55 protein-coding genes (2 of these 55 cut by a window edge) are annotated in these 55,912 nt (G+C 73.3%); 29 read left to right on the plus strand and 26 right to left on the minus strand.

Annotation, left to right across the window (positions count from 1 at the left end; all coding sequences use genetic code 11):
• Together CK485_RS11820 and CK485_RS11825 are read left to right on the plus strand one after the other, a co-directional pair.
• Window positions 1–740 carry the 3' portion of a glycosyltransferase family 2 protein gene (locus tag CK485_RS11820; protein WP_109449736.1) on the plus strand. Its footprint begins 16 nt before the window's first position, so 740 of the gene's 756 nt are visible here — the last part of the coding sequence; its start codon lies off the left edge, out of view; it ends in the stop codon at window positions 738–740.
• Between the two features lie 125 nt (window positions 741–865).
• Window positions 866–2,203 carry a GAF domain-containing SpoIIE family protein phosphatase gene (locus CK485_RS11825; protein WP_109449738.1) on the plus strand — a complete coding sequence of 446 codons (1,338 nt, stop codon included), beginning with the start codon at window positions 866–868 and terminating at the stop codon, window positions 2,201–2,203.
• Here the strand turns inward: CK485_RS11825 and CK485_RS11830 are convergent.
• Window positions 2,194–2,406 carry a hypothetical protein gene (locus tag CK485_RS11830; RefSeq protein WP_109449740.1) on the minus strand — a complete coding sequence of 71 codons (213 nt, stop codon included), beginning with the start codon at window positions 2,404–2,406 and terminating at the stop codon, window positions 2,194–2,196. The genes CK485_RS11825 and CK485_RS11830 overlap by 10 nt on opposite strands.
• A gap of 182 nt (window positions 2,407–2,588) precedes the next feature.
• Between CK485_RS11830 and CK485_RS11835 the strand changes: the two genes are divergently transcribed.
• Window positions 2,589–3,548 carry a Rieske (2Fe-2S) protein gene (locus CK485_RS11835; RefSeq protein WP_109449742.1) on the plus strand — a complete coding sequence of 320 codons (960 nt, stop codon included), beginning with the start codon at window positions 2,589–2,591 and terminating at the stop codon, window positions 3,546–3,548.
• Between the two features lie 31 nt (window positions 3,549–3,579).
• On the opposite strand, the gene CK485_RS11840 is transcribed toward CK485_RS11835, so the two are convergent.
• A complete protein-coding gene (locus CK485_RS11840) occupies window positions 3,580–4,140 on the minus strand; it encodes a diguanylate cyclase (RefSeq protein ID WP_241968444.1) in 561 nt (186 codons plus the stop codon).
• Between the two features lie 322 nt (window positions 4,141–4,462).
• Here CK485_RS11840 and CK485_RS11845 point away from each other — a divergent pair, with 322 nt between their 5' ends.
• Window positions 4,463–5,266 (plus strand): SDR family NAD(P)-dependent oxidoreductase, encoded by an 804-nt coding sequence (locus CK485_RS11845; RefSeq protein ID WP_109449744.1) that lies wholly within the window; start codon window positions 4,463–4,465, stop codon window positions 5,264–5,266.
• A gap of 57 nt (window positions 5,267–5,323) precedes the next feature.
• Here CK485_RS11845 and CK485_RS11850 read toward each other — a convergent pair whose 3' ends face one another.
• The 10 genes from CK485_RS11850 to CK485_RS11895 form a co-directional block, all read right to left on the minus strand.
• The gene (locus CK485_RS11850; RefSeq protein ID WP_109449746.1) at window positions 5,324–5,737 is read right to left on the minus strand and encodes a gas vesicle protein K; all 414 of its coding nucleotides are present in this window, start codon (window positions 5,735–5,737) and stop codon (window positions 5,324–5,326) included.
• A 50-nt stretch (window positions 5,738–5,787) separates the two neighbouring features.
• Window positions 5,788–5,955 (minus strand): gas vesicle protein, encoded by a 168-nt coding sequence (locus CK485_RS11855; RefSeq protein WP_199239422.1) that lies wholly within the window; start codon window positions 5,953–5,955, stop codon window positions 5,788–5,790.
• Between the two features lie 143 nt (window positions 5,956–6,098).
• Window positions 6,099–6,950: a GvpL/GvpF family gas vesicle protein gene (locus CK485_RS11860; protein ID WP_241968299.1), complete on the minus strand. Its 852-nt coding sequence runs from the start codon at window positions 6,948–6,950 to the stop codon at window positions 6,099–6,101.
• Window positions 6,947–7,366 carry a gas vesicle protein gene (locus CK485_RS11865; protein ID WP_109449748.1) on the minus strand — a complete coding sequence of 140 codons (420 nt, stop codon included), beginning with the start codon at window positions 7,364–7,366 and terminating at the stop codon, window positions 6,947–6,949. The genes CK485_RS11860 and CK485_RS11865 overlap by 4 nt, the downstream gene beginning before the upstream one ends.
• A 61-nt stretch (window positions 7,367–7,427) precedes the next feature.
• Window positions 7,428–8,645, minus strand: coding sequence for an SRPBCC family protein (locus CK485_RS11870; RefSeq protein ID WP_109449750.1), 1,218 nt, complete (start codon window positions 8,643–8,645; stop codon window positions 7,428–7,430).
• Window positions 8,638–9,279: a hypothetical protein gene (locus CK485_RS11875; protein WP_109449752.1), complete on the minus strand. Its 642-nt coding sequence runs from the start codon at window positions 9,277–9,279 to the stop codon at window positions 8,638–8,640. The genes CK485_RS11870 and CK485_RS11875 overlap by 8 nt, the downstream gene beginning before the upstream one ends.
• A 31-nt stretch (window positions 9,280–9,310) precedes the next feature.
• The gene (locus CK485_RS11880) at window positions 9,311–9,577 is read right to left on the minus strand and encodes a gas vesicle protein GvpG (protein ID WP_109449754.1); all 267 of its coding nucleotides are present in this window, start codon (window positions 9,575–9,577) and stop codon (window positions 9,311–9,313) included.
• Between the two features lie 76 nt (window positions 9,578–9,653).
• Entirely contained in the window at window positions 9,654–10,367 is a 714-nt protein-coding gene (locus CK485_RS11885; protein WP_109449756.1) for a GvpL/GvpF family gas vesicle protein, read from the minus strand.
• 3 nt (window positions 10,368–10,370) lie between these two features.
• Window positions 10,371–10,802 (minus strand): gas vesicle structural protein GvpA, encoded by a 432-nt coding sequence (locus tag CK485_RS11890; protein WP_109449758.1) that lies wholly within the window; start codon window positions 10,800–10,802, stop codon window positions 10,371–10,373.
• A gap of 218 nt (window positions 10,803–11,020) precedes the next feature.
• The gene (locus CK485_RS11895; RefSeq protein ID WP_109449760.1) at window positions 11,021–11,335 is read right to left on the minus strand and encodes a gas vesicle protein; all 315 of its coding nucleotides are present in this window, start codon (window positions 11,333–11,335) and stop codon (window positions 11,021–11,023) included.
• A 372-nt stretch (window positions 11,336–11,707) separates the two neighbouring features.
• Here CK485_RS11895 and CK485_RS30075 point away from each other — a divergent pair, with 372 nt between their 5' ends.
• Window positions 11,708–11,812, plus strand: a complete 105-nt coding sequence (locus CK485_RS30075; RefSeq protein ID WP_275124612.1) for an LPFR motif small protein — start codon at window positions 11,708–11,710, stop codon at window positions 11,810–11,812.
• Window positions 11,813–11,830: 18 nt separating this feature from the next.
• Here the strand turns inward: CK485_RS30075 and CK485_RS11900 are convergent, their stop codons facing one another.
• On the minus strand, window positions 11,831–13,030 hold the full coding sequence (locus CK485_RS11900) for a hypothetical protein (RefSeq protein WP_241968300.1): 1,200 nt from the start codon (window positions 13,028–13,030) through the stop codon (window positions 11,831–11,833).
• A 173-nt stretch (window positions 13,031–13,203) separates the two neighbouring features.
• On the opposite strand from CK485_RS11900, the gene CK485_RS11905 reads away from it, so the two are divergent.
• Together CK485_RS11905 and CK485_RS11910 are read left to right on the plus strand one after the other, a co-directional pair.
• The gene (locus CK485_RS11905; RefSeq protein ID WP_109449762.1) at window positions 13,204–13,614 is read left to right on the plus strand and encodes a hypothetical protein; all 411 of its coding nucleotides are present in this window, start codon (window positions 13,204–13,206) and stop codon (window positions 13,612–13,614) included.
• 215 nt (window positions 13,615–13,829) lie between these two features.
• Complete coding sequence (locus CK485_RS11910) at window positions 13,830–14,987, plus strand: hypothetical protein (RefSeq protein WP_241968301.1); 1,158 nt, start codon at window positions 13,830–13,832, stop codon at window positions 14,985–14,987.
• Window positions 14,988–15,013: 26 nt separating this feature from the next.
• Here CK485_RS11910 and CK485_RS11915 read toward each other — a convergent pair whose 3' ends face one another.
• On the minus strand, window positions 15,014–15,349 hold the full coding sequence (locus tag CK485_RS11915; protein ID WP_109449764.1) for a DUF4326 domain-containing protein: 336 nt from the start codon (window positions 15,347–15,349) through the stop codon (window positions 15,014–15,016).
• 192 nt (window positions 15,350–15,541) lie between these two features.
• On the opposite strand from CK485_RS11915, the gene CK485_RS11920 reads away from it, so the two are divergent.
• Window positions 15,542–16,114, plus strand: coding sequence for a PadR family transcriptional regulator (locus CK485_RS11920; RefSeq protein WP_109449766.1), 573 nt, complete (start codon window positions 15,542–15,544; stop codon window positions 16,112–16,114).
• Between the two features lie 84 nt (window positions 16,115–16,198).
• Entirely contained in the window at window positions 16,199–17,920 is a 1,722-nt protein-coding gene (locus CK485_RS11925; protein ID WP_109449768.1) for an acyl-CoA dehydrogenase family protein, read from the plus strand.
• A 120-nt stretch (window positions 17,921–18,040) separates the two neighbouring features.
• On the opposite strand, the gene CK485_RS11930 is transcribed toward CK485_RS11925, so the two are convergent.
• The gene (locus tag CK485_RS11930) at window positions 18,041–18,655 is read right to left on the minus strand and encodes a DUF308 domain-containing protein (RefSeq protein WP_158288204.1); all 615 of its coding nucleotides are present in this window, start codon (window positions 18,653–18,655) and stop codon (window positions 18,041–18,043) included.
• Between the two features lie 193 nt (window positions 18,656–18,848).
• Between CK485_RS11930 and CK485_RS11935 the strand changes: the two genes are divergently transcribed.
• Window positions 18,849–19,424 (plus strand): hypothetical protein, encoded by a 576-nt coding sequence (locus CK485_RS11935; RefSeq protein ID WP_109449771.1) that lies wholly within the window; start codon window positions 18,849–18,851, stop codon window positions 19,422–19,424.
• Between the two features lie 39 nt (window positions 19,425–19,463).
• Here the strand turns inward: CK485_RS11935 and CK485_RS11940 are convergent, their stop codons facing one another.
• Window positions 19,464–19,793, minus strand: coding sequence for a DUF4387 domain-containing protein (locus CK485_RS11940; RefSeq protein WP_109449773.1), 330 nt, complete (start codon window positions 19,791–19,793; stop codon window positions 19,464–19,466).
• The gene (locus CK485_RS11945) at window positions 19,790–21,178 is read right to left on the minus strand and encodes an acyclic terpene utilization AtuA family protein (RefSeq protein ID WP_109449775.1); all 1,389 of its coding nucleotides are present in this window, start codon (window positions 21,176–21,178) and stop codon (window positions 19,790–19,792) included. Before CK485_RS11945 ends, CK485_RS11940 begins: the two co-directional genes overlap by 4 nt.
• Window positions 21,179–21,377: 199 nt before the next feature.
• Between CK485_RS11945 and CK485_RS11950 the strand changes: the two genes are divergently transcribed.
• Both CK485_RS11950 and CK485_RS11955 read left to right on the plus strand, forming a co-directional pair.
• The gene (locus tag CK485_RS11950) at window positions 21,378–22,079 is read left to right on the plus strand and encodes a peptidylprolyl isomerase (RefSeq protein WP_109449777.1); all 702 of its coding nucleotides are present in this window, start codon (window positions 21,378–21,380) and stop codon (window positions 22,077–22,079) included.
• Window positions 22,080–22,181: 102 nt separating this feature from the next.
• Window positions 22,182–23,405 (plus strand): multicopper oxidase domain-containing protein, encoded by a 1,224-nt coding sequence (locus tag CK485_RS11955; RefSeq protein WP_109449785.1) that lies wholly within the window; start codon window positions 22,182–22,184, stop codon window positions 23,403–23,405.
• A 24-nt stretch (window positions 23,406–23,429) separates the two neighbouring features.
• Here the strand turns inward: CK485_RS11955 and CK485_RS11960 are convergent, their stop codons facing one another.
• Window positions 23,430–25,067, minus strand: a complete 1,638-nt coding sequence (locus tag CK485_RS11960) for an FAD-dependent monooxygenase (RefSeq protein WP_109449787.1) — start codon at window positions 25,065–25,067, stop codon at window positions 23,430–23,432.
• A 174-nt stretch (window positions 25,068–25,241) separates the two neighbouring features.
• Between CK485_RS11960 and CK485_RS11965 the strand changes: the two genes are divergently transcribed.
• The 13 genes from CK485_RS11965 to CK485_RS12025 all read left to right on the plus strand — a co-directional run bounded on the left by CK485_RS11965 (window position 25,242) and on the right by CK485_RS12025 (window position 41,199).
• Window positions 25,242–26,345, plus strand: a complete 1,104-nt coding sequence (locus CK485_RS11965; RefSeq protein ID WP_109449789.1) for a SchA/CurD-like domain-containing protein — start codon at window positions 25,242–25,244, stop codon at window positions 26,343–26,345.
• Between the two features lie 105 nt (window positions 26,346–26,450).
• Window positions 26,451–26,891: a cupin domain-containing protein gene (locus CK485_RS11970; protein WP_109452857.1), complete on the plus strand. Its 441-nt coding sequence runs from the start codon at window positions 26,451–26,453 to the stop codon at window positions 26,889–26,891.
• A complete protein-coding gene (locus CK485_RS11975) occupies window positions 26,888–28,156 on the plus strand; it encodes a beta-ketoacyl-[acyl-carrier-protein] synthase family protein (RefSeq protein ID WP_109449791.1) in 1,269 nt (422 codons plus the stop codon). The genes CK485_RS11970 and CK485_RS11975 overlap by 4 nt, the downstream gene beginning before the upstream one ends.
• Complete coding sequence (locus CK485_RS11980; RefSeq protein WP_109449793.1) at window positions 28,153–29,370, plus strand: beta-ketoacyl synthase N-terminal-like domain-containing protein; 1,218 nt, start codon at window positions 28,153–28,155, stop codon at window positions 29,368–29,370. Before CK485_RS11975 ends, CK485_RS11980 begins: the two co-directional genes overlap by 4 nt.
• A gap of 69 nt (window positions 29,371–29,439) precedes the next feature.
• Window positions 29,440–29,697: an acyl carrier protein gene (locus CK485_RS11985; protein WP_199239318.1), complete on the plus strand. Its 258-nt coding sequence runs from the start codon at window positions 29,440–29,442 to the stop codon at window positions 29,695–29,697.
• 1 nt (window position 29,698) lies between these two features.
• Window positions 29,699–30,157: an SRPBCC family protein gene (locus tag CK485_RS11990; RefSeq protein WP_109449795.1), complete on the plus strand. Its 459-nt coding sequence runs from the start codon at window positions 29,699–29,701 to the stop codon at window positions 30,155–30,157.
• On the plus strand, window positions 30,154–30,483 hold the full coding sequence (locus CK485_RS11995) for a TcmI family type II polyketide cyclase (RefSeq protein WP_109449797.1): 330 nt from the start codon (window positions 30,154–30,156) through the stop codon (window positions 30,481–30,483). Before CK485_RS11990 ends, CK485_RS11995 begins: the two co-directional genes overlap by 4 nt.
• On the plus strand, window positions 30,483–32,279 hold the full coding sequence (accD, locus tag CK485_RS12000; protein ID WP_109449799.1) for an acetyl-CoA carboxylase, carboxyltransferase subunit beta: 1,797 nt from the start codon (window positions 30,483–30,485) through the stop codon (window positions 32,277–32,279). The genes CK485_RS11995 and accD overlap by 1 nt, the downstream gene beginning before the upstream one ends.
• On the plus strand, window positions 32,276–32,851 hold the full coding sequence (locus CK485_RS12005) for a biotin/lipoyl-containing protein (protein WP_241968302.1): 576 nt from the start codon (window positions 32,276–32,278) through the stop codon (window positions 32,849–32,851). Before accD ends, CK485_RS12005 begins: the two co-directional genes overlap by 4 nt.
• A 6-nt stretch (window positions 32,852–32,857) precedes the next feature.
• Complete coding sequence (locus CK485_RS12010; RefSeq protein ID WP_109449801.1) at window positions 32,858–34,216, plus strand: acetyl-CoA carboxylase biotin carboxylase subunit; 1,359 nt, start codon at window positions 32,858–32,860, stop codon at window positions 34,214–34,216.
• Between the two features lie 487 nt (window positions 34,217–34,703).
• On the plus strand, window positions 34,704–36,020 hold the full coding sequence (locus CK485_RS28755; protein WP_158288205.1) for a hypothetical protein: 1,317 nt from the start codon (window positions 34,704–34,706) through the stop codon (window positions 36,018–36,020).
• A 13-nt stretch (window positions 36,021–36,033) separates the two neighbouring features.
• The gene (locus CK485_RS12020; protein ID WP_109449803.1) at window positions 36,034–38,235 is read left to right on the plus strand and encodes a tetratricopeptide repeat protein; all 2,202 of its coding nucleotides are present in this window, start codon (window positions 36,034–36,036) and stop codon (window positions 38,233–38,235) included.
• Between the two features lie 159 nt (window positions 38,236–38,394).
• On the plus strand, window positions 38,395–41,199 hold the full coding sequence (locus tag CK485_RS12025) for a LuxR family transcriptional regulator (protein ID WP_146214525.1): 2,805 nt from the start codon (window positions 38,395–38,397) through the stop codon (window positions 41,197–41,199).
• A 15-nt stretch (window positions 41,200–41,214) separates the two neighbouring features.
• Here the strand turns inward: CK485_RS12025 and CK485_RS12030 are convergent, their stop codons facing one another.
• The 3 genes from CK485_RS12030 to CK485_RS12040 form a co-directional block, all read right to left on the minus strand.
• Window positions 41,215–44,115 carry a LuxR family transcriptional regulator gene (locus CK485_RS12030; protein WP_109449807.1) on the minus strand — a complete coding sequence of 967 codons (2,901 nt, stop codon included), beginning with the start codon at window positions 44,113–44,115 and terminating at the stop codon, window positions 41,215–41,217.
• Window positions 44,116–44,308: 193 nt separating this feature from the next.
• Window positions 44,309–44,830, minus strand: coding sequence for a DUF4232 domain-containing protein (locus CK485_RS12035; protein WP_109449809.1), 522 nt, complete (start codon window positions 44,828–44,830; stop codon window positions 44,309–44,311).
• Window positions 44,831–45,010: 180 nt separating this feature from the next.
• Window positions 45,011–45,871 carry an SDR family NAD(P)-dependent oxidoreductase gene (locus CK485_RS12040; RefSeq protein ID WP_109452869.1) on the minus strand — a complete coding sequence of 287 codons (861 nt, stop codon included), beginning with the start codon at window positions 45,869–45,871 and terminating at the stop codon, window positions 45,011–45,013.
• A gap of 117 nt (window positions 45,872–45,988) precedes the next feature.
• Here CK485_RS12040 and CK485_RS12045 point away from each other — a divergent pair, with 117 nt between their 5' ends.
• Together CK485_RS12045 and CK485_RS12050 are read left to right on the plus strand one after the other, a co-directional pair.
• Window positions 45,989–46,483: a MarR family transcriptional regulator gene (locus tag CK485_RS12045; protein WP_109449811.1), complete on the plus strand. Its 495-nt coding sequence runs from the start codon at window positions 45,989–45,991 to the stop codon at window positions 46,481–46,483.
• Window positions 46,484–46,558: 75 nt separating this feature from the next.
• Window positions 46,559–47,176, plus strand: coding sequence for a poly-gamma-glutamate hydrolase family protein (locus CK485_RS12050; protein ID WP_109449813.1), 618 nt, complete (start codon window positions 46,559–46,561; stop codon window positions 47,174–47,176).
• Between the two features lie 90 nt (window positions 47,177–47,266).
• Here CK485_RS12050 and CK485_RS12055 read toward each other — a convergent pair whose 3' ends face one another.
• The 3 genes from CK485_RS12055 to CK485_RS12065 form a co-directional block, all read right to left on the minus strand.
• Complete coding sequence (locus tag CK485_RS12055) at window positions 47,267–47,944, minus strand: rhomboid family intramembrane serine protease (protein ID WP_146214526.1); 678 nt, start codon at window positions 47,942–47,944, stop codon at window positions 47,267–47,269.
• 125 nt (window positions 47,945–48,069) lie between these two features.
• Complete coding sequence (gene lysA, locus CK485_RS12060; protein WP_109449817.1) at window positions 48,070–49,413, minus strand: diaminopimelate decarboxylase; 1,344 nt, start codon at window positions 49,411–49,413, stop codon at window positions 48,070–48,072.
• Window positions 49,414–49,426: 13 nt separating this feature from the next.
• Complete coding sequence (locus CK485_RS12065) at window positions 49,427–49,822, minus strand: SAV_915 family protein (RefSeq protein WP_109449819.1); 396 nt, start codon at window positions 49,820–49,822, stop codon at window positions 49,427–49,429.
• Between the two features lie 282 nt (window positions 49,823–50,104).
• Here CK485_RS12065 and CK485_RS12070 point away from each other — a divergent pair, with 282 nt between their 5' ends.
• Complete coding sequence (locus CK485_RS12070; protein WP_158288206.1) at window positions 50,105–51,406, plus strand: low temperature requirement protein A; 1,302 nt, start codon at window positions 50,105–50,107, stop codon at window positions 51,404–51,406.
• 280 nt (window positions 51,407–51,686) lie between these two features.
• On the opposite strand, the gene CK485_RS12075 is transcribed toward CK485_RS12070, so the two are convergent.
• Window positions 51,687–53,234 (minus strand): AMP-binding protein, encoded by a 1,548-nt coding sequence (locus tag CK485_RS12075; RefSeq protein WP_109449823.1) that lies wholly within the window; start codon window positions 53,232–53,234, stop codon window positions 51,687–51,689.
• A 496-nt stretch (window positions 53,235–53,730) separates the two neighbouring features.
• Here CK485_RS12075 and CK485_RS12080 point away from each other — a divergent pair, with 496 nt between their 5' ends.
• The gene (locus tag CK485_RS12080) at window positions 53,731–55,887 is read left to right on the plus strand and encodes a tetratricopeptide repeat protein (RefSeq protein WP_109449825.1); all 2,157 of its coding nucleotides are present in this window, start codon (window positions 53,731–53,733) and stop codon (window positions 55,885–55,887) included.
• On the opposite strand, the gene CK485_RS12085 is transcribed toward CK485_RS12080, so the two are convergent.
• Window positions 55,871–55,912, minus strand: partial view of a hypothetical protein gene (locus tag CK485_RS12085; protein ID WP_241968303.1) — the final stretch only. It continues 1,749 nt past the right edge of the window; 42 of the gene's 1,791 nt are visible here — the last part of the coding sequence; its start codon lies off the right edge, out of view — the gene reads right to left on this strand; its stop codon occupies window positions 55,871–55,873. The two genes, CK485_RS12080 and CK485_RS12085, sit on opposite strands and share 17 nt — an antisense overlap.

Raw genomic sequence — 55,912 nt, forward strand, 5'->3', positions numbered from 1 at the left:
TCGTCGTGGTTCCCGCACACGACGAGGAGGCGCTCATCGCCGACTGCCTGGCGTCGGTGGCCCGGGCCGCCGCGCACCCCCGGCTGGCGGGCGTGGCGGTGGCGACGACGGTCGTCGCGGACGCCTGCCGCGACGACACGGCGGCGATCGCCCGACGACACGGTGCCCGGGTGGTGGAGGTCGTACGGCGCAACGTCGGCGCGGCCAGGGCGGCCGGCACCAGGTCCGCGCTCACCGAGGCGACGGCCACCGGACTCGCTCCGGCCTCGGTGTGGCTGGCCCACACCGACGCCGACAGCCAAGTGCCGCACGACTGGCTCGCGGACCACCTCGACCGGGCCGCGGAGGGCTTCGACGCCGTGCTGGGCACCGTCGACGTCCACGGCTGGTCACGGCACGCCCCGCTGACCCGGGTGCGCTACCTGCACGACTACCACGCCTACCGCGCGACGTCGCGCGAGCACCCGCACGTCCACGGCGCCAACCTCGGAGTGCGAGCCGACGCCTACCTGGGCGCGGGTGGCTTCCGGCCCCTGGCCACCGGTGAGGACCGTGCGCTGGCCGCCGCTCTCGAACGCCGCCGGTGCCGCATCCACCGATGCGACAGCCGCCCGGTGCGCACGTCGGGGCGTCGGGACTTCCGCGCTCCGGGAGGGCTCGGCAGCCTCCTGGCCGACATCGCTGCGACGCGGGAACAGAGCGTCGTGCCCCCGCCCCCGCTGTCCCCGGGCGTAGGCTGAGGACCGCAGTGGCGTGAGCGTCGCCATCCGCCGCCCGGCCGAGCCAATGGCGTCGCGAGACCGGCGAGGGGCGCCCTCGTGCTCCCGCCGGCGCCGCGGCCGGAGCAGCGGGGAGACAGGGCGACATGGACGACCACGACCTGGAAGGCGCACTGCGCGGCGCGCTGACCCGCCTGACCCTGCTCAACGAGATCGCCACCGTGCTGTCCAGCACCCTGGACGCCACCGAGGCCATCACCCGGGTCTGCCGGGTCCTGGTCCCGGCGCTGGCCGACTGGTGCACGGCCGACCTCACGGACGACGACGGCGGTCTGCGACGGGTGTGCGTCACCCACCGCGACGGCAAGGTCGACCTGGCCGGCATCACCGGGCCCCTGCCACGGCCTCCGGCGGCTGCCTGCGGCCCGTTGTCCCGCGCGTTGCGGGGGGAGGGCCCGTTGCTGCTGCGGGGCAAGGACATGCCACCCGCGGAAGAGGCCTTCGACCCGCTGCACAGGCTGAACCTGGAACTCTTCGCCCGGCTGGGCGGCGGAACGCTCGTCGTCGCGCCCATGCGGGTGCGCGGCCGGGTGTTCGGCGCCGTCACCCTGGTCAGGAGCGACGAGCGCTCACCGCTGGACGAAGCGGACCTGAGCCTGGTCGAGGACCTGACGCACCGGATGGCGCTGGCCGCCGACAACGCCCGCCTGCACGCCGAGGCGAAGACGACGGCCGAGCACCTCCAGCGCTCGCTGCTGCCCGACCTGCCGGACGTGGGCGGCCTGGCCATCACCGGCCGCTACACGCCCGCCCGCAGGACCGCCCAGGTCGGAGGGGACTGGTACGACAGCTTCGTGCTCCCCCAGGGCGACGTCACGATGATCATCGGGGACGTCACCGGCCACGACCTCCAGGCGGCAGTCACCATGTCGCAGCTGCGCAACATGCTGCGCGGCATCGCGTGCGACCGCCACGAGCCACCCGGTCGCATCCTGCGCCGGCTGGACGCCGCGATCGGCACGCTCTACGGCCACACCACGGCGACCTGCGTGTACGCGCTGGTCAGGGAAACCGGGAACGGCCACTACGAACTGCACTGGTCGCAGGCCGGTCACCCGCCCCCGCTGCTGATCACGGCGGACGGCGACGCCCAGTACCTCGACGACGCCCACGAGATGATGCTCGGTGTGGTACCGGACATCGACCGCCCCTCGGCCCGGCGTGGACTCCCGCCGGGCGGAACGCTGTTGCTCTACACCGACGGCCTGATCGAGCGCCAAGGAGAGGTCATCGACCACGGCTTCACCCGCCTGCGCCAGCACGCCGCGGCCCTGGTCCACCGTGAACTCGGTGAATTCTGCGAGGAGTTGCTCGGCCTCCTGCCCTTCGAGGCCGACGACGACGTGGCGTTGCTGGCCCTGCGCCTGCCCGCGACCGGACCGGGACCCGGCGCGGGACAGGGCGACGGGAGCGGTCAGGCGTAGTCCTTGCTGGTCTTCATGCCCTCGTGCTTCTCGTCGTCCGGCTCCTTCTCGTCGAGCCGCTCGCGGCGGGAGGTGTACGTGGGCTCCTCCGCCTCCTCCACCCGACGCGCCTCCTCCTTGCGCGCGTCCCGAAGCTCCTCGGCCCTGCGCCGGGACTCCTCGGTGCTGTCGTCGTCCCGCTTGGCGGTGTCATGCCTGGTCATGGCTGTCCCTCCGGTAGGTGATCGACCGGTCGGCCTCCAGGCGTACGGCTTCCCCGCGAGGTAGCGGCTACACCTGGCGGTGGCCGGTTCCGTTACGCCGCCGGGGCGGGGGGCCTACGCCGCAGGGAGTGGCGCGCGTGGCGGCGCGTTTGGGGTCAGCCGGTCGTGGCAAACCGCTTCCCATGTGGCCGATTTCCGTGAAACGCCTGTCCTCGTACCTCGCGGTGTCCCCGACCTCCTCACCACCGGCGCCTTGCGCGGCCGACGCCGCCCTGAGGGCCGCTGAGCGGTTGCGCGACGCGCTGGACGCGCTGGAGCGGCCCTCGGTGCTCGACCGCGCCGTCGGCCCCGTGCAGCGCCTCGTGCGGGCCCTGCCGCTGGGGGAGGGGCGCGACGTGCTGCACGGACGGCACCTCGGCCACCCCCTGCACCCGGCGATGGTGCAGCTGCCGGTCGGCGCCTGGCTGTCGGCAGGGGTGCTGGACGCCCTGCCGGGTGCCCGGCGCGGCTCGGGAACGCTGATCGCCGTCGGCCTCGCCGGTGCCTTGCCCGCGGCGCTCGCGGGCTGGGTCGACTGGGCGGAACAGCACGAACAGCAGATGCGCACCGGCCTCGTCCACGCCCTCACCAACGGCGCCGCCATCGCCCTGTACACCGGCTCCCTGACCGCGCGACTGCGAGGCCGGTCCGGACGGGGCCGCCTGCTGGCCTACGCGGGTCTCGCCACGGTCGGCTTCGGCGGGCTGCTGGGCGGCCACATGGCCTACCGGCAGGCCGCGGGCGCCAACAAGACCGAACCGGTGCCCCACCTCGTCGAACCCGGCTGGCACGCGATCGGCCGCACCGAGGAGTTCGCGGTGGGCGAGCCGGTGCGCAGGACACTGGGGGAGGTCCCGCTGCTCGTGGTGCGCGTGGACGAGGCCACGGTACGAGTGCTGGGCGACCGGTGCAGCCACTTCTCCGGCCCGCTGTCGGACGGCGAGGTCGCCGACGGCTGCGTCGAATGCCCCTGGCACGGAAGCGTGTTCAGGCTCTCCGACGGTCTGAACGTGCGCGGCCCAGCCACCGCGCCGCAGCCTTCCTTCGAGACGCGGACGCGACCCGACGGCACGCTTGAGGTCCGCCTGCCGAACGCCGGCTGAGGACCGGACGGGCGTCCTCCGCCGCCCCCCGTCATCCGGACTCGTCGCGGTGTGTCCGGGAGGTCCGTGCCCCGCGGCCCTCCCGGACACACCGCCACAGCTCCTCCCCGTACGGCAGCGCCACTCCGAGCAGGATGGCCACCGAGACGCCCGCCAGGTAGGGAGCGGGAAGGCGGCGCCGCCTGAGTACCAGACGCCACGCGTCCGGATCGCCCCGCCCGCCCCGCAGCAAGGACCGCACCTGGTCCGGGTGCAGGCACATCAGCGCCGACAGACCGGCGAACGGCAGCGACTCCAGGAAGCTGTGGATGTGCTGCTCGACGGGCTTGACCTCCCGGTCGCTGCGCACCGCCGTCCGCACGTCCCACAGTGCTGTGGCCTCGTGGGCTCCGGTCGCCCCGAGCATCACGGCCAGCAGCAGCGGGTTGACCTCGCAGACGAACGCCAGCGCGATGGGAACGCCGACCTCGGTCATCATCAGGGCGTGGATCAGCGACTCACGCGTTCCGGCCGTCTTCTCGATGCGGGTGCGGCGGTGCATCACCCAGTCGGCGAGACCGGGCACGAACCAGGACGGCAGCAGCCCGTACATCAGGTAGCGCAGCGTCGCGTCCTGGGCGTCCAGTGCGGGCGAGGCGGGTTGAAGCACCGGTTTGCGCAGCCAACGGCTCAACAACATCCTGCGTCCTTCGCCGGTCGGGGGCGGCCGTCACGCGACAGCCGGGGAGAGTGACGGCCCCGCCGGGGGTCGGAGCCTCCCGGGGAGGCTCGTGCGGGGCCTGCCTATCGGGTGCCGCGCGGCGGCACCGCGCAAACCTGGCCGTCGTGGGATCGCGGGCACCCACACGGCACGGTTCGTCCGGTCGGGCCACTCGCGGGATGATTGGAACGCGCCTCGCGGGTACCCGGAGCGCATGACGGACAACCCACCACTCGCCCTCGTGACCGGTGCCTCCCGTGGCATCGGCTACGAGCTGGCCAAGCAGTTCGCCGACCACGGCTTCGACGTGATGGTGAACTCCGAGGACGCCGCCATCAGCGACGCCGCCGAGACACTGAGGGCCTCGGGGCGCGAGGTCACACCGCTGCGCGCCGACCTGACGGTCCAGGACGGTGTGGAACGGCTCTACGCGGCGGTGGCCGCCACCGGACGGCCGGTGGCGGCTGCCGCGCTCAACGCGGGTATCGGCGTGGGCGGTTCGTTCCTGGACAACGACCTCGCGGACGAACTGCGGCTCATCGACCTGAACGTGAAGTCGACGGTCCACCTGGCGAAACGGCTGCTGCCCGCGATGGTGCGGCAGGGGGAGGGCGGCATCCTCTTCACGTCCTCGATCGCCTCGACCATGCCCGGGTCCTTCCAGGCCGTCTACAACGCCTCGAAATCCTTCATCCAGTCGTTCGCGGAGGCACTCCACAACGAGCTGAAGGACACCGACGTCGTGGTCACCTCGCTCATGCCGGGGCCGACCGACACCGACTTCTTCCGCCGCGCCGGCATGCAGAACACCCGGATCGGGCGGATGAACAAGGACGATCCGGCGCTGGTCGCACGGCAGGGCTTCGACGCCCTCATGGCCGGCCGGACCAAACGCGTCGCCGGGTCGGTGAAGACCCGCGCGCAGGGACTGGCCAACGCGTTCCTGCCGGACGGCGCCAAGGCGCAACTGCACCGGCGGATGGCCGAACCGGACGCGAGGAGCGGTGACGAGCAGTAAGCAGCGGGCGCGGACGGTTGAGACGCGCTGCCGCGCCGAAGTCCCGCCGACGGGAGCCTACTCGCGGGGCAGCAGCGTGCCGAGCGGGCCGAGGTCCAGGTTGAGGTCCTCCATCGTGAGGCCGTAGCGCTCGCACAGCTCCGCCATGCGGTCCGCGAGGATCATCAGGGTCGACCCGATCCGCTCCTCCTGCTCCTCGGTCAGGTCGCCCTGGTCGACGCGATTGAGCGCGGTACGCTCCATCAGCTGCCGCAGCAACTCCACGATGGTGAGCACCAGCCGGATCAGATCGCGTTCGACCGTCTCCGGGTCCGTGTGCAGCCGCTGGGCCACCCGGCTGCCGGGGGCCGCCGTGCTCTCGTCCGGGCCCGCGGGCAGCAGGTCGAACGCCTGGGCGGCGGCTTTCGCCACGTCGTCCAGGCGGTTGCGCGGCGTGGGCTGCTCCGCGCGCGGTCCGCTCGTGTCGTTCATGGGATCTCCCGGCTCCTGCCCTTCCGCTCCGTGCGCCCGCGGGCGTGTGTTCACCACGGCGCGGGTTCCTCCGCGGTGACCGACTTGATGACGGCGCGCAGGTTGATGTGGACCAGGTCCACGTCGGCGATGGACAGCACCAGGTCGCCGGTGAGGACCGCGCCGCCGGACAGAAGGCGGTCGAGCAGGTCGATGAGGGCCACCTGCCGCTGTGCCAGGGGCCGGTCGTCCTCGGCGTCGTCGAAGCCGCTGACGTCGGCGCCGTACGACGTCAGCTCGTCCTCGGCGGCCGCCGCACCGCCCTGCGGTACCGGCATCGCCTCCGCCGCGCGTCGTCCCACCGAAGGCCGTTCGACGGTCATCACGGCCTCCCTTGGGTCCTGCCGGGATCGTCCGGGGTGGCGAACGAGTACGGAGCCCACGGCCCGGTGATCTCCAGCCGTACGCCCGGTACGACACCGGCGGCGTCCCGCACCGCCCGCCGGAACCGCTCACCGTGCTCGGCGGGCACCAGGAACGCCCAGTTCACGATGTTCTCGCCGGGCCCGGTCGCCAGGTCACCCTGCTGCGGCCGGTGGGCCGCGCTCGCGGACGCCCAGCTCGCCGCCTCCTGGGAGATGCGGCGGGCGGCGTCCTCCGCGGCCCCGTGCGCCTCCGCCGCGCCGCGCCGTGCCGCACGGCGCGCCTGGAGGTAGGCCCTGCCGGAACTCGTACCGGGCCGGGGCGGGGCCTGCGTGTCACGGGCGGCCCGTACGTCGACGTAGAGCTTCACTCCCCATTCGACCTGCCCGGTCAGCCAGTCGAGCATCGAGGTGAACTCCTCCTCGCGCTCCTGGAGCATCCCGGCCGCCCGCTCGTCGTCGAAGTAGACGGTGGCCAGCCGCATGGGAAGGACGGTGGCGTGTTCCCAGGCCGACGCCACCACGTCGTGATGGCGTCGGGCGACAGCCTCCAGCCGCTCCAGGTCGCCGAGTTGGGCCCGCAGGCCCCGCTCGTCGAACTGCTCGGCCGGGACGTCGGCGACCAGGGCGGCCAGCCCGCGGGCGGTCACCACCCGCAACGCGACCCCGCCGGGCCGCTCGGCGGCGACGTCCCGCAGCGCCTGTTCGTCGCGGCCCACCGCGTACACGTACGACATCGAGGCGCCCGGTTCGGGCCGCTCGGGCGGCGGTACGGCGGGGGAGGAGGCGATCGGGTCCGGGGCACTGGTCATGACGTGCCGTCTCCTTCTTCGTCGACGCGGTCACGGCGTGCGGCGGAGCCGTCGGGGAGGGAGTCGTCGGCAGCCGGCTCCAGCGCCCGCATGCGCTCGATCTCACCACGCAACCGCTCGTTCTCCCGGGCCAGTTCCTCACGACTGCCCGAATGCGAGGAGGACACCTCGGGGCGGCGCGCCGAGGACGAGAGCGACGGGTCGTGCTCCCACCAGTCGATGCCCATCTCCTTGGCCTTGTCGACCGAGGCGACCAGCAATCGCAGCTTGATGGTGAGCAGTTCGATGTCGAGCAGGTTGATCTGGATATCGCCCGCGATCACTATGCCCTTGTCGAGCACGCGTTCCAGGATGTCCGCGAGATTGGCGGACGACCCCTGCTGCCCGTACGGGGAGACCCCGCCGGACGGTCCCATGCGCCTGGACACTGAGTCGGACACGGTCGATCACACTCTCGTCTCTCGTTCGACGGCCGGTTCAGCGGGCCGCGGCACGGCGCCGCGAGCGGCCGCCGCGCGGGGCGTCCTCTTCGTCTGCGGCGTCCTCGTCCTCGTCGTCCTCGGCCTCTTCGTCCTCGTCGTACGGTTCGTCCTCGGCCTCGTCTCCCCGGTCCTCGTCGTCTTCGTCGTCCTCGTCGTCTTCGTCTTCGAGTTCGTCCTCGGGCGGGGCCTCGTCCTCGTAACGGTCCTCGTCCTCGTCGTCCTCGGGAAGCTCCTCGTCGGCGTCGTCCTCGAAGCGGTCGTCGTCGGCTTCCTCGTCGTCGTCGGGCTCGTCCTCGTCGCGGGCGTCCTCCTCCGCGTCGGTGTCGTCCCGAGGCTCGCGCTCGTCCGCGTCGGTGTCCCGCGCCTCGTTCTCCTCGCGTTCCACCGCCTCGTCGTGGTCCTCCACGACCTCGCCGTCGCGGATCTCACCGCGCCAGGCGTCGGTCGCCTCGCCGCGCATCATGATGAACTTCCGGTACAGCTTCAGGTCGAGCCGTGCCCGCCGGCCCTGCGCCCGCCAGATGTTCCCGGTCTTCTCCACGAAGCCCTGCGGGTGGTATTCGAGCACCAGCAGCACGCGAGTGAGGTCGTCGGTGATGCGGTGGAACGTCACCACACCCTTGACGCTGCCCTTGGCGCCCTCGGTGGTCCAGGCGATGCGTTCGTCGGGGATCTGCTCGGTGACGTTCGCCTTCCAACTGCGCGTGGACTTGGCGACCTTCACCTTCCAGTTGCTCGTGGTGTCGTCGGACCGCTCGACACTGACGACGCCCTTGGCGAAGGTGCTGAACTCCTGGAACTGGGTCCACTGGTCGTACGCCTCGCGCACCGGCACACCGACGTCGATGTCCTCGCTGATGGTCACGGTCTTGGACTTGCCACCGCCGCCCTTGCGGCCCTTGCCGAACACTTGCTTGACCTTGTCCTTGACGGTTTCCTTCAGATGCGAGGTGCCGACGCTCATCGCGGCCTGCGCGGGCGACTTGCCCTCGCTCAGCGCCTGACCGCCCTTGGCGAGTGATCCGGCGAGCCCACCGGGCCCCTGCTTGGGGTCGGCGAGCTTGTTGATGCTGTCGCCGAGCCGTTCGCCCAGGCCGGTCAGCGCGTGTGCCGCGCGGGCCTCGAGGTAGCCGCGCAGCTCTTCCTTGAGCCGGTCGGTGGCCGGGTTCTCCGCCACCTGGTCCTTGATCCTGGTGAGGGGGGTGTCAGCCACGGCTGCCTCCTCGGCTGGAAGCCTTACGGGCGGACGACGCGGTCTTGCGCGCGGTCGTACCCGTCTTGCGCGTCGTACCGGAGGCGGTCTTGCGCGCCGTGCCGGACGCCTTGCGGGAGCTCGTGGAGGCGGTCTTGCGGGCGCCCGACGACGCCCGGGAGGCGGTCTTGCGGGTGCCGGAGGAACCGGAACGCGAGCGGGACTTCTTCTGTTCGCCGCCGTCGTCCTGGTCGGAGGAGCGTCGCGCCGCGCTCTTCCCGTCCTCTTCCTCATCCTCGTCCTGTGCCCGGTCCGTCTCCCCGTCCGCGTCGGCTTCGCCTTCGGAGGTGGCGTTTTCGCCGTTCTCCAGGCTCAGGGTGCGTTCGTGGAGCGAGTCCGCGAGGAGGTTGACCCGGTTGGTGAGGGCGTTGGTCGCCGCGTTCTTCGTGGCATCGACCAGTTGCTTGCGCGCCTGGGCGCTGAGCCCCTCGAACAGCGGTGACTCGGAGACCATCCTGCCGATCGCCTGCGGGTCGAGGCTGATCTTGCGGCCTGCCAGGAACATCCCCAGCCCGATCGCCATCCTCGCCTTCTTCGTCCTGCCGAGGAGGTATCCGCCCACCAGGGCCGCCCCGACTTTCGCGTTGTCCACCATCTGCTCCTCACCTCGAAGGGTGCCGTCTGCCTCATGGGGCCTGGCCGGGTCCGCGCAGCCGCGCGTACTCGGCCTCCAGCCACTCAAGCCTGTCCAGGAGTTCGTCCTCACGGCGGTCGAACTCCTCCTCGTCGATGTTCCCGTCGAGCAAGTCCTGCTCCAGCGCAGCGAGTTGGGCGCGCACCGGCGCCGGGTCGTAACACTCGGCCTCGGCGGTGCGGACCACCTGCTGGATCACCCACGCGCTGCCGCGGGCTGGAGCGAGCGGAAGGGTCAGGATCTGCGTGATGAGTCCCATCGAGACACCTCGGATCTCATGTCGCCGTTGTCTCGCCCGTCCCCGCCCGTCCCGGGCCGTTCCCAGCCGGGATCGTTCAGACGAAGCTGTACGGGGGAAGCGGCCCGCGCAGCCGGAACGTGTAGGCGTCGCCGCGCCGGTTCGCCTCTTCGGTCACCGCTCGCGAGAACGCGGGGGCGTCCTCGCGCTTGACCAGGAAGGACACGTTGAGGAACGCCGACTCCACCGGATCGGCCACGGCGTGGCGGTCGGCGGCGCCGGACAGCCGGTCGACGACGTCCTTGGCCTCCTGCTCCTCCCGGGCGCGCACCTCCTTCGCCAGCAGCTCGCCCAGCGCCACCTTCTGGTCCTGCGCGGTGGGGTTGGCCCGGGTGAGCTCGTTGAGCCGGCGCACGTCCTGCGAGTCCTCGACGATCTCCCGCAACATGTCGTCCTCGTCACGCGAGACCTTGAGGTTGTACTCGACGCGGCCGTCGACCTCGCCCAGTCGCTCGGCGTAGGCCGTGGCGTTCGCCTCCAGAACGGAGACCACCTGCTCGTCGTCGGCGCCGACCAGGCCGAAGCGCATCGGCAGCACCGCGCCGTCCTCCAGGAGCCGCTCGAGCACGCCCTGGTGCGCGGCCAGGTCGCGCCGCTTGGCACGCAACTGGGCCGGCGCGTCGCTCACGACCGCCCGCAGGTTCCCTGCCTCCACCGTGCGAAGAGCTCCGCCCGGCTCCCCGACGCCCTTGAGACCGTCGAGCCGAAGGGGGTGGTCGGTGTCGACGATGGCGTACACGTAGATGGACACAGCTCAGTCCTCCCTACTGCGGCTGCTGCGGCGGCTGGACGACGTGCTCTTGCGCGGCTGACGCTCCCGTTCCTCGCCGTCGCCGCCCTTCTGCAGCGAGTCGCTGAGCGCCTCGACCGCGCCGGTCAGCGCTCCTTTCGACTTGCCCTTGGCGCCGTGCTCCACGGTGTCGCCGACGATGTCGGTCAGCTGGGTGGGAGCCTTGCGGCCGCTCTCCAGGTCGAGGCGGTTGCACGCCTCGGCGAAGCGCAGATAGGTGTCGACGCTCGCGACGACCACACGCACATCGATCTTGAGAATTTCGATTCCGACAAGGGAGACCCGCACGAACGCGTCGATGACCAGACCTCGGTCCAAGATCAGTTCGAGTACGTCGTAGAGATTCCCCGAGCCGCTTCCGCCGGAGGCGGAACTCGTTTGCGGAACTACGCTCACGATGAGTTCTTCCTTCCTGGGTTACGGGCTGTTTCGATGAACACGCTTTCCGTGTGCCGTTTTCTGGCGTCATCAGGAGGCACCAATGGCGCTCGGCCGCCTGGCGCGGTACATGCCGACGCCGCGTAGGGCCGACGGTGGGCCTTCACTCCAGGTGAACGGCGGTGACGGTCCGAGAGACGCCGGGCGCCGGTGTCAGCTGGGTACGACCGGTCGTGTCACTGCCGGTCGGTCTGCCCGCGGGTGTAACGCCGGGTGCGTTCGTACCCGGTGATCTCGCCGCCCTTGTCCAACTGGACGTGGTAGGAAGCCATCACGCTCGTGGTTTCCGGGATGCGCTCGACCTCGACGATCTCCACGTCCGCCGCCCATCCTTCCCGGGTGGACTTGACCGCCGACACCGAGACCGCCTCACAACCCAGCAGCTCACCGAGTTGCTTCGCGGCCCCGCGCATGACCTGGGTTAGCGTGACGCGGCGTGCGGGACGATCTCCGTCTCCTCCCGCGCCCTTGTCCTGCTGCTTGGTGGTCATGCCATATCCATCCGTTCGTCAATGGAATTGTTCAATTGGTGTCGTCCGCCAATTCGGGGCTGGTGGCCGCCTTCCCCCTGCGCTCGAACGTATGCACCGACGGGAAGGTCTTGGCTCGATTCGACGCCGGGCGCCCGGGCGTTGCGGGTGGCCCGCCACGCAACGGCGACGAGTGATGACCCCGGGTCGTGCAGGGAGACCGCACGGCCCCCATCGGCGCATCGGAGCCACTCCACGCGTCGCCTGCCACACGCAGCGCGCGAGGCAGCACGCGCACCCGTGGCATGTGGATCCGTCGCGGCGGACCCGGTTGGACGGGCCCGGCGCGACAATGGACGGAACGGATGCATCCGACGAGGACGGGAGAAGCTCATGCTGCAACCCATCGCGGACGCGCTGGCAGCCGTGGGAAGCGCGATCGCCGCTGTCGTCACCGCCCCCTTCAAGCTGCTCGCCCGCCTCTTCGGCGGGGCGTAGCCGGGAAGGCGGCCGTCCCTAGCCGCGCGCTCGGGCCGCTGCGGCGAGCGCGTCGCTGGTGTTGCGCAGTTCTTCCATGATCCGGCTGGCCTCGACCACGAGGATTCCGTAGGGCCGGGCGGGATCGGACAGCGGGAGGTGGTCGGCGTCCGCCTGCTCGGCGACCCGGCGGCGCTCGTCCTCCGCACGGTCGGCCAGCTCCGCCAGCCGCGAGGCCTGGGCCGCCAGCGCGTCCTCGTCGATCCCGGCCAGGACGCGCATCATGCCGTCGACGTCGTCGAGGAAGTCCGCGTACCGGCTCAGCAGGTCCTGGTAGGGAAGGCTCTCGGGCTCCTCCCACTGCCGCAGCGCGCGCACCAGTGACGAGAGCTGGTACGTGACGCGCTCCAGAGCGTTGATCACTGACCGGTAGCGGTCGAACGAGGTGCGGGCGCGGTGGCGCGGCAGGAAGCGGCGGGGATTGAACCACACGCTCTGCTGCGCGGTCTCCACGGCGGAGCGGGCCTGGGCGATCAACCCCTCGGCGTGCAGCGCGAGTTCGCCGAGCCGCTGCGTCTCCTGGCCTTCGAGCCGCCCTTCGCGCAGCGCCGGCGCGAGTTCGCGCAACAGGGCGTCGACGGCGGCCGCGAGCGACTGGATGGCGTACTCGGCGCTGCGGTAGCGCAGCGGTGGTGCGACGAACAGGTTGACCGCGACACCGATCGAGCAGCCCAGAAGGACCAGCACCACGATCCAGCCCAACTGCACCGCCTTCTGCGCCGCCCCCGCCGTGGAGACATAGGTGGCGAACGCGAAGAACGCGGCGGTGGAGACCTGGGCGCGTTGCGACCTCAGAACGGGCCATCGCTCGATGGAAAGGGTGATCGCGGCCAGCAGCACGAACGCCAGCAGCCGCGGCCCCGCGACGAACCCGATCCCGGCCTGAACGAGCACCCCGATGGCGACCGCTCCCACGTACAGGGCCGCCTGCCGCAGCGACTCGTACAACGTCACGTTCATGATCAGCACGGCCGAGAACGGCGCGAACGCGGGCGACCGCGCGTGCAGCACGTCATGCGCGACGAACCACGCCAGGGCTGCCGCCACCACACTCTTGCCGACCAGCAGCACCGTGTGCCGCTCGTGGCCCGGCACCCGCACGGCCCGGTTCAGCCAGGCCAGCGCCCGGTCCCGGCGATCCGTGCCACGTCCCGCCGCGCCCACCGTTTGTTCCGCCACGCCACCTCCCGCTCGTCGCACGGCCTTCCCGCACCCGATGACTTCTCCCCCGCGCGGTCCACGGAATACCGCGACCTCTTCGCCGGCAACCAGCGGAGACGTCGCGGATGCCACGGCGCGGTGCGAGTGGGAGGGTGGGGTACGTGGGGGCCGCCAGGAGGAGGAACACACTCATGTCGAAGACGCCCAAGCGTTCGCATCCCACGCACGGCGAGGGCCCGAGCCGGTACAAGGGCACAGACCAGCACGGCTGGGCGCCCGATGTCGACGCCGAGCGCCAGCAGGACAACCCGAGCGCACACCGCTCCTTCCACGCCGACCAGTACGCGCCGGACGCCGACGAGACGCAGCGCACGGACCCGTCGGAGCGGGACCGGGCGCGCGAGCGCAGCATGGAACCGTCGAGCAGGACCGGGCAGAGCCCCACGAAGAGCGGTGAGCAGCACGCCCGCGGGTCCGGCCAGAAGGGCCACCGCGACGCGGGGACCCGTGGTCGCTCCCAGCGGCCCAGCGGCACCAAGGACGCCTCGGCCTACACCGGTGTGGACCCGCAGGACGAGTCCGGCAAGGGCGACGACCGCTGACCCGATCCCGTCGGGCCCGCGCAGCGCACGGCACCCCCTCCGCGACCGTCGTCATCGGATCCGTCCTCGCATCACGTCACCCCGGCTGAGGAACGCCTCCAGGGCGGCCGACCTGGAGGCGTTCCCATGTCCCGGAGCCGTCCCCCTGTGCGGCGGACAGGTGATATCGGCGGCGTCACCGTGCCGGTGCGGCCGGCCGGAGGAAGGACCAGCGGGTGGGAGACGTGCGGGTGGTCCGTTCGCCCGGTGCCGTGCGGCTGGAGCGGCCGGGCGGCACCGTGCGGCGGGCGATGCCCGCGGTGGTGTGTGTGCTGGCGGTCCGGCTGCTGGGCGTCGGGATGCTGGCCCTCTTCCGGGCGTTCGGCGGCCAGGCGCCGCAACGGCTGCTGGCCGGACGATGGGATTCCCTGTGGTACGCGCGGGTCGCCGAGTACGGCTACGGATACCACCTGCGGCTCGGCGACGGGCGCGTGCTGTCCGACCTGTCGTTCTTCCCCCTGCTGCCCTGGCTGGAACGGACGCTCTCCGGCCTCGTCGGCGCGCTCGGCGCGGCCGCCGCCGGGGTCGCGGTCAGCACGGTGGCCTGCGCCTTCGCCGCCGCGGGCGTCTTCCGCGTCGCGGACGGCGTGCTCGGTGGACGCGGCGCGTTTCTCGCGGCGGTGTCGTGGGCCGCGGTGCCGGTCGGCGTCGTGGAATCGATGGCGTACAGCGAGTCGCTCTTCACGGCGCTCGCGGCCTGGGCCCTCGTCCACCTCGCGGAACGCCGCTGGCTGGGCGCGGCAGCCCTCGCCTGCCTCGCGGGGCTGACCCGGCCGGCCGGACTGGCCGTGGCGGCGGCCGTCGTCGCCGGCGCGGTGTGGCCGGGGCGGGGCACGGGCCGGGTGGCCGTTCGCACCGCCGCCGTGGTCCTCGCGCCGGCCGGTGGCGTCGGCTACGTCGTGTGGGTGGCGTTCACGACCGGGCGGCCGTTCGGCTACCTGGACGTCCAACGGGGCTGGGGCAACGGCATCGACGGCGGGCTGTCGTTCGCGCGGTTCGCCGTACGTCTGCTGACGAGCGGCGATGCCGCCGCCGGGCTCGCACTGGCCGCGGGCGTGGCGGTGCTGCTGTGGTGCCACTGGCTGGGATGGCGCGACCGGTACCCGTTGGCGCTCCAGGTGTACACCGGCGTCATGCTGCTGCTGGCGCTCACCACCGCCGGGTACTTCGGGTCGAAACCCCGGCTGCTGCTTCCGGCGTTCGGACTGCTCCTCCCGCTCGCGGGGGCGCTTGGGCGCCGAGGGCCGGTCACCCGGACGGCCGTGGTGTGCTGTCTGGCCGTCGGATCCGCCCTGTACGGGGCCTGCTGGCTGAACGGCTCCGGCCCGCCCTGAGCCCCGCCGGCCGGAGGGGGCGGTGGCTATGACCGGCCGGCGTCCGCGAGTTCGGCGATGACCTGTGCGTGGCAGGGCAGCGGCACGCACCAGCAGCCCAGCCGCCGGCCGCGCAGCCCGGGCAGGAGGGCCAGCAGGTCGGGCCGGTCCAGGAGGTAGGCGCGGTACCGCTCCACCACCTCCTCGCGGGTCCCGTCAGGGCCCGGCCGGTACGGGCAGGCGAACGGGGACGCCGCCAGGTGCCAGCCGCCCCGGTGCATCGCGCGGCCGACGTAGACCACGTCCGCGTAGTCCGGGTCGTCGCGATGGCCTTTGAGGTTGACGACGGTGGTCCTCTTCCGGCGCGCGGCTGTCCTGCCCATATGCCCATCGTGCGACGCGCCGGCGCCCATGCGCTACGAGCCGCGCCACGAGGCGGTCGGCGTCCACCGGTTGTGGCAGGAGTGCGCGCGGGGCCCGACCGGGCGTGCCCTGCGGCCGGGCGGGCGTGACAACCGTCTCATCCGTCCCGGTCGCCCTTGCCTATGCAACGAGTTGCATACCAGGATGCGGGCATGGCACTGGAGCACGCCATCCTCGTCTCCCTGCTGGAGAAGCCGGGGTCCGGCTACGAGCTGGCCCGGCGGTTCGACCGGTCCATCGGGTACTTCTGGACCGCGACCCACCAGCAGATCTACCGCGTCCTCAAGCGCATGGAGGCCGACGGGTGGATCGACGCGCGGGACGTCCCGCAGGACGGGCGGCCCGACAAGAAGGTCCACTCCGTCGCCGCCCCGGGCCGGGCCGCGCTGTCCGCGTGGATGGCCGAGCCGGTCGAGCCGGAGTCGGTACGGCACAGCCTCGCGGTGAAGATCCGCGGCGCCGCCTACGGCGATCCGGCCGCCCTGATCGCGGAGACCGAACGCCACCGGGCGGCCCACGCCGACCGCCTCGCGCGCTACCTCGCGGGGGAGCGGCGCGACTTCCCCGAAGGCGTGGAGCCGACCGAGGGCGAGGAGCTCCAGCACGTCGTCCTGCGCGGCGGCATCGCCTACGAGCGGATGACGCTGGAGTGGCTGGACGACGTGCTCGCCACCCTGCGGCGCCTCGCCGGCGCCCGCACGGCGGGTGGCCAGGACCAGAGCTGACGCTCCGTCACTCAAGGTCGCACCTGAACTCGTACCCCGAACTCGCACCCCCGACGAACCCTCACCCAGGAAGGCGCTGCGCACATGGCCGACGCCCTGCTGTTCAACCCGCACACCTACGACCCGGCGCACTTCGACCCCGAGACGCGGCGTCTGCTGCGCGCCACGGTCGACTGGTTCGAGGAGCGCGGCAAGCGCAAGCTGATCGAGGACTACCGCAACCGCGCCTGGCTGGAGGACTTCCTCGCCTTCTCCGCCAAGGAGAAGCTCTTCGCCACCTTCCTCACCCCGGCGGCGCAGGCCGGTGGCGACGGCGACAAGCGCTGGGACACCGCGCGCGTCGCCGCGCTCAACGAGATCTTCGGCTTCTACGGGCTCGACTACTGGTACGCGTGGCAGGTCACCATCCTCGGCCTCGGCCCGGTCTGGCAGAGCGACAACGCCGAGGCGCGCGAGCGGGCGGCCCAACTCCTCGACGAGGGCGAGGTGTTCGCGTTCGGCCTGTCGGAGCGCACCCACGGCGCCGACATCTACTCCACCGACATGGTGCTCACCCCCGACGGCGACGGCGGATTCACCGCCAGCGGCTCGAAGTACTACATAGGCAACGGCAACGCGGCCGGCCTGGTCTCCGTCTTCGGCCGCCGTGCCGACGTCGAGGGCCCGGACGGCTACGTCTTCTTCGCAGCCGACAGCCGCCACCCCGCGTACCACCTGGTCAAGAACGTCGTCGACTCCTCCAAGTACGTCAGCGAGTTCCGTCTGGAGGACTACCCGGTGCGGCAGCGGGACGTGCTGCACACCGGCCGCGCCGCGTTCGACGCCGCGCTCAACACGGTCAACGTCGGCAAGTTCAACCTGTGCACCGCCTCCGTCGGCATCTGCGAGCACGCCATGTACGAGGCGGTCACGCACGCCCACAACCGGGTGCTCTACGGCCGACGGGTGACCGATTTCCCGCACGTGCGACGGGAGTTGACGGACGCGTACGCGCGCCTGGTGGGCATGAAGCTGTTCAGCGACCGCTCGGTGGACTACTTCCGCTCCGCCGGCCCCGAGGACCGGCGCTACCTGCTCTTCAACCCCATGACGAAGATGAAGGTGACGACCGAGGGCGAGAAGGTCATCGACCTGATGTGGGACGTCATCGCCGCCAAGGGCTTCGAGAAGGACACCTACTTCGCCCAGGCGGCGACCGAGATCCGCGGTCTGCCCAAGCTGGAGGGCACGGTCCACGTCAACCTGGCCCTGATCCTGAAGTTCATGGGCAACTACCTGCTGGCCCCGGCCGAGTACCCGGCGGTCCCCCGCCGCCTCGACGAGGCCGACGACGACTTCCTGTTCCGGCAGGGCCCGGCGCGCGGTCTGGGCGCGGTGCGGTTCCACGACTGGCGCGCCGCCTACGACGACCGCGCGCACCTGCCCAACGTCGCCGTCTTCCGCGGGCAGGCCGACGCGCTGTGCGAGTTCGTGACCACGGCGGCGCCGGACGAGGAGCAGAGCAAGGACCTCGACCTGCTGCTCGCGGTCGGCCAGCTGTTCGCGCTCGTCGTCTACGGTCACCTGGTGCTGGAGCAGGCCCGGCTGACCGGTCTCGACGAGGACGTGCTGGACGAGCTGTTCGGCATCCTGGTCCGCGACTTCTCCGCCTACGCGGTGGAACTGCACGGCAAGGACTCCGCGACCGCGGCGCAGCAGAGGTGGGCGCTCGCCGCGGTGCGCCGCCCGGCCGCGGACCCGGAGCGCTCGGCGCGCGTGTGGTCCCGCGTCGAGGAACTGTCGGGCGCGTACGAGATGCGTCCGTGACGCGCCCCGTGTGACGACGCGCCCCGCGTGACGCGCCCCCTGCGGCACGTCCTTGAGCGTGGGACGGGCGGAGGCCGCCGGCGGCCTCCGCCCGTCCCACGTCCGGCCCGCGAGGACCGCTCAGAGCGCGGGCGCGTGGTGCGCGTGGTGCCGGCGCGGCCGGTGGCCGTGGGTGGCGGCCCGCAGCTCGAAGGCGCTGGTCGCGCCCAGCAGTCCCACCACGATGAGCATGAGGCCCAGCAGCATGGCCACGGCGAACACCGTCGGAGCGGGGAAGCTCAGCAGGACGATCCCCGCGACGAAGGTGATCACGCCGCCGACGATCATCGGGGCCCGGTGCGGCGAGGCCCGGTCACTGATCGCGGTGAACATGTTCACCAGCCCTGTCGCCGTCCACAGCACGCCCAGCACCAGCACGATCAGCGCGACGGTCTGGAACGGGTGGCGCAGCACGAGGATCCCGGCGAACAGCGAGAAGGTCGCCATCAGGATCCGCAGCACCTTGATCCCGGTGTCGTCCGTGGCGAACGCGCGGAAGAACTCGTACCCCGCGACGACGAGCAGCTGGATGCCGAAGAGCACCGCGATCACGTGCACGGTCCGGCCGGGCCAGGCGACGGCCAGCACCCCGGCCGCGAGCGTCAGCAGCGAGAACGTGAGCATCATGCCCCAGTGGCCACCGGCCCTGGCCATCACGTCGTGCGGGTCCCCGGTCGAGGGGGAGGTGCGGTCCATCTCAGGCCTCCTTGAGAGATCCCATGGCTGGTGCGTCCCATGCCATCGCACGGTCCGCCGCCGCCACAGGGCCGAAGGTCCCGGGTCCTGCGGCCGGAGGACACCTGCGGGCGCGCCTCGCCACGGTCCGCCGGTCATGGGCCACACAGCGTGGCCGACCGGCCCGGGACGGACCGTTCGTTATGGTGCGGGAGTGATCCCTGAGGCGTTCCGCGAGTTCTTCACCGCGTCCGCCGGCGCGAGCGGCGCGCTGATCGGGCTGCTGTTCGTGGCCATCACCGTCGCACCGGAGCGTGCGCACCGCGTCGAGACGCAGGTGGAGTTCCGGGTCCGCGCGTCCGCGGCGCTGCTGGTCTTCACCAACGCGCTGGTGCTGTCGCTGGTGGCGCTGGTGCCGCAGGGCTCGCTCGGCTACTGGGCGGTGCTCGGGAGCGCCTTCATCGCCGCCTTCGCCGCCGCCACCGCGCGCTCCGGCGTCACCGAGGGCCGCCACCAGCGGGGCCGGCGCCAGCACTTCACCCTCGCCGCCGGACTGCTGGTGATCGCGGGCTTCGAGGCGTACGGCGGCGTCCTGCTGCTGGGCGACCCGTCCGACCGGACCGGCGGGGAGGTGCTCAGCTACATCGTCATCGCCGACCTGCTGCTGGGGATCGGCCGCGCCTGGCAGCTGACCAGCATGCGCGACACGGGCCTGGTGTCCTCCCTGCGTGTCCTCGCCCGCGGCGAGGAACTGCCCCCGGCCACCGACGGGCCCGAGCCCGGCCGGTGACGGCGGGCCGCCAGAGACCGCCGCGCCCTGCCGCGTCCGTCACGGCGCCGCCGGAAGTCTCAGGGCGAGCAGCGGCCCGTGCTGCTGGGCACCGTAGACGTCGGTCTCGCCGATGTCGCCGGACACCAGCGGCCTGCGCAAGGTGATCTTCACCGCCCTGGCCGGCGCGTAGTAGACCGGCTCGGCGACGTCGGCCACCGGCACGCCGTACGCCTCGGCGACCCACTCCTTGCTGATCGCCCGCTCCCGCGCCACCAGATCGAACTGCTCGCGCCGGGTGAAGACGATGTCCAGGGTGAGTTCGTAGGGCCCCGCGTTCTTGCTGCGGACGACGTCGGCGAGTTCGGCGACGGGGACGAGGGCGGTCACGGCGCTCCTTGAAGGTCGGAGGGTTGCTGCCGCCAGGTGGAGGAGCGGACCGGGAACAGCGCGCCCGGATCGTCGACCTCCATCAGGTGGTACACGCTCCACTCGTAGACCTCGCCCGCGTGGAGGTCCGAGGGCGAGTACGGGAAGGCGAGGTTGCCGGCCGTGGAGATACGGCCCGGGTAGCCCAGGTGCAGCATCGTGGAGCGGGCGAACGCGCACAGGGTGTCGGCCAGGGCCTGCTCGCCCGCCACCGCCTCGATCACGATGCCGACCTCGTGGCCCACGGGCGCCGGGGTCGGCTCCAGCGGCCCCATGCAGCCGTCGCCTCCGTACACCCGCACCAGCAGGTCGTAGGAGCCCGCCGGAATGCCGGGGAAGTTGTCGGCGGTCCGCTCCCGTACCGCCTTCACGATCCCGTCCAGCTCGCGGAGGAAGAACGGGTCGCGCGCCCCCGCGATCGACACCGTGCGGTAGCCGCGCAGCCGGGCGCCCTCCAGCTTGACGGTGTACGGCTGTTCCACGTGCCGCGAGCCGCTGACCCGCACCGCGCGGTCGCCCTCCGGCTCGAACACGCAGTCGTCCAGCAGAAGGCACCCGCCGGGCCCCGGCAGCCGCGCCGGGTCGCTCTTCTCGTACAACGTGTGCGCCGCCACCGAGGCGGGGGTGCAGCGGCGGTCGGGGCTGAGCGGTTCCACCACGAAGTGGTCGGCACGCAGCGTGCCCAGCATGCAGTCGCCACCGCTGCCGGGGGAGGCGGCGATCGCCGCGCACTCCAGGATCTTGCTCATGTGCAACGCAGGGCCCGGATCGAAGCCGTGCAGCAGGGGGAGCGCGGCGAAGACCGCCGGGTCGTAGGCCCGTCCTGCGAGCATCACGTCGGCGCCGTCGCGCAGCGCGGCCGTGATCGGTTCCGCGCCCATCTGCCCGACGAGGCGGGTGCTGGCGAGGACCTGTTCCTCCGTCAGGGCGGGGCCGTGCGGGACGGGACGGATCCTGCCCTTCCGCAGCGCCTCGATCACGGTCGCCTTGTCGACATCGGCCGGGATGACCGCGACGCGCGGGGTGGTCCCCTGTTCGCGGACGATCTCCTCGGCGATCCGGCACAGCCAGTCCAGGTGAGGCTTGGCGCCCGCGCCGCCCGCCGACCCCACCACGACGGGTACGCGCAGCCGGTGGGCCGCGGCCAGGATCCGTTCGAGGTCGCGCCTGACCGCGGCGCGGTCGGTGAACGAGCGCCCGGCGCCCAGGTAGTACGGGCCGGGGTCGGTGGATCCGGCGTCCACGGCGATGACGTGCGGTCGCCGGGCCACCCCGGCCTCGAACGACGCGTCGGGGAAGCCGTACCCGAGGATCGCCGTGGGGGCCAGCACGCGGATCTCGTCCATCGCAGCCTTTCTCGCCGTCACGCGCCTTCCCTTCGCTCGTGCTTCCTGCTGTTTCCCGGGAAGCGCCCCGGCTACCCGTGATCGCACGCGGCGTCCGCGTCCGCCCCCCGTCGCCGCCGCCCGGCGCGGCGCTTGGGCGGCAGCGCCCTTGGGCAGGACTTCCGGGACATGACAACATCCCCGACCCGGAGGTCCGCCCATGAACCGCAGACGGTTGTCACTCGTCGCCGCGGCCGCCCTCGTCCTCGGCGTGTCCGGGGTCGCGTCCGCCGACAGCGGTTCGGCGCCGCACACCCTGGCCCTGGCACCCCATCACGTACGCGCCGCGGACACCACGGACTCGCCCTGCGGCTTCACCCCCGCGGTGCCCGCCGACCGCTTCAAGGGCATCCCGGTCTTCGCCGCGACCGAGGCCGCCAAGCCGTACACCGCCCGGCTGAGCACCAGCCAGGGCCCGATCACGGTGCGGGCGCTGACCGCGAAGGCGCCCTGCACCACCTTCTCGTTCCGCTTCCTGGCGCAGCGGCACTACTTCGACGGCACCCACTGCCACCGGCTCACCACCCAGCACATCTACGTGCTGCAGTGCGGCGACCCGACCGGCACCGGGAGCGGCGGCCCCGGTTACTCCTTCAAGGACGAGAACCTCACCGGCGCGACCTACCCGGCCGGCACCGTGGCGATGGCGAACGCCGGACCGAACACCAACGGAAGCCAGTTCTTCTTCGTCTGGAAGGACACCCAACTGCCGCCCGACTACACGCCGTTCGGCACGGTGACCGGCGGCATGGACGTGCTGCTGAAGATCGCCCGGGCCGGTGAGGACGACCAGAACGCGCCCGGCGACGGCTTCCCCACCCTCCCGGTCGGCATCCGGCACGTCCGGATCACCGCGCACTGACCGCGGCCGCGCGGGACGGCCGCACGCCCGCCCGGGGGACCCGGTCACCGCATCGGACGCTTCCCTGAGCGGCACCGGCACGGGTCACCTACCGTCGAAACCATGGTCGTCCCCACGGATCACTCCCGTCGTCGTGTCCTGAGCTGGGTCGCCGGACTGGGCGGCGGGGCGATCGCGGCGGCTCCCGCGCCCGGTCCGGCGCACCGGGCCGCCGCGCGCCCCGCCGCGCACCGCACCGCCACAGCGCGCCCAGCCACCGCACACCCCGTCACCGCCCGCACGCGGACCTACTTCGTCGCCGCCGACACCGTCGTGTGGAACTACGCCCCGCAGGGCCGCGACCTGATCGACGGGCGGCCGTTCGACGCGACGCAGGCACGCGTGGCGCTGCCCGGGCCCGGGCGGCTCGGCCCGGCCTACCTCAAGTCCCGCTACCGGCGCTACACCGACGCCACGTTCACCGAGCGGTACACCGGCCCGGACGACGACGGCTTCTCGGGGATCCTCGGTCCGGTGGTCCGGGCGCGCGTCGGCGACACCGTCGAGGTGGTGTTCCGCAACAACACCCCGTTCCCCGCCTCGATGCACCCGCACGGCGTTTTCTACACCGGGGCCAACGAGGGCGCGCAGTACGACGACGGCTCCGCGACGGCGGGCAGGCCGGGTGACGCGGTGGCCCCCGGCGCCACGTTCACCTACCGCTGGCAGGTGCCCGACCGAGCGGGCCCCGGCCCCGGCGACCCCTCGTCGGTCGTGTGGCTCTACCACGACCACAGCGCGGACATGGGCGTCCCCGGCGTCCAGTCCGGGCTGACCGGGCCCATCGTGGTGACCCGCGCGGACGCGGCGACCGCCGACGCGGCACCCTGCGACGTCGACCGCGAGGTCTTCGCCCTGTTCACCGAGTTCGACGAGAACTCCAGCCCGTACCTGAAGGACAACATCGCCCGCTTCGGACGCGGCCAAAGGCTCGACCCGTCGGACACCGCCTTCCAGAACTCCAACCGCAAGGAGACCATCAACGGTTATCTCTTCGGCAACGGCCCGAGCGGCACGAGCGAGGACCACCCGGCGCTCACCCTCGAGCGCGGCTCACGGGTGCGCTGGTACGTCCTGGACATGGGCGGCGCCCGGGACGCGCACACCCCGCACTGGCACGGCAACACCGTCCTGGTCCACGGCCACCGCGAGGACACCGTCCAGCTCCTGCCCGCCACGACCGTCACCGCCGACATGCGCCCCGACGACCCCGGCATCTGGCTCTTCCACTGCCACGTCGACGAGCACATGATCGGCGGCATGTCCACCCGCTACCGCGTGCTGTGACCGGGCCGCGCGGCGCGGCTCCCGTCAGGTCCGGCTCAGCAGCGTCCGCAGCGCACCGGCCAGCTCCGTCTCCGGGTCCGGCACCGCACCGGGCGCGCGCCAGGCGATGAAGCCGTCCGGCCGCACCAGCACCGCCCCTTCCGGCGTCGTCCCGTGCGAGGCCGCCCAGTCGGCGTCCCCCTCGGTGACGAAGTCCGCGTCGGGTCCGGTGCCCAGGCGGTGGCAGACCAGAGGGACGCCGAGCCGTGCGGCCACCGCGTCCGCGACCTTCCGCCAGCGCTCGCCGGCCTCCCCGTCGCCCGCCAGCAGTGTCATGCGACGCTCGTACGCGTCCAGCGTGGACCGGCGCCCGCCGCTCGGGTCCGTCACCCACAGGTGCGGTGCGCGGCCCCCGGGCTCGCCGACCGGGCGGAACTCCTCCGGCACCACCGGCGCCGACGCATCGGTGCCGAGCACGGCGCCGTCCTGATAGCGGTAGCCCAGGGCGACCACGAGCACGCCCTTGCGCGGACCGCCGCCCGGCGGCGGCGCGTATCCGGGGTGGCTGTGCTCGGCGGAGCGGGCGGAGGCGCGCTCGGCGGTCGCGACCGCCACCGGGCGGCGTTCCCGCTCGTAGGTCTCCAGCAGCCCCCGGCCCGCCCAGCCGTCCAGGACCGCGGCCAGCTTCCACGCGAGGTTGTGGGCGTCCTGGATGCCGGTGTTGGAGCCGAACGCGCCGGTGGGGGACATCTCGTGGACGGCGTCCCCGACGAGCAGGACGCGTCCGTGTGCGTACCGGTCCGCCACCCTCTCGGCGGCCCGCCACGGAGCCTTCCCGGTGATCTCGACCTCCAGGTCGGGCACGCCCACCGCGGCGCGAATGTGCGCCGCGCACCGCTCGTCGGTGAAGTCCTCCAGCGTCTCGCCGTCCCCGGGGCGCCAGGGGGCGTGGAAGACCCAGTTCTCGCGGTTGTCGACCGGCAGCAGCACGCCCTCGGCCGCGCCACCTGTCAGGTAGCAGGCGATGAAGCGGCGCTCGCCCACGGTGTCGGCCAGCCGCTTGGCCCGGAACGTCACGCTGACGTTCGCGAACAGCTCACCGCTGCCCGACTGCCCGATGCCCAGCCGCTCGCGCACCCCGCTGCGCGGACCGTCGGCCGCCACGAGGTAGTCGGTGCGCACGGTCCGCCGACGACCGGTGCCCCGGTCGAGGAGCACGGCGGTCACGCCCTCGTCGTCCTGCTCGAAGGACACCAGCTCCGTGCCGAAGCGGATGTCACCGCCCAACTGCGCCGCGTACCGCAGCAGCACCGGCTCCAGGTCGTTCTGACTGCACAGGCACCAGCCGGTGGGACTGATCCGGCCCAGCGCGCGGCCGGGGTCCATGTCCTTGAAGAGCCACTCGCCCTCCTGCCCGGCGAGGGACGAGGCCTGCAGGATGCCGTGGTTGTCCGCCAGGACGGACGCGGCCTCGCGGATCATCGGCTCGGCGCCCGCAACGCGGAACAGTTCCATCGTGCGCAGGTTGTTGCCACGGCCGCGGGGATGGCGTGAGGTGCCGGAGTGCTTCTCGACCAGCAGGTGGCGTACGCCGAGCCGGCCGAGGAAGACCGAGGTGGACAGCCCCACCAAAGAGCCGCCGACGACGAGGACGGGAACGTGCGGGGCGGGCGTGGAGGTCATGGCTGCCTCTATAACCCCGTTGTCGTTGAATGTTTCGCGGTTCACCCGGATGGCTCACACAAATCGCGCCGAACGGATGAATATGCCCATGGTCGAACCATGTGAGCCTTGGCCCCATCGAGGTTCGGCAATCGACGACAGTCGGTGTGCGACGACGTTGACGGAAGGGTGAGCATGACTTCGCCGACCACCACGGTCTCGCAGTCCGCCCTCGACGACTCCCGGCTCCGCGTGGTGCTGCTGGTGGACGTCGTCAGCGGTGCGGAGGACCGGTTCCTGGAAGCCTACGCGCAGATGTCCCGCCGGGTCAGCGCGGTCCCCGGCCACCTCAGCGACCAGTTGTGCCAGTCGATCGAGAACCCCTCGCAGTGGCTGATCACCAGCGAGTGGGAGAGCGCCCTGGCGTTCCTGGCCTGGGTCGACAGCCCCGTCCACCTGGAGATGGTGGAGCCGATGCACGGGTGCGTGCGCGACACCCGGTCATTGCGCTTCAGCGTGATGCGCGAGACGCCGGGCGGCATCGCGGTGACCGAACACCTCACGGCCCCTCCCCGGCGCGGCGACGGTGTGGTGCGGCACGCCATCACCTTCACCGTCCGCCCCGGCAGCGAACCGGTTGTCGCCGACATCCTCGCCGGGTACACCTCGCCGCAGCCGGTGGTCGACGACACCACACGGCTGTGCCGCACCACGTTGTTCATGCACCGCAACCGCGTCGTACGCGCCGTCGAGGTGCGCGGCGAACTCGTGCGGGCCCTGCGGCACGTGGCCGCCCAGCCCGAGGTGCGCGCCGTCGAGAAGGCCATCGACCCGTACCTGGAACAGGAGCGGGACCTGAGCGACCCCAACTCGGCGCGGACCTTCTTCGCGAAAGCCGCGCTGCCCGCCGTCCACCACGTGGGCGTCCCCGCCGACCGCACGGAAGGACTGCGGCGGCACGCCCTGCTCTACCCGACCAGGCCCGGTTGCGGCACGGCCGTCGCCAGGCTCCTCGCGCGGCACGACGAGAGCGGCGCCGCGCGGCCGGACGGCCCGGTCGCGGCGGCCACCGTCTTCCTCCGCGACGACCTGGTGGTGCGCCTGGTCGACCTGCGCGAGGCGGCCGCGGACCATCCGGCGGACGCGATCGGCGCGAGCGGTCCGCGCAAGGCCGCCGTCCTGGCCCGGCTGCTCGACCCGGTGCCCGAGTCCGTTCCCCGCGGCGCGGACGGCGCCGAGCGCCTCCTGGCCGCGCACGACATGCGGCTGATCACCGACCGCCGCGCGGCCACCGGCTGACCGCGCCGCACCCCTGACCGCCCCCTGACCGACAACCCCCTGACCGCCGACCCGCCTGACCGACCCACCCGGCCGGCGCACCGTCGCGCCGACAGAGGAGTGATCGTGAACGACGCGCCCCAGTCCCCCCGCATCGTCACCCTCGCCGACACCCCGCCCAACCGCCGCCGCGGCGGCGACCTGCGAGCCATGCTCACCCCCTCGGCGGTGGGCGCGACCAGCGGATTCATGGGCGTCGCGCTGATCGGCCCCGGAGAGCGCATCGGTGAGCACTACCACCCGTACTCCGAGGAGTTCGTCTACGTCGTCCACGGCGACCTGGAAGTCGACCTCGACGGCGCACCGCACCCGCTGCTGCCGGACCAGGGGCTGCTGGTGCCCATCGGGACCCGGCACCGGTTCCGCAACGTCGGCGACCGCCCCGCCCGCATGGTCTTCCACCTCGGACCGCTGGCACCCCGGCCGGACCTCGGGCACGTCGACACCGAGGAGACCCCCGCGCCCCCGCCACAGGGCGCCCGAGTGCCGGGAGGCGAGGCATCGTGAACCGGCGCGTGGCCGTCACCGGCGTCGGCGTCGTGGCCCCCGGCGGCGCGGGCGTCCCCGCGTTCTGGGACCTGCTGACCGCCGGACGCACCGCGACCCGTGGCATCACGCTCTTCGACCCCGCCGGCTTCCGCTCGCGGATCGCCGCCGAGTGCGACTTCGACCCCTACGCCCACGGGCTGACGACCCAGGACACCCAACGGGCCGACCGCTACACGCAGTTCGCGATGGTCGCGGCCGACGAGGCGATGCGCGACAGCGGACTCGACACCTCGGGCGAGGACCCGTGGCGGCTCGGGGTGTCCCTGGGCACCGCGGTCGGCGGCACGACCCGCCTGGAACACGACTACGTCGCGGTCAGCGAGCGCGGGGCGCGCTGGGACGTCGACCCGGACCGCGCGGGACCGCATCTGCACCGCGCCTTCGCCCCCAGCGCGCTCGCGTCCGAAGTGGCCGAACGCCTGGGCGCGCACGGCCCGGTGCAGACGGTCTCCACCGGCTGCACCTCGGGCCTGGACGCCATCGGCTACGCGTTCCACACCATCGAGGAAGGCCGCGCGGAGGTGTGCGTCGCGGGGGCGTCCGACTCGCCCGTCTCCCCCATCACGGTGGCGTGCTTCGACGCCATCAAGGCCACCTCGCCCAACAACGACGACCCCGCCCACGCCTCCCGCCCGTTCGACGCCCATCGCGACGGGTTCGTCATGGGCGAGGGCGGCGCGGTCCTCGTCCTGGAGGAGCTGGAGCACGCCAGGCGGCGCGGCGCCCGGATCCACTGCGAGATCCGCGGCTACGCCACCTTCGGCAACGCGTACCACATGACCGGCCTGACCCGGGAGGGCCTGGAGATGTCCGCGGCCATCGACGAGGCACTGCGGCACGCGCGGCTGGATCCCACCGACGTCGACTACGTCAACGCCCACGGGTCCGGGACCCGGCAGAACGACCGGCACGAGACGGCCGCCGTCAAACGGTCCCTGCGCGAACACGCCCGCACCACCCCGATGAGCTCCATCAAGTCGATGGTCGGGCACTCGCTCGGCGCCATCGGCGCGATCGAGGTCGTCGCCTGTGTGCTGGCCCTCGTCCACGGCGTCGTCCCGCCGACCGCGAACTACGAGACGCCCGACCCGGAGTGCGACCTGGACTACGTGCCGCGCCAGGCACGGCCGTTGAGGCTGCGCAACGTGCTGTCGGTCGGCAGCGGGTTCGGGGGCTTCCAGTCCGCCGTCGTCCTCGGCCGCACCGAGGGGAGCCGGCGATGAGCGGCCGGACGGTGATCACCGGGATCGGTGTCGTCGCGCCCAACGGCATCGGGACGGACGCCTTCTGGAAGGCGACCAAGGAGGGCGTGAGCGTCCTGGACACCATCGGGCGCGACGGCTTCGACGGACTGCCATTGCGGATCGCCGGCCAGGTCCGCGGATTCGACGCCACCGCGATGATCGAGGAGCGGTACCTCGTCCAGACCGACCGGTTCACCCACTTCGCGATGGCCGCCGCCGACCTCGCCCTCGCCCAGTCCGGACCGCCCGCGCCGGACGGCTCACCGCTGGACGTCGCCGTGGTGACCGCAGCCGGTTCCGGAGGCGGCGAGTTCGGGCAGCGAGAACTGCAGAAGTTGTGGGGGCGCGGCTCCCGGCACGTCGGCCCGTACCAGTCCATCGCCTGGTTCTACGCGGCCAGCACCGGCCAGATCTCCATCCGCGGCGGCTTCAAGGGCCCGTGCGGGGTGGTCGCCGCCGACGAGGCGGGGGGCCTGGACGCGCTCGCCCACGCCCGCCGCAGCCTGCTGCGCGGCACCCGCGCGGTGGTGGTCGGCGCGGCGGAGGCACCGCTCGCCCCCTACTCGGGAGTCTGCCAGCTCGGCTACGAGGAGTTGAGCCTCGTCCCCGACGCCGACCGGGCCTACCTGCCGTTCACCACGAGTGCCCGCGGGTTCGCCCCGGCCGAGGGCGGCGCGATGTTCGTCGTCGAGGACGCTCGCGACGCGGCCGATCGCGGGGCGACTCCGCGTGCCGTCGTCGCCGGGCACGCCGCCACGTTCACCGGTGCCTCGCGCTGGGCGGAGTCCCGCGAGGGGCTGGCCAGGGCCGTCCGCGGCGCCCTGGACGACGCCCGCCTCGCGCCCCGCGACGTCGACGTCGTCTTCGCCGACGCGCTCGGCACCCCGTGGGCCGACCGGGCCGAGGCGCTCGCCCTGCGCGACGCGCTCGGTCCGCACGCCGCACGGGTACCGGTGACGGCCCCCAAGACCGGGACCGGACGGGCCTATTGCGGCGCCCCGCTGCTGGACACCGCCGCGGCCGTGCTCGCCCTGGAGCACGACACCGTGCCGCCCACCCCGCACGTGCACGAGGTCTGCCACGACATCGACCTGGTCACCGAGCGGCCCCGCCCCGCCGAGCTGCGCACCGCTCTCGTCCTCAGCCGCGGGCTCATGGGATCCAACGCCGCGCTGGTGATCACCGCGCCCTGAAGTCAGCACAAGTGGCCACATCCGCAAAGCCATTCACACCCCGAAACGACCCCACCGAAGGAGGAACCCGTGAACAGCCAGCTGACCTACGAGGAACTGTCCGGCCTGATGAAATCGAGCGCCGGTGTCCGCGTCGAACAGGCTGCCCTGGAACGCGATCCGGAGACCCCGTTCGCCGAGTACGGCCTGGACTCCCTCGGACTGCTCGGCATCATCGGCGAGTTGGAGAACCGCCGCGGCACCTCCATCGCCGGCGACGTCGACGGCTGCAAGACCCCGCACGCCTTCGTCGAAGCCGTCAACGCCTCGCTGACGAAGGGGTCGTGAGATGGCCGCCCACACCGAGAACGAGATCACCGTCCCCGCGCCGTTCGACACGGTCTGGGAGATCACCAACGACCTGACCGGCTGGACGGACCTGTTCAGCGAGTACGCCGACGTGGAGATCCTCTCCCGCGACGGCGACCGCGTCACCTTCCGGCTCACCATGCACCCCGACGAGCAGGGCCGGGTGTGGAGCTGGGTCTCCGAGCGCACCGCCGACCGCGAAAGCCGTACGGTGCGCGCCCACCGGGTGGAGACCGGCCCGTTCGTCTTCATGGACATCCGCTGGGAGTACGAGGAGGTGCCCGGCGGAACCCTGATGCGCTGGGCCCAGGACTTCGCCATGAAACCCGGTGCCCCGCTGGACGACGCGGGCATGGCCGCGATGATCGACCGCAACTCCCGCACCCAGATGGCCCTCATCAGCGACCGGATCGCCGAGCGGAAGGACCGGGCCGCATGACGTACCGCACCCTCATCGTCGCCCGGATGGAACCCCAGGCGGCTCCCGACGTCGCGCAGGTCTTCGCCGATTCCGACCGGGGCGCGCTGCCCGGGCTGATCGGGGTCCGCGGACGCAGCCTGTTCCAGTTCGAGGATCTCTACCTCCACCTCGTGGAGGCCGACGAGCCGCCGGGCCCCCGCGTCGCCCGGCACCGGGAGCACCCGGCCTTCGTCGACGTCAGCGAGCGCCTGGCCGCCCACATCACCCCGTACGACCCGGCGACCTGGCGCACCCCGCAGGACGCCATGGCCCGCGAGTTCTACCGGTGGGAGCGGGAGGAGTGATGGATTCCGGCAACGAGACGACCACCGCGGCGGTGCGGGCGGCCCCCGGCCGCGCCGTGCCGGCCTGGGTGCGCTGCGACGGATGCGAGACGCTGATCTACGGCAAGCGGTTCGCACGCGGCATCCGGGTCTGCCCCGAGTGCGGCGAGCACGCCCGGCTCACCGCCCGCGACCGGATGGAGTACCTGCTCGACCCCGGATCCGCGCGGCTGCTGGAGAGCGCGGGGCCGCCGCACGACCCGCTCGACTTCACCGACACCAAGCCGTACGCGGACCGGCTGGCGGAGGCCAGGGACGTCACCGACCTGAACGAGGCGGTGCTGTGCGCCCACGGTGCCATCCAGGGGCAGCCGGTCGTGGCGGCCGTCATGGACTTCCGCTTTCTCGGCGGCAGCCTCGGCTGCGGCGTGGGCGCCCGCATCACCGACGCGGCCCGCACCAGCCTGCGACTGCGCGTCCCGCTGCTGCTGGTCACCGCCTCCGGCGGGGCCCGGATGCAGGAGGGCGCGCTGTCGCTCATGCAGATGGCCAAGACCGCACAGGCGCTCGCCGACCTGGACGAGGCCGGGATCCTGGTCGTCTCGCTGATCACCGACCCGACCTACGGGGGAGTGGCCGCCTCGTTCGCGACCCTCGCCGACGTCATCCTCGCCGAACCGGGCGCGCGACTGGGGTTCGCCGGGCCCCGGGTCATCGAACAGACCACCCGGGAGCGGCTACCGGCCGGATTCCAGACCGCGGAGTTCCTGCTCGGCCACGGGCTCGTCGACGACGTGGTGCCGCGCGCCGCCCTGCGCGGGCGGCTGGCGAACCTGCTGGCCCTGGGCCGACCGGGAACGAAGCCGGAGCCCGGCCGCCCGGACCGTGTGGCCCCGGACCGCCCGGCGTCGGGCCGGCCGGAGCCCACCGGCGCCGAGGCCGGTACCGACCCCGGGGCCGAACGGCCGCCCGGCGACGAGGCGTTGCTGCGGCGCATGGAGGACCTGCCGAGGCGCGAGGCGTGGGAGGCGGTCCGGCTCGCCCGGCACCCCGACCGGCCCACGACGGCGCAGTACGCCGAACACCTGCTGGAGGACTTCCAGGAACTGCACGGGGACCGCTCCACCGCCGACTGCCCGGCGCTCATCGGCGGCCCCGGACGGCTCGACGGCCGGCCGGTGATGCTCATCGGCCACGACAAGGGCGGCCCGCGCCTCGCCGAACGGCAACGCCACCACTTCGGCATGGCGACCCCCGCGGGCTACCGCAAGGCGGCGCGGCTGATGCGCATGGCCGCCAAACTCGGCCTCCCCGTCGTCGCGTTGATCGACACACCCGGGGCCAACCCCGGCGCCGACGCCGAGTCCGGCGGGCAGGCCGTCGCCATCGCGGAGAACCTGCGCCTGATGTCCCGCCTGCCGGTGCCCATCGTCGCGGCGATCACCGGCGAGGGCGGCAGTGGCGGAGCGCTCGCCCTGGCCGTCGCCGACCGGGTGCTGATCAGCGTCAACGGCATCTACTCGGTCATCAGCCCGGAGGGCTGCGCCGCGATCCTGTGGAAGGACGCCGAGGCGGCTCCGGAAGCCGCCAGCGCCCTGCGGCTGCACGCCCGCGACCTGCTGCGCCTCGGCGTGGTCGACGGGGTCGTGCCGGAGCCCGAGGGCGGCGCGCACGAGGACCACACCGAGGCCGCCGCGCTGCTCGGCCGGGCGCTCACCGCGACCCTGGGGGGACTGGTGCCCTGGGACGCCGAGCAACTGCTGCGGGCCCGGCACGAACGATTCCACCGTTTCGGACTGGAAGAGACACCACGGTGAAGACCAACACGGACAAGTGGACAGAACCGATCGTGCGCGCCCCGCTGGACGAGCACGAACCGCGGCCCGAACACCCGCCCCGTAAGGCCGACGTCGAGCGGCTCTGCCAGGGCGTCGCCGAACTCGCGCGCACCTTCGACGCGCCACCGCGCCGGATCAGGCTGCGCAGCGGGACGGCCTTCGTGGAGGTGGAGTGGCCCACGGCGCCGCCCACCCCGCCACCCGCCGACCGCGCGGGGCCCGCACCCGCCGCGCCCGCCGCCCCCGTCGACCGCCAGGAGGGCGCCGCGACCGACGCCCCCGCGCGGGACACCAGGCACTACGTGGACGCGCCCGGCGTGGGCACCTTCTACCACGCCCCGGAACCCGGCGCGCCCGCGTACGTATCGGTCGGTGACGTGGTGCGGCCAGGGCAGCCGGTCGGCGTGCTGGAGGTCATGAAGATGACGAGCACCATCGAGGCGGACGTCGCCGGACGCGTCGTGGAGATCCTGGCCGAGGATGCCCAGGGCGTCGAGTACCAACAGCACCTGATCGCGCTGGAACCGCTCACCACGACGACGGGGGAGTGAACCGCCGTGTTCTCCACCGTACTCGTCGCCAACCGAGGCGAGATCGCCCTGCGCGTCGCCCGCGCCTGCCGCGAACTGGGCATCCGTACCGTGGCGGTGTACTCCACCGCCGACCGCGACTCGGCGGTGGTGCGGTTCGCCGACGACGCGGTGCACATCGGGCCCGCACCCGCCAAGGCCGGATACCTCAACATCCCCGCCGTCGTGGAGGCCGCCCGGCTCACCGGAGCCGAGGCGCTCCACCCCGGCTACGGATTCCTGTCCGAGGACCCCGACTTCGCGGAGGTCTGCGAGGCGGAGGGCATCACCTTCATCGGGCCGGCCCCGCAGGTGATGCAGCGCCTCGGCGACAAGGCGGCCTGCCGCGCGCTGATGGCCGACGCCGGCCTTCCGGTCCTGCCGGGCAGCACCGGGCCTTTGACGTCGGCGGCGGAGGCCGGGGACGTGGCGCGGCGCACCGGTTACCCGGTCATCCTCAAGGCGGTGGCCGGAGGCGGCGGCCGGGGCATGGCCGTCGTCCGCGACCCCGCCGACCTGGTGGCGGCCTACCGCGCCACCCGCGCCCAGGCCTTCGCGGTCTTCGCGGACGAACGGCTCTATCTGGAGCGGTACGTGGAGCAGGCCCGGCACATCGAGGTGCAGGTGCTGTGCGACCGCCACGGCGGCGCCGTTCACCTCGGCGAACGCGACTGCTCGGTGCAGCGCCGCCACCAGAAGCTCATCGAGGAGTCCCCGGCGCCCGGACTGACCCCGGCGTTGCGCGAGCGGATGTGCGAGACGGCCGTACGCGGCGCGCTGGCCGCCGGGTACACCGGCGCCGGGACCTTCGAGTTCGTCCTCACCCCGCAGGACGACTTCTACCTGATGGAGGTCAACTGCCGTCTCCAGGTGGAGCACCCGGTCACCGAGATGGTCACCGGCATCGACATCGTCCGGGAGCAGATCCTCATCGCCGACGGACAGCCCTTGACGTTGCGTCAGGACCAGGTCGCGCCCAGGGGGGTCGCCATCGAGTGCCGGGTCAACGCGGAGGACCCCGCCCGCGGCTTCGCGCCCGCCCCCGGCACCCTGACCGAATTCGTCCCGCCGGGCGGCCCGTTCGTACGGGTCGACACCCACGCCTTCGCCGACTGGGAGGTTGGGCCGCACTACGACTCCCTGCTCGCCAAGACCGTGGTGTGGGCGCCGGACCGCGAGCAGGCCAGGGCCCGGATGGACCGGGCGCTGGGGGAGTTCAGGATCGACGGCAAGGGGATGCGCACCACGGCGGAGTTCCTGCGCTCGGTCCTGGCCCATCCGAGGTTCCGCGCCGCGTCCCACACCACGTCCCTGGTCGGGTCGATGAACGACGAGGCCGCGGCCTGACACCCAGCGGTCCTCACCCGCGCGGGCGGCGGGAGGATCGAGTGCGCGTACCCCGGCCACCTCAAGCCACCGGCCACCGGCCACCGGCCGCCGGCCCGCCCACGGGCGGAACGGCGCCACCACGACATCGGGTGGCAGTTGTAGGGGTTCCCCCAATGTCGCGTTCCCGCGTGAGTGCCACGCTGCTGTCCGGCCGGAAGACCGGCCGCAGCGCGGTAACGCGCAATCGCGTCGTGGACGCCTCACCCGGGGCGCCCGCTTGTCCTCAGGACGGAGAACCCGATGAAGAAGATCGCCATCCGCAAGCCCGGTTCCGTGCGTCTGACCTCCGCCGCCCACGCGCTCTACGGCGGCTCCTGCGGCATCATCATCGCCAAGGCCTGACGCGTCCGGCGAGTTACCGCAGGGGAGAGCCCGGTCCACGGGGGCCGGGCTCTCCTCCCGCCCCCACGGTCCATCCCGCAGAACCGACTGGAGCGCACCGGCCGTGTCCACCGTGATCCCAGGCGACGAACTTCCCGGCGACCCGGTACCGTCCGGCGAGGCCGCACCCGCCGGCGCGTCACCCGGCGACGCGGCGGCGGGGGGCGCCCCGGCAGCAGTGCCGCCCGGCGCCCCCGTCCGCCTGTACCCGCTGACCTACCTGGACGAGGGCGACGAGGTCACCGTGGGCCGTCCCGACATCGACTCCTACGCGGTCCTGCCCGCGGACGGCGCGGCACTGCTGCGCCGCCTCGGCGACGGCGTACCGCCCGCGCAGGCCGCCGCGTGGTACCGGCAGACCTACGGAGAGCCCGTCGACATCGACGACTTCGTGGACACGCTGCGCGAGCTGGACTTCGTCCGGCAGGCCGACGACGACGCCGAACCGGCGGCCCGGCCGGTGCGCTGGCGGGCCCTGGGCGCCGCCGTCTTCTCACCCGTCGGCGCGGTCTGCCTCGCCGCGCTGCTGACGGCGTGGGTGGTGGCCATGGTCCGCTCGCCGGGCCTGGTCCCCACGTACCACAACCTGTTCTTCACGCGGTACATGACCGTCCTCGAACTGGTCACGTTCGTCTGCCAGTTCCCGCTGATCCTGCTGCACGAGGCCGCCCACGCGCTCGCCGGACGGCGACTCGGGCTGCGCTCCCGGCTGTCGATCGGGCGGCGCCTGTACTACGTGGTGTTCCAGACCACGATGGACGGCCTGGTGTCGGTGCCGCGCCGCAAACGCTACGTGCCGATGCTCGCCGGCATCCTCACCGACCTCGCCGTCCTGGCAGCGCTCACCCTGGGGGCGGCGGCCACCGAGGGACCGGACGGCCACCCCTCGACCACCGGCCGCATCCTGCTGGCGCTGGCCTACATGACGCTGCTGCGGGTGTCGTGGCAACTGTGGTTCTACCTGGAGACCGACCTGTACTACGTCGTCGTCACCGTGCTGGACTGCGTCGACCTGCAAGCCACCGCCCGCGACGTGCTGCGGCAGCGGCTCAACCGGCTGCTGGGGCGCCCGCACACCGTGCCGGACGAGACGCGCTGGCACCCGCGGGACCTGTCGGTCTCGCGCTGGTACTCCTGGCTGCTGCTGGTCGGCTGGACCGTCTCGATCGGCACGCTGCTCGCGGGCGTGCTGCCGGTCGCCGTACGGGTGCTGTCCACCGTACTGGGACGCCTGGTCACCTCCCACACGCACGGCACCGCGGGCCTGCTGGACAGCGTGGGCTTCCTCGTCATCAACCTCGCCCAACTCGCCGTCATCGCCCACCTGGTACGGCGCGAACGCCGCGCGCGCCGGGCCCGGTCGTCCGACGTCCCGTCCTGACCGGAGGAAACACATGACCGTGACGCCCCGTCACCAGTGGATCAAGGCACCGCGCCGGACCCAGCGGATTCGGACGGCCGAACTGTCGCGAACCGAGCAGCAGTTGACGCCGGTGATCGACGCCCACCGGCGGCTGCGCGGGCCCTACACGGCGGCGGGCGCGATCGCACGGGCACTGGTGCCGCGGGTCCTGGACGCGACACCCGACCTGGTGACCGCCCACACCATCGAACTGCTCACCGTGGCACCCGAGTTGCGCGGCGCCGTGCCCGCCACCCGTGAGACGCTCACCTCGCTGGCCGTGCCCGAGGAGCGCACCCGCTTCTACTCCCGGCTGCGCACCCTGCGGATCGCGCACGGCCTCGCCGAGTTCCTGCGCGACCACGCCGCAGCCTCGGGAGGCGGTCCGTACGGGCTCACCGTCGAGAACGTGCACGCCGCCGACGCCACCGACCGTGAACTGCTGGCCGTCCTGCTGCGCAGGATCGACCCCGCACTGCTGCGGCTGACGCTGTGCGGCGCCCCCGACGGCGAGGAGACCGCCGAGGGCGCGGAGTCGCTCGCCGAGGCACTGGAACGCCACGCCGAACACGTCGAGGCCCTGCCGCTCAGCGAAGCCGACACCCTCGTGCTCTGCGGCTCGCGGGATCTCGCGTGGGAGTACATCGCCTCCGACTGCACCGACGACACCCCCGCCCTGAAGGCCGCCTACCACGCACTCCCGCTACCCGAACGCGCCGTGCTGCACGACCGCAGGGCGGCGGAACTGGAGGCCACCGGCGAGGCGTCCTGGCTGCTCGGCGCCGTCCCGTACCACCGCGAACACGGCACCGATCCGGCCGGCGCCGGGGTGCGGGCCCTGCGCACCGCGCTCGACACCTGCATCGACACCGGCTTCTACGAGGCCACCGTCGACTTCGGCAGGCGCGGGCGCGCGCTCGTCGACCAGGACGGGGACCGCGACCAGTGGTGGGCGTTCACCACCAAGATGACCACCTCGCTCGCGGCCCTGTCCCGCCCCGAGGAGGCCGAGGCGCTCTACGACGAGGCCCGGGCGGTCTGCGCCGACCCGGCCGTCCACCTCCAGGCCGCCTACGCCACCGCCATGCTCTACACCCGTCACCACGGCACCGAGCGGCGCGACCACCACACCGCGCTCGGCTGGATCAACGAGGCCATCGCCATCTCCACCCTGCTGCCCGACGAGCGGCAACGCGCCTTCCACACCGTCTTCCACCAGAACGGCCTGGCCCTCATCGAGAACCACCTCGGCCGCCCCGAGGAGGCCCTGCGCCTGGTCACCGAGGGACTCGCGCGCCTGGAACGGGAGTTGGGGCCCGACGAGCACCGGCTGCACCGCTCTGTCCTGCGCTACAACCGCGCCCAGGTGTACGCGGGCCTCGGCCGCCTCGACGAGGCGCTCGCCGACTTCACCGATGTCATCGCCGAGGACCCCAACTACCCCGAGTACCACTTCGACCGCGCGGGCGTGCTGCGGCGGCTCGGCCGCGACGACGAGGCGCTCGCCGAGTACGAGGCCGCGATGCGGCTCAGCCCGCCCTTCCCCGAGCTGTACTACAACCGCGGCGACCTCAGGGCGGCCCACGGCGATGTCGAAGGGGCGCTCGCCGACTTCGCCTACGTCCTCGACATCGAGCCGCGGTACGTCGACGCGCACGTCAACCTGGCCGGGCTGCTGGTGGAGGAGGGCGACACCCGGCGGGCGGCCGAGGTGGTCGCCGCCGGCCTCGCGGTGGACCCGGCCAACGCCTACCTGCTGTGCCTGCTGGGGCGCCTGGAGGCCGACGCGGGCCGCGCCGACCGCGCCCGCGCCGCGCTGGACGCCGCCGTCGAGGCCGACCCGCGCTGCGCCGAGGCGCTCGCCACCCGCGCGGTCCTGGCCTTCGAGACCGGTGACCTGCCCGGCGCCGTCGAGGACTTCAGCCGTTCGCTGGAGATCGCCCAGGACCCCGTCGTGCTCTTCAACCGCGGCAGCGTCCACGAGGAACTGGGCCGCTGGAAGGAGGCCGCCGCCGACTTCGACCGCGTGGTGGAACTGGACCCGGAGGGGCCGGACGGCTGGCTGCGGCGCGGCGCCTGCCGACTGCGGCTCGGCGACGAACCAGGCGGCCGGGCCGACCTACGGCGCTTCACCACGCTGGCACCGGAGCGAGCCCCCGAGGCGGCGGCGCTCTGCGCCCCGGCGGGCGGCTGACGGGGGGAGCGCCCGCGCCGGAGCCTGTCGGATCCGGCGCGGGCGCGGTATGACGGTGGGAGGGACCGGCGCCGCCTCCTGGCGGCGGACGGACCGGGCGGGGCAGTCCCTGCCAAGGGTGTCGTGCCCCGGGAGGAGTCCCGCGGCCTCGGGGGAGCCATGGAACGAGTCGACCCACCCGGACGGACCGTCACGGTCCGCCGGGCACGACAGGGCGGGCCGCGCGCGGCCTTCCCGGAGCGGGCGCTGCCCGTTTCGATGACCGGCCGGGACCGCGAACTGGCACGCGTCATCGCGGCGTTGACCGGCGGCGGACCGGGCGGTACGCCGTTCGTCGAGGTCACCGGCGACCCGGGAACCGGCAAGAGCCTCCTGCTCGCCGAGGCGTGCGAACGTCTCGCGGCCCGGGGAACGGTCGTCATCCGCTCCGACGGCGCCCGCGTCACCGGCGCCGTGCTGTCCGCGCTGCCCGCCCGCACGGGCTCCGGACAACGGGTCCTGCTCGTCCTGGACGACCTGCACCGCGCCCGCCCCGAGGCGCTGGACGCGTTGCGCCGCGTGCGGTCGGCCGTGCTGTGCGCGTACCGCGTCCGCCAAACGCCGCCGGGCCTGGTGCGGCTGCTGCGTGAACTGCCGGGCGACCGCGAGAGGGTGGGCGTCGACCTCGGCCCGCTCGACGCGGCCGACGCCCGGCGGCTGACGGGCCTGCCGGTGGACGGCGAGGACGCGGACTGGTGCGCCCGGGCCGGCGGGGGAGTGCCGCGCCACGTCATCTGGGTGGCGCGCAGCCCCCGCCTGCCCTCGGCGGCGCGACGCCGTGCGGGAGACGGCTTCACCGACCTCCTACCGCTGCCCGCCCACCCGGTCGTGGACGCCGAACTCGACGCTCTGGAGGGCGTGGTGGGCCGGGTCGCCCGCGCGGCCGCGGTGGTCGGCGACCCCTTCGCGGCCGAACCGACGGCCGCCGTCGCGGGTGTGGACACCGCGACGTTCCTCGCAGCCGCCGACGACCTGGTCCGGCGCGACCTTGTACGGCCCGACCCCGAGGGCTGCGGTCTGCTGCGCTTCCGGCACCCTCTGGTCCGCGCCCGCCTGTACCAGCGGATACCCGTTGCCGACCGCCTCTCGGCCCACCGGCACGCCGCCGCCCTGCTCGCCGGGACCGGTACGCCGGCCGCCCGCGCCCGCCACCTGTCCCGAGGCGCGCCGGCCACCGGTTTCGAGGCCGCGGCGGTGCTGGCGGAGGCGGCGGCCTGCGACCTGGGCCTGCACCCGGCCCGCGCGGTGGTGTGGGCCGGTGAGGCGCTGCGCCGGCTGCCCGCGCGTGCGGCCCGCGACCGGGGCCGGACGCTGGTGCTGCTCGCGGAGGCGCTGGGCACCGACGGGCGGCTGCGCGAGGCGCGGGCCGTGCTGGCGACCGTGGCGGACGACCCCGCGCGACGGGTCGCCGTGGCACGCCTGAGCGCCCGCTACGCACGGCAGTTGGGGCGGCACACGGAGGCGGCCGAGGTGCTGCGCCGGGGCGCGACCGGCACTGAGGGCCCAGGAGCGTGCGACCCTTCGGGCGAGGTGGCCCTGCGGTGGGAGGCGGCGCTCGGCGCGCTGGCCGCGGGGGACACGGCTGCCGCCCGGCGCGCGGCCACGAAGCCGTGGCGATCGTCGTGTCCTTCGGCTCCGGACTCCCGGCTGCGCGGTGCGGTACTGCGGGCGGCGACAGCGGCATTCGATCACGGACCGCCGACCGCCGACCACCAACTGCGCCGCGTCGCCGCAGAGTTCGACGCCCTGCCCGATCCGGCCCTGGTGCCGCTGCTGGACGCCGTGGTCCTCACCGCCGCCGCCCGCCGCGCCGTCGGCCCTGCGGCGGAGGCGTCGCGGCTCGCCGACCGCGCGGTGGGGATCGCTCGCCGCACCGGTCAACGCGGGCTGCTGCCCGAGGCGTTACTGGCGAAGGGCGCCGCACTGCTGGACCTCGGCGCGCTGGAGGCGGCCAGGGCATGTTGCGAGGAGGCGGCCCGGCTGGCCCGGGACACCGGGGCGGTGGAACACACCGGTGGGGCGCTCGCGCTGCTCGCGGAGTACGAACGCCACACCTCGGGGCACGGTCCCGGCGCCGCGTACCAGCAGGCACGGCGTGCGCTGGAGGCACGTCCGGCCTCACGGCTCACCGTCATGGCCCGCGCCAGGCTGTGGTCGGTGTCGCCCGCCGGACGGGCCTGCGGCCTCGTCGCGATCGCGGGTGGCGAGGGCCTGCCGGGGCTCGACCGCTGCGAACATCCGCGCTGGATGCGGGCGTTGGCCGAGGCGGAAGTACGGGCTGGGGACACCGGGGCCGCCCGGGTCTGGGCGCGCCGGGCCGCGGGGGCCGCCGACGACCTCGGCTCGCCGGTGCAGACGGCGCACGCGCTGGCGGCACGGGCCGCCGTCGCGCTGGCCCGCGGCGACTTCCCGGCGGCCGGAGCCGCGGCGCGGTCCGCGGCGGAGGCTTTCGGACGGGCGGGGGCGGCGCTGGAGGAGGGCGCGGCACTGCTTGCGCTGGCCCGCGCGCTCGCGGGGGAGGGGCGGTGGGCGCTGGTGCCGCCGGTGCTGGCGAGGGTCCGCGCGATCGCCGCCGAGTGCGGCTCCCGGGGTCTGCACGGACGCGCGGTGGCGGAGCAGCGCAGGGTGATGTCGCTGGCCGGGCGCGTACCGGAAGCCGTCCGGACGCCCGTCGAATCCTCCGGGGGCGGCCGAAGGGACGCACCGGCGGGCGGTGGGGCGCCGGCCCTGACCCGGCGCGAGTCCCAGATCACCGGACTGGTCGCGAGCGGTCTGCCGAACAGCCAGGTGGCGGCCAGGCTCGGCGTCAACGCCAAGACCGTCGAGGCCCATCTCACACGGATCTACCGGAAGTTGGGCATCACACGGCGATCGTCCCTGGTCTCACTGCTGGCCGCGGGGACACCCGGCAGGGCCGGCCACTAGGAAGCCGCCGTCGCCTCACGTCGTGCGCGGCGGCCCCGCCGCCGTCGTCGTGCCGTCCCCGCGGAACTCGTGCCCGCCCATCGCCACGAGGGCGGAACGGGACGTCACCCCGAGCTTGCGGTACGTCCGGGTCAGATGCGCCTCGACCGCCTTGACGGTCACGTGCAGCCGTTGCGCCACCTGCGCGTTGGTCAGCCCCGACCGCACCAGCGCGACCACGTCGTGCTCGCGCTGCGTCAGGTCCGCCGGACGCTTCCGCTCACCCGGCGGGGTCGCGGCGGCTGACGGGTGGACGTCCGCCGCACCCGACGGGCTCAACTGGCCGTAGCGGTACGCCGCCCGGTCGGCCAGGCCGCGGGCGCCCCCGGCGTCGCCGATGGCCCACGCCCGGGCCAGCTCCGCCCGCGCGGCCCCCGCCCTCCCCGACGCGGCCCGCGCCTCGGCGGCCAGCAACCGGCAGCGCGCCTCCTCCAACGGCTGACCGCAACGCCCGAACGTCGCCGCCGCCCACCGCGCGACGGTCGCCGCGCCGGCCGGATCGCCGGTGCGCAGCAGCAGTTCGGCCCTGGCCGCCAGCGCGTGGCCCCGCTGGGCGGGCAGCGACACGGCGGCCGGGTGCGTCAGCGCCCTCCGTACCAGTGGCTCCGCCTCGTGCGGCCGCCCGAGGACCAGCAGCGCCTCCGCCTGGACCGCGAGCCACATCGGCAGGGCGCACACGTCGACTCCGGGCATCCCCGGTCCGCCACCCGCGTCGTCCAGAACGCGCAACGCCTCCAGCGCGTCGCCCTCCAGCAGCCTGACCCGGGCCAGGATGCGCCGGGCGACGCCCGTCCACCAGCCGCGCCCCCGGCTGCCCAGCCGCACCGCCCGCTCCGCCACCGGAGCGGCACCGGCAGGGCCGTCTCGCCACAGCAGCGCCCCGGCCCGCATCGACAGGGCGAACGCCAGCATCGGATCGCTGCGCAGCAGGCGGCTGCGTTCCTCCGCCTCGTCGGCGGCGCGCAGCGCGGCGCGCACGTCGCCGAGCCGGAGGACGGCGAGAATCTGGCCGATGAGCAGATACGTCGACAAATGGCTCTGCCCGGTGTGCTCCGCGACCCGCAGGCCCCGGGCGAAGTGCTCGCTCGCCCGCGCGGGCTGCTCCAACAGGACCTGTGCCCAGCCGAGTTGACCCAGGCAGTCCAGCAGCGGCGCCAACTCGTCCTCGGAGCGGCCGGACAGCAGCCCGTTGGCCTGCCGCGCCGACTCGAGGGCGTGCGGAACGCTCCCGCGGCACGCCTCGACGAGGGCCCGGGTGCTCAGCGCGAGCAGCCGCGCGTCGTCGGCGACGGACCGGTCGGCGCAGGCCCGCACCGCACGCCGCACGTGATCGACCGCCTGCCGCCGTCCGGCCAGCACCTCGCAGGCCGCCCGCAGGGCCAGCACCGACGGCAGATCGGGACCACCGCGGCGGGACTCCTCGTGCAGTACGGCGGCGCCCTCCTCGTACTTGCCCTGCATGCGGTCGACCAGCGACAGCAGCCGCAACGCCGCCGCCCGGTGCGGTGAGTTTGGCGGCAGTGCCGCCAGCAGGTCGTGCAGGATGCGCCGCCCACGTTGGAGATCACCGGCCGCCGCGCAGGCGTGGGCCAGCAGCAGCGACAGTTGCCGCCGCGCCCCGGACTCCCCCTCGGGCAGCAGGGGCAGCGCGCGCCCGAGCCAGTGCGCCGCCGACGCCGGAACGCTGCTCAGCACCGAACGGGCGGCCCGCACCAGCACGTCGGCCGCCTCCCGGTCACCGGGCGCGGCACTGCGTGCGACGTGCGGGGCGAGCGCGGTCGCGGGCGCCCCGCGTTCCGCCAGCGCGGCGGCGACCCGCCGATGGGTGGCCAGCCGCCAGCCGGGGCCCGCGTCCTGGTAGACGGCGTGGCGCAGCACGGGGTGCCGGAAGCAGAGCAGCCGGCCGCCGGAGGGCTCGGGGCGCACCAGGTCGCGGTCGCACAGCCCGTCCAGCAGCGCCGGCGCGTCGGGTGCCTCGGCGCGGGCGAGGCCGCTCACGAACCGCGGGTCGAAGGGGTCCCCGACGAGGGCCGCCGTGCGCAGCACCGCCAGCGGCGCCGGATCGAGGGCCCGCACCTCCGCGAGCAGCACCTGCGCGACCGCGTCGGCCACGTCACCCGGCGGGCCGTTCGGGTCGCCGTGTCCGTCCGCGGCCCGCAGCCCTTCGGGTCCCGCGGTCATCAGGGCGCGGGCGTACAGCGGATTGCCCTCGCAGCGGGCGTACAGCCCCGGCGGACAGAAGGCGCCAAGGGCGCGGGCCAGCGCGGCCACGTCCTCCTCCGACAGCGGCCGGGGCACGATGCGCTCCCGGTGGAAGGCGGCGGCGTCGGCCAGCGCCTCCGCCAGCAACTCGCCCGTCTGGCGCGGCCGGTGGGCCACCGCGATCATCAACGGGCGCTCGGGCGTACCGCGCAGGATGTGGCGCAGCAGTTCCAGTGAGCCGTTGTCCGCCCAGTGCAGGTCGTCTAGGACGACGACCACCGGGCCGCCGCCCCCGAGCCCGGCGAGCCGGTCCGCCATCTCCCGGTGGAAGCGGCCGCGTTCGAGCCCGGGAAGCGAGCCCGAGGTCGGTCCGGGAGGTCCGGGGAGTCCGGACGGCCCTGTCGGCCCGGTGTCGAGGAATCCGGCGAACGCCGAGAAGGGCCGGTCCCGTTCGTACTCGCTGCACCGCCCGGCCATCACGGTGGCCCCGCCGCTCCGGGCGATCCTGGCGAGTTCGTCCAGCAGCCGGGTCTTGCCCATCCCGGGCTCACCGGTGATCTCCACCAAAACCGGCCGCCCGTCGGCCAGGCAGGAGAACGCCCGCTGCAACCGGCGCAGTTCGCTCCCGCGCCCGACCAGACCACGTGCGTCCGCCGTATGTCTTCGGCCACTCATTTCCGACCCCCCGAAGGCCGCCTACCACCGCGTGAGCCGAGGCTAGTGCGCGGGGTGGGGCGTGCTCCGGTGCTGTGCGCGGAATGACCGGAACTCTTCCCTGTCGCTCCGCCGCCGGGACCGACCTGAGGCCGACCCCGGTACGGCGCGGTCACCGTGGGCGCGCGTGTCACGCACCCACGGTGACGGCGCGTCAGGAACGCGGCTTGGTCAGCGAGAGCGCGGTGACCGACAGCCGGCCGTCACCGACCGGTTCGCTGAACGCCACGGTCTTGTACGTGCGGGCGTTGGGCGGCGTGACGATCAGGTAGCTGGAGTGCGTGATCCGCGGGTACGCGGTGGCCCACGACACATCGGCCCAGGCGTCGGCGCCCGGCTTGAGGGTGAGGGTGCTCACGCCGGGCGTCGGGTCGAAGTACGTCGAGCCCCACGTGACGCTGGACTTCAGCGTCTTGTGGGCGGAGTCCTGGAGTCCGAGGCCCGGGTAGCCGCGCAGCAGGCAGGTGTGGCCGCTGGTGTTGGTGAAGCGCAGGAACGCGCCATCGTGGCTCATCCCGGCCTGCCCCGGTGCGGTCTGCACGGTGACGCGCAGCCCGCTGGTGTCGCAGCGCGGAGCCGACGTCGACTGCTGGGGCGTGGCGGCCTGGGCGGAGGTGGCGCCCAGGCCCACGGTTGCTGCGGCGGTTATGGCGGCCAAGGCCAGTATGCGACGCATGTGGTGTCCTTACCTGAGGAGTGGTCGTGGGTGAACCGGATCCCCGTTCGCCCGAATGCGGGCGAGTCACCCGCAGACAGGATGGACGGCCTTTGTGACCGGACCGCAACGATCCCGCCCCGTCCTGGTAACCGGCGATCCCGTCACCGGGACGTGACTTCGCCTCCAGCGTGCGACGGATCAGCTCAGCCAGGAAGCGGTGAGCTGCTGGACGCGGGAGCCGTCGAGGTCCGCCAGCTTGGTGGCGACGAAGTCGCGGGCCTCACCGGAGGTCTGCGCCCGGAACGGCGGGCGCTCGGCGGTGAGTGCCTCGACGACAGTCGCCGCGACGTCCACCGCGGTCTGCGCGCCCTCGAAGGTCGCCATGACGTGGTCGACGTAGCCCTTGAGCGGCGCCGCGTACGGACCGGCCGCCTCCAGCAGGGCGGGCACGTCGAGGTCCAGGTTGGCGACGAACTCCGTTGCCACAGGGCCCGGTTCGACCACCGTGACGCCCACTCCCACGGCCGCCGCCACCGGAGCCAGGGACTCCATGAAGCCCTCGGCGGCGAACTTGGCCGCACAGTAGGCCTCGTTGAACGGCTGGCCGACGACCCCGCCCACACTGGTGACGGTGATGATCCGGCCTCCGGTGGCGCGCAGCAGCGGCATGGCCGCGCCGGTCACCTCCACGACACCGAAGAAGTTGACCTCCATCGCGGTACGGAACAGCTCGGTGCCGACGCGTTCGACCGTGCCGACCGCTCCGACGCCGGCGTTGTTGACGACCGCGTCCAGGTGTCCGTGCTCGGAGGCCACCTCGTCCAGGCAGGCCGTGATCGAGGCGCGGTCGGTCACGTCGAGCCGCTTGACGTGCACGCGCTCCGCGACGCCCGCGGCGGTCGCGGCCTCGCGCAGCGCGCCGGACCGGGCCGGGTCGCGCAGGGTGGCGACGACCGTCCAGCCGGCCTGCGCGGCGGCCACCGCGGTGGCCAGACCGATGCCGGTGGAGGTGCCGGTGATCAGGACGACCTTGGGGGCCGGGGAGGTGGAAGAAGGCATGGCGTTGCCCTTTCTGATGAGGGGAGCCAGGGGTGTGGAGAAGGGCTTCATATCTGTGCGTGCACACACACTCTACGGGTTCCGTGCGTGCGCACGCAACCCGCTACAGTGGACGCCATGGCACGCACCGACCTCACCCTGGGGGAGCTCACCGCCCGCGACCACGCCTTCTACGGGCTGGTGTGGGCCAGTACGACTCTTACGGCGCGCGTGGACCGCGTCCTGGCGCGTGCCCACGACCTGCCCCTGTCGTGGTTCGAGGTCATGCTCTGGCTCAGCGTCCAGGCCGAGCCGGTCGCCGCCTCCGATCTGGGGGAGAAGACCCTGCTCAGCCGCAGCCAGGTCTCCCGGGTCGTCGACGCCCTCCAGGCGCGCGGTCTGGTGGAGCGCGTGCCCTCGCGGACCGACGCGCGCTCGGTGCGGATCGGGCTGACGCAGGCCGGGCGCAGGGCGTTCGCCGAGGCCGACGCGACCCGGCGCGAGGCGCTGGCGGAGGTCTTCGACGACCGCCTCGACGAGGCCGACATCCAGGCCCTGGGAAGGGTGTGGAACAAGCTCAAGACGCCCCCGCCGCCCGGCGAGCCCACCTGCGGGTCCCCCTCCGCGCCCTGAGGACTGCGCAGCGCGATCGCGATGCCCTTGGCAGCCCTTGCCCCCTCTCTCCTTCCACCTCCACGGACGTGACGCATGGCCCCCGCTTCCCCGACCTGCTGGGCGGACCTGGCCGCGCGCCGGGAAGGAGTCGACTTCCGCAGGCTGTGGCGCAGCGCGCCGGGCTCCACCCTGCTGCATCTGGCGATACACGGGGGCGGCATCGAACCGGGCACCACGGAACTCGCCGACGCCGCCGCCGGATCCGCCGACCACTTCTACTCGCTGGAAGCCCTGCGCAGCAGCGGAAACGCCGCGCTGCACCTGACCTCGACGCGCTTCGACGAGCCGAAGGCGCTGGCCATGGTCCGCGAAGCCGACCACGTCATCTCCTGGCACGGCGCCGGCGGCGAGACGCCTGTCACCTACCTCGGCGGCCGTGACGAGCGCCTGCGTGACGCGATAGGTGACGCGCTGGCGGCGGCGGGTTTCGCCGTCGAGCCCGCTGGGGCCGACATCGACGCGAGCAGCCCGCGCAACATCTGCAACCGCAACACCCGCGGTGCCGGCGTCCAGTTGGAGATCAGTACGGCGCAGCGCAAGGCGTTCTTCGCGCGCGGCGACCTCGCGCGCCCCAACAGGGCCAGGAGAACGGCGGAGTTCAGCGCCTACGTGATGGCGGTGACGAACGCGGCGGCACACACCGGGAGTTGACGGGCTGTCGGCTTTCCGGGCCGACAGACACGCCCACGGCGGAACGCGCGATGCGGCCGTCCCGGCACCGCGACGCGGCCGTCCCGGCCCTCAGGGCTGCGCCGTGGACCAGGCCTCCAGGTCGACCGCGCCCTCCCACAGGGCCAGCCCCACGCCGAGCACGCAACCCACCACGACGCCCACACCGTGGTTGTTGGTGATCGCGCACAGCACGATCCCGGCGAGCGGCACCAGCAGTGCCAGCTTGCGCAGCGCCGGGTCGGGCCCGCGCAGGGCGTAGACGACGGCCAGGGCGCCGACCAGGCCGCAGATGGCCACCGAGTTGCCCGCGCCGTGCTTGCTCCAGCTCGCCAGGCTCACGGCCTGCGCGGCGATCCCGCTCACCAGGTAGACGACGAGCATGCGCACCGGCCCGAACAACCGCTCGGCCACCGGGGCCACCGCGATCAGCGCGGCCAGGTTGAACAGGATCTGGATCCATCCCGACGATTCCACCAGCAAGGCGGACGGCGCCCGCCACCACGGCCCGTCGGGGACCCGCTCCAGGTGGTGCAGGACGGCGGGCGCGATGGTCTGCACGACGGCCATCGCCGTCATGAGGGCCACCAGGACCGAGGCGACGACCGGCAGCGGGCGCTGCCAGATCCGGCGGACCAGTTGAGGACCGGCGACCTGCTCGGCGGGGGCCGTCGCCGCCACCAGGACGCGCATGCCAGGGACGACGACGGCCGCGGCGCAGGCGTAGAGAAGCACAGTTCCCGTACTCATGCTCATGCTCCCAGCCTGCCAGAAGCGGTGACCCCCACCACAGACTTCACTGAACGCGGCGCGCCTGCAACCGTATTGCGGCGGGCGGCGGCTCGGGATGCGGGAAGGCCCGGCTTCCCGTTCGCTCAGAGCCCGACGTCGCGCATGCTGAGGTCCGCGAGCGACTCGCGCCGCACCAGCAGCCGGGTACGACCGTCGCGGATGGCGACCACGGGCGGCCGGCCGACGAGGTTGTAGGCCGATGCCATCGACAGGTGGTAGGCGCCGGCCGCAGGTACCGCCATCAGGTCGCCGGGACGGGTGTCGGCGGGAAGCCTGACGTCGTCCGCGATCACGTCGCCCGCCTCGCAGTGCCGGCCCACCACGGTCGCCGTCATCGTCCGGCCGCCGCGGGGGCGCCCGACCAGCCGGGGCGCGTACCTGACCCCGTACAGCGCGGGCCTGGGGTTGTCGCTCATCCCGCCGTCGACCGCCACGAAGACCCGCTTGCCGCTGTGCTTGACCGCCAGCACACGATACAGCGCCACCCCCGCCGGACCCGCGATCGCGCGGCCGGGCTCCACCGTCAGACGTGGCACGGGCAGACCGGCGGCGGCGCAGCCGCGGTGCACCTCCGCACTCAGACGGGACGCCAACACCGCCACGTCGAGCGGCCGTTCATCTGGCCGGTAGGCGATGGAATGGCCGCCGCCGAGGTCCAGCTCGGGCAAAATCACCCCGTGCTGCTCCCTGATGCGGGCCAGCAGCCCCACCACCCGGCGGGCGGCCAGCAGGTACGGCTTGACCGCGTCGATCTGCGAGCCCAGGTGGCAGTGGAGACCGGTCAGGAGCAGCCGGGGCTGGCCCAGGATGCGGGCCGCGGCGTGCGACGCGGCGCCGTCCGCGATGGGCACGCCGAACTTCTGGTCGGCGGTGCCGGTGCGGACCGCGGCATGTCCGCCGGCCGCGATCCCCGGCGTGACGCGCAGCAGCACCTTCTGGCGACTGCCCTGCGGTACTTCGGCGGCCAGCCGGGCGATCTCGCTCGTGCTGTCCACGACGATCCGGCCGACCCCGAGCCGTAGCGCGGCGCGCAGGTCACCGGGGCTCTTGGCGTTGCCGTGCATGATGACGCGCTCGGGCGGGAAGCCGCTGGTGACGGCGAGTTCGAGCTCTCCGGCCGAGCACACGTCCAGCGACAGCCCCTCCTCGTCGATCCAGCGCACCATCGCCCGGCACAGGAACGCCTTCGCCGCGTAGGCGACCTCCGCGCCCCGGAACACCGCGCGGTAGCGCCGGCAGCGGGCCCGTACCTCGGACTCGTCCAGGACGTAGGCGGGCGTGCCGAACTGCTCGGCGATCTCGGCGAGCTGGACGCCGCCCACGCTGAGGCCGCCGTGCGGTGCCGAACGGGCGGAGGCCGGCCAGAGGTCCAACTCGTCGTCCTCCAAGCGCTCTTCGGTGCGGCCCTCCACCAACTGAACACGCATCGCCAGTCCCTCCTCAGCCGATCCACAACGCGACGGCGTCGATCAGCGCCGCGGCCCCGGTGACACGGATGACACCGACCATGCGGGGATCCCAGTCCCGCCAGAAGGAGTGCGCGGCGGCGGTCGGCGGCGCCGAGAGCCGGGGGTCGACGACGACCTGCGTCACGCCGAGCGGCTCGGCCAGGGCGCGCAGCGCGGGCTCGGCGAGGGTGACGTACGCCTGCCCGGAGCCGAGAGTGCCGGCGAGCCTCCCGCGCGTGGTGAAGCCGACCGCGGTACGGCGGCCCAGCGGCGTGCGGAACAGACGGGCGGCGCAGCCGGCGGGCCCCGGCCGGACGGGCACGTACAGCCGCCCGGCCGGGACGCGTTCGGAAGGCTCCGGGTCGTCGCCGCACAGATGCTCGGTCATGGGCTTTCTCCTCGCGGAAGGTGGTGTGCGCGGGCCGTGACGGTGTGCCCCGGCCACACCACTGACGCTATTCCCGCTGGTCCGCACGGTGCCGCGCCCTCTGACGCGACGTTGACGCCACGCGGCACGGCTTTGACGCGACGGAGACGGCAGGGAGCAGGCCGCGTCGCGGCACTCCGACCGCCCAGTGTCCAGCCTCCTCACCGTGTGACGTGTCGTCACCGTGGAGTGTCCGTAACGCCGGTCCATGGGGGTCTATGTCCTATTCTCGCCCGTGTGTCGGTGAGCGAGGGCAGTGGGCGCGGCGGAGTCGGCCGCGATGGCGGCGGCCTCGGGGAGCATGGGCGCGGTCCCGGTGACGGCGGCGGGGCCGACCGGGCCGTGCCCGCGGACCGCCGCCTCGCGGGTCACCGGGCCACCTCCATCGAGCTGCTCTTCGACCTGGTCTTCGTCTTCGCGTTCTCGCAGATCTCGTCATTCCTGGTCCACCACCAGAGCACGGCCCAACTCGGTCAGGGCCTGGTCGTCCTCACGCTGCTGTGGTGGGTGTGGGCCGCCTACGCCGTGCTGGGCAACCAGGCGCGGGGCGACACCGCCGTGGTCAAGATGGGCTTCACCGCCGGAATGGCGGCGATGTTCATCACGGCGCTGGCCATCCGCGAAGCGTGGAGCGACGCTCCGGGAGGCCTGTACGCGCCGCTGGTGTTCGTGTACGGCATCATCGCCAACCGCGTCGTCTACTGCCTGCTCGCGTTCCACATCGCCGAGGACGACCCCCAACTCCTGTCCTACGTAAGGCGATCCGCGGTACGCATGGCCGCCACCAGCGCTGCCCTGCTGGTCGGCGCGGAGCTGGCGGGCACCTCGCAACTCGTGCTGTGGACGCTGGCCGCCGCGGCGGACTGGCTGATGCCACGGCTCGTCGCGGCGGACCGCGGCTGGCCGGTGCCGAACGCCGCGCACTTCACGGAACGGCACGGGCTGATCCTCATCATCGCCATCGGGGAGCTGCTGATCTCGGTGGGCGACGGTGTCTCGGTGAACCAGGCGGGCCGGCACATCGCGCTCAGCCTGCCCGTGATCGAGACCGGCCTGTACTGCATCGTGCTGGCGGTGTGCCTGTGGTGGCTCTACTTCGACTTCGTCGGACCACCGGCCGCCGCGCGGCTGCGGGTGCTGCACGGCGTCGACCGCACCCGCTTCGCCCGCAGGGCCTACGGGCTGCTCCACTTCCTCCTGATCGCCGGAGTGGTCTACATCGCCCGCGGCCTGGAGCAGGTCATCGACGTGCTGCAGCACACCCCCGACCACCCCGACCTGCACGCACCGCTGCCGTGGAGCGCCCTGATCGCGCTGTACGGGGGCGTGTGCGCGTACCTGGCGGCGGGGCCCGCGATCCAGTGGCTGAGCACCCGTGCGCCCTCCGCACTCCAACTGGCGGCAGCCGTGCTGTGCCTGGCGTTCCTGCCGGTGGCCCACGAGGTGAGCGCGCTCGCGGCGCTGGCCTTCGTGGCGGGCCTGCTGGTCGTCCTGGTCAGCACGGAGGGCCTGCGCCAGGCGCGCGCGGGTCTCCCGTGGTGGTGACGGCGCCGCGTCGACGGCGTGACGGCCCGAACTCGTCCGCGTTGAGCCGGCGCTTCCTCCTGCGCGACAGCGGGGCAGCCGACCAGAGGCGATCGCAGGGCCAAGCAGCCTCAACGATGCCTTGGCCCAACCGGGTTGGGCGACTGGCCGGGCGGTCTGTGCCGACAAGACGGACCGCCCGGCCGCGCCCTCGCGGGGTCCGAGCCCAGGCCCCACGAGTCACAAGGCCGTCGGCGTACGGGACGGCCCGACCCTCTCAGGACACGGTACGCGCGCCCTGTCAGGACACGGTACGCGCGGCCGCCTCGTCCCGGCGCCGCAGCTCCTTCTTGTCCGGCTTGCCCGCGTCCGTGAGCGGAAGGGCGTCCAGGAAGGTCACCCGGGCCGGTTCGTACATCGCGCCGCGCTCGGCACGTACCCACGCCCGCAGACCCTCGGCGTCGAGCTCCGTGCCCGGCACGCGGACCACGGCGGCGTGCACCCGTTCCATGTGATCGGCGTCCCGGACCCCGAAGACGGCGCTCTGCCGCACCTGCGGATGAGCGTTGATCAGGTCCTCCAACTCCGTGGTGTACACGTGCCCGCCGACCACCACGATCATGTCCTTGAGCCGGTCGACGATCGTCAGGTAGCCCTCGTCGTCCAGGTAGCCGACGTCCCCCGTGTGAAGCCAGCCGTCCCGCAGCACCTCGGCGGTCAGCTCGGGCTGCTTCCAGTAACCGGCCATGATCTGCGACGAACGCACACAGATCTCGCCGTGCTCACCGGTCGGCAGGTCGCGTCCGGACGGGTCGCGGACGGCCACCTCCACGCCCTCCAGCACCCGCCCGGCGGAACGCAACCGCTCCGGGCGGTCCGGGTCGTGCTCGTCGGCGGGCAGCACGCTGATGCCACCAGCCTCGTTCTGCCCGTAGAACTGCGTCAGCACCGGCCCGAACCTGCGCACCGCGTCGGCGATCCGGGTGGGTGACGCCTGGCAGCCGCCGTACACCACGCTGACGAGGCTGGAGGTGTCGGTGGTCGCCGCGTCCGGGTGGTCCATCAACTGGTAGAGCAGCGGCGGCAGGAGGAAGAGGTGGGTGATGCGCTCGCGCTCGATCGTCGCCAGCGCCGAGGCGGCGTCGAAGTCCTCCAGCAACACCACGACGCCACCGGACTGCAACGTGGTGTCGGCGAGGAAGCCCGCCGCGTGGGCGAGCGTGGTGCACACCAGCTGCCGGTGCCGCCCCTCACGGGTCTCACCGAGCCGGCCGCGCCAGGCGCCCATGTGCGCGAAGGTGGTGCAGATGCCCTTGGGGTGGCCGGTGGTGCCGCCGGTGTGGCGGATGATGCAGATGTCGTCCGGCTCGGCGATCCCGGTCAGCGGTTCCGCGGACTCCTGCGAGGCCAGCTCCAGCAGATCCGTCCCGTTCTTCGCGGTCCCGAGCACGAGGACGTCGGCGACCGGCGCCTGCTCCGTCACCTCGGCCGCGCGCTCCGCGTACCGCGGGTCGACGATCAGCGCGCGCGTCTCCACGTCACGCACGATGGCCGCCTGGACCTCCGCCGACAGCTTGTTGTAAAGGTGGTTGACCCGGCACCCCACGAGGTTCGCCGCGTAGCGGGCAGCGATGGTCTCCGGAAGGTTCCCGCACAGCAGCGTCACGGTGTGACCGCGCCCGAGGCCCCTGCCCCGCAGCGCACGCGCCATCCGGTGGACCAGATCACGGAACTCGCCCGCGGTGATCCGCCGCCCTTCGTGGACCAGCGCCTCCCGCCCCGGTTCCGCCTCCAGGGCGTCGAGAGTCTCCTCCACGTAGGTGCGGAAATCGTCGGCGTCGTCGGACATCGGGGGCTCCTGCCTCGGTCGATAGATTGCCTCGGGCAATCGAACACGATGCCTGTGGCCGCTCTGTGACGACAAATCGCTTCGTCGTCACCCGGGGGCGGGGGAAAAGATCAAGCCAGCCGTTCCGGCCGACGGGAATGATGTACAGGCCAACTATGGCGCCGGTCCATCCGCCCCGGGGTGTCCAGGACGCGGCTCAGGGCCCCACGGAAACTGTCCGGTTCCGGGTTCGAACGCAGGTCATCCGGCCGAGCGGCCTGTTTCAGCACGTACGGATCAGCGCGCACGGTCCGCGCGTACGAGGACGTGTGACCGCGGGCTGTCGCACCGAGCCGGAGGGCGGGTTCGGCCGGGTGGTGCCGTGAAGACGTCGGATCGCCGCGGCCCGGCCGGACGCGCGGCGGACGCACCGCCGTTGCCGATACGGTGGACGTCGCGCGGGAAGCGGTGGGCGGGCCCGCGGCCGACGGACCGGTTCGAGGAGTGGGGGCGGCACATGGTGGACCCTGCATCGCTGACGGCGATCACCACGGTGCTCGGGGCAGTGGGCGGCGGCCTGGCCAACGAGGCCGGCAAGGCCGCATGGGAGTCCGCGGGCGTCCTGATCCGCCGCATCGCGGGCCGCGAGGTGCAGGCACCCACCGACGCCGATCAGCGTGCGGCCGTCGCGCGCGTCGTCCTCGACGGCATCCGCCGCGAACCCACGCTCGCCGCAGCCTGGGCGGTCTTCGCCGGCGGCGTCCCCCGCAGCAGCCCCGGCGCGGGCGTCCCCCAACTGCTGCCGTTCGCCGACCGGTTCTTCACCGACCGCAAGCATCCCCTCAAGACGCTGGACCAGGAGTACGACCGCGCGTTCGACGGCACACCGCGCGCCGTCCTGCTGCACGGTCCCTCGGGCATCGGCACCAGCGCGCTCGCCGTCCAGTGGGGTTGGCGGGAGCCGAGCCGCTTCCCCGACGGCAGACTGTACGCGGACCTGCGCGGCACCTCACCGGACACCACCCGGGACGCGGCCTCCGTGCTCGCCCACTTCCTGCGCAAGCTGGGCGTCGCCGACGCCGAGATCCCACCGGCGACGGCCGACCGCGCCGAGCGGTTCCGCGCGGAAGTCGCGAGCAGGCGGCTGCTGGTCGTCCTGGACCACGCCCACTCCGCGGCGCAGGTCAAGCCCCTCCTGACCGCCGCGCCGGGCGTGTTCACCGTGGTGGTGGCCCGCAGACCGCTGGCCGGACTGGACCTGGCCGCCGTGCCGCTCGGCCCGCTGACCGAACGCGACGCGCTGCGCCTGCTGACCGGCGTCGCCGGCAAGCCCGCCGTCACGGCCGCCCGCGCCGTGCTGCCCTCGGCGCTCGCCCGCTGCGCCGGTTCGCCCTTCGCGCTGCGAGCGTTGGCACCCCGGCTGGCCGAACTGCCCCCGGCAGCGCAGCAGTTCGGGACTGCGGGGGAGGGTGACACGGACGACGCCGACCGCGATCCGGTACGGGCCGCCGTTCACGACGTCTACCGCGGCCTGCCGCCCGCGAGCGCCCGCGCCTACCGGCTGCTCGCGGGGCGGCCGTGGCCGTGGATCACCGCGGGGCCGGCGGGTGCCGCGCTGAACGTCCCGCAGACCGAAGCCGCCGACTTCCTGTCCCAACTCGCCGGCCACCGGCTGCTGGACACCACCGACGGCGTCCGCTACGCCTACCGGCCCAGCGTGCGACGGCACGCCGAAGGGCTCGCACTGCGCGAGGAAGGCGTCGCGGCTTGCGCGGGAGCCGTGCGCAGGATGACGAAGTGGCTGCTGGAGTTCGCCGTCACCGCGGACCGCGCCGCCCACCCCGACCGCTGGTGGCTGGGACCGCTCTACACCATCCTGCCGCCGGGACCGTATGGCGAAGACCAGAGCGCCGCGCTCACGGACCTGGTCGAGGTGCTCGACGTCCTGGTCGAAGCGGTGCGGGCCGCGGAGGAGTTGGAGGACCCGGCCACCGCCTGGCAGTTGTGCGAAGCGATGTGGGCCGCCCAGTTGCGAGCCGGCCGCCACGACCAGGTCCTGCCCGCCCTTCGCGTCGGGGTCCGGGCCGCCGACGGCCTGGACCCGGACTCCCGGGTCGCCGGACGCCTGCACACCCAGCTGGCCCTGGCGCTGATGGAACGCCAGGAGTACGACGCGGCAGCCGGTGAACTGCGCACCGCGGCCCGGGCGGAGAGCGCCGCGGGCCACCTGCGCGGCCGGGCGACGGCGCTGGAAACCCTCGGCCTGCTGCGGTTACGGCAGTGGCGCCACGAGGACGCCCTCGGCCTGTTCGAGGAGGCGGCCGCCACCCTCGACGGCGTCGGCCCTGACGACGAGGGGCACGCGGACCTGCCCCGGGCCTGCGCCCTGCTGCGACGCCACCGGGGCCGCGCCCTGCGCGGTCTCGGCCGCCGCCAGGAAGCACGCGATCTGGGCCGCGAAGCGCTGGAGTACTTCCGGGGCGACGGCCGAGACCCGTACAACGCCGGACGGACGCTGACCGACCTCGCCGAGATCGAGATCGACGCCGAGGACTACCGGGCGGCCGTCCCCCTCCTCGACGAGGCGATCGCCGCCCTCGCCGCGCAACGCGCCGACTACCACGTCGACCGGCTCAGGGCGCAGCGCGCGGCATGCGTCAGCGCGGGAGGCTGACCGACACGGTGTGCGCGGCCGGGCC

The organism is Streptomyces sp. ICBB 8177 (genome assembly GCF_003144095.1).
GTDB lineage: Bacteria > Actinomycetota > Actinomycetes > Streptomycetales > Streptomycetaceae > Streptantibioticus_D.

Excerpts from the sequence above, each read along its gene's own strand:
- CK485_RS11825 (WP_109449738.1), top strand. The coding sequence starts at position 866 with ATGGACGACCACGACCTGGAAGGCGCACTGCGCGGCGCGCTGACCCGC.
- CK485_RS11830 (WP_109449740.1), bottom strand. The coding sequence starts at position 2,406 with ATGACCAGGCATGACACCGCCAAGCGGGACGACGACAGCACCGAGGAG.
- CK485_RS11835 (WP_109449742.1), top strand. The coding sequence starts at position 2,589 with ATGTGGCCGATTTCCGTGAAACGCCTGTCCTCGTACCTCGCGGTGTCC.
- CK485_RS11840 (WP_241968444.1), bottom strand. The coding sequence starts at position 4,140 with ATGTACGGGCTGCTGCCGTCCTGGTTCGTGCCCGGTCTCGCCGACTGG.
- CK485_RS11845 (WP_109449744.1), top strand. The coding sequence starts at position 4,463 with ATGACGGACAACCCACCACTCGCCCTCGTGACCGGTGCCTCCCGTGGC.
- CK485_RS11850 (WP_109449746.1), bottom strand. The coding sequence starts at position 5,737 with ATGAACGACACGAGCGGACCGCGCGCGGAGCAGCCCACGCCGCGCAAC.
- CK485_RS11860 (WP_241968299.1), bottom strand. The coding sequence starts at position 6,950 with ATGACCAGTGCCCCGGACCCGATCGCCTCCTCCCCCGCCGTACCGCCG.
- CK485_RS11865 (WP_109449748.1), bottom strand. The coding sequence starts at position 7,366 with ATGGGACCGTCCGGCGGGGTCTCCCCGTACGGGCAGCAGGGGTCGTCC.
- CK485_RS11875 (WP_109449752.1), bottom strand. The coding sequence starts at position 9,279 with ATGGTGGACAACGCGAAAGTCGGGGCGGCCCTGGTGGGCGGATACCTC.
- CK485_RS11880 (WP_109449754.1), bottom strand. The coding sequence starts at position 9,577 with ATGGGACTCATCACGCAGATCCTGACCCTTCCGCTCGCTCCAGCCCGC.
- CK485_RS11895 (WP_109449760.1), bottom strand. The coding sequence starts at position 11,335 with ATGACCACCAAGCAGCAGGACAAGGGCGCGGGAGGAGACGGAGATCGT.
- CK485_RS30075 (WP_275124612.1), top strand. The coding sequence starts at position 11,708 with ATGCTGCAACCCATCGCGGACGCGCTGGCAGCCGTGGGAAGCGCGATC.
- CK485_RS11905 (WP_109449762.1), top strand. The coding sequence starts at position 13,204 with ATGTCGAAGACGCCCAAGCGTTCGCATCCCACGCACGGCGAGGGCCCG.
- CK485_RS11915 (WP_109449764.1), bottom strand. The coding sequence starts at position 15,349 with ATGGGCAGGACAGCCGCGCGCCGGAAGAGGACCACCGTCGTCAACCTC.
- CK485_RS11920 (WP_109449766.1), top strand. The coding sequence starts at position 15,542 with ATGGCACTGGAGCACGCCATCCTCGTCTCCCTGCTGGAGAAGCCGGGG.
- CK485_RS11925 (WP_109449768.1), top strand. The coding sequence starts at position 16,199 with ATGGCCGACGCCCTGCTGTTCAACCCGCACACCTACGACCCGGCGCAC.
- CK485_RS11930 (WP_158288204.1), bottom strand. The coding sequence starts at position 18,655 with ATGGACCGCACCTCCCCCTCGACCGGGGACCCGCACGACGTGATGGCC.
- CK485_RS11945 (WP_109449775.1), bottom strand. The coding sequence starts at position 21,178 with ATGGACGAGATCCGCGTGCTGGCCCCCACGGCGATCCTCGGGTACGGC.
- CK485_RS11950 (WP_109449777.1), top strand. The coding sequence starts at position 21,378 with ATGAACCGCAGACGGTTGTCACTCGTCGCCGCGGCCGCCCTCGTCCTC.
- CK485_RS11955 (WP_109449785.1), top strand. The coding sequence starts at position 22,182 with ATGGTCGTCCCCACGGATCACTCCCGTCGTCGTGTCCTGAGCTGGGTC.
- CK485_RS11960 (WP_109449787.1), bottom strand. The coding sequence starts at position 25,067 with ATGACCTCCACGCCCGCCCCGCACGTTCCCGTCCTCGTCGTCGGCGGC.
- CK485_RS11965 (WP_109449789.1), top strand. The coding sequence starts at position 25,242 with ATGACTTCGCCGACCACCACGGTCTCGCAGTCCGCCCTCGACGACTCC.
- CK485_RS11980 (WP_109449793.1), top strand. The coding sequence starts at position 28,153 with ATGAGCGGCCGGACGGTGATCACCGGGATCGGTGTCGTCGCGCCCAAC.
- CK485_RS11990 (WP_109449795.1), top strand. The coding sequence starts at position 29,699 with ATGGCCGCCCACACCGAGAACGAGATCACCGTCCCCGCGCCGTTCGAC.
- CK485_RS11995 (WP_109449797.1), top strand. The coding sequence starts at position 30,154 with ATGACGTACCGCACCCTCATCGTCGCCCGGATGGAACCCCAGGCGGCT.
- accD (WP_109449799.1), top strand. The coding sequence starts at position 30,483 with ATGGATTCCGGCAACGAGACGACCACCGCGGCGGTGCGGGCGGCCCCC.
- CK485_RS12020 (WP_109449803.1), top strand. The coding sequence starts at position 36,034 with ATGACCGTGACGCCCCGTCACCAGTGGATCAAGGCACCGCGCCGGACC.
- CK485_RS12025 (WP_146214525.1), top strand. The coding sequence starts at position 38,395 with ATGGAACGAGTCGACCCACCCGGACGGACCGTCACGGTCCGCCGGGCA.
- CK485_RS12030 (WP_109449807.1), bottom strand. The coding sequence starts at position 44,115 with ATGAGTGGCCGAAGACATACGGCGGACGCACGTGGTCTGGTCGGGCGC.
- CK485_RS12035 (WP_109449809.1), bottom strand. The coding sequence starts at position 44,830 with ATGCGTCGCATACTGGCCTTGGCCGCCATAACCGCCGCAGCAACCGTG.
- CK485_RS12040 (WP_109452869.1), bottom strand. The coding sequence starts at position 45,871 with ATGCCTTCTTCCACCTCCCCGGCCCCCAAGGTCGTCCTGATCACCGGC.
- CK485_RS12045 (WP_109449811.1), top strand. The coding sequence starts at position 45,989 with ATGGCACGCACCGACCTCACCCTGGGGGAGCTCACCGCCCGCGACCAC.
- CK485_RS12050 (WP_109449813.1), top strand. The coding sequence starts at position 46,559 with ATGGCCCCCGCTTCCCCGACCTGCTGGGCGGACCTGGCCGCGCGCCGG.
- CK485_RS12055 (WP_146214526.1), bottom strand. The coding sequence starts at position 47,944 with ATGAGTACGGGAACTGTGCTTCTCTACGCCTGCGCCGCGGCCGTCGTC.
- lysA (WP_109449817.1), bottom strand. The coding sequence starts at position 49,413 with ATGCGTGTTCAGTTGGTGGAGGGCCGCACCGAAGAGCGCTTGGAGGAC.
- CK485_RS12065 (WP_109449819.1), bottom strand. The coding sequence starts at position 49,822 with ATGACCGAGCATCTGTGCGGCGACGACCCGGAGCCTTCCGAACGCGTC.
- CK485_RS12075 (WP_109449823.1), bottom strand. The coding sequence starts at position 53,234 with ATGTCCGACGACGCCGACGATTTCCGCACCTACGTGGAGGAGACTCTC.
- CK485_RS12080 (WP_109449825.1), top strand. The coding sequence starts at position 53,731 with ATGGTGGACCCTGCATCGCTGACGGCGATCACCACGGTGCTCGGGGCA.